The following is a 48,135-nucleotide window of genomic DNA, read 5'->3' as shown; positions in this document are numbered from 1 at the left end:
AAATGACGTGAGTGTAGACAACTGGTCGAAGATCACATAATAGAACGTACAGTACCGTTCACTGTACATGTGCTATTGTTTTTATATCGTCAACCGACCACTCCCGGAGACCACACCCCTCTATTCGTCGGCAGCGTCGGATGTGTATAAGAGCCACCACCATCACCATGCAGGTCGCCCGCCTGCTGGAGCCGCGGCCACGCACCTTTACCGCCAAGCTGATCGAGGCGGCGCGGGCGGCGCAGCTGGAATGGCGCTATGGCAAGCGCGACATCCTCGGCATGTACCTGACGCTCGCCCCCTATGGCGGGAACATCGAGGGCATCCGCGCCGCCTCGCTGATGCTGCTGGGCAAGGCCCCGGCCGAGCTGGACGCGGCGGAGGCGGCGCTGCTGGTCTCGCTGCCGCAATCGCCCTCCCACCTGCGCCCCGACCGCTATCCGGAACGGGCGCGGGCGGCGCGCGACAAGGTGCTGGACCGGGTGGCGGAGGCGAGCGCGCTGTCGCCCAAGGCGGTGGCGGAGGCGAAGTCGCTGCCCGTTCCCTCGGCCCGGCTGTCCCTGCCGGCCTCCGCCCCGCATCTGGCCGACCGGCTGCGCAGCGCCAACCCCGGACGGGCGGAGATCGCCACCACCATCGACGGCACCCTGCAACTGGCTGTCGAGGCGCTGGGCCGGAAGACGGCGGAGACGCTGAACCCGCAGGCCGGGCTGGCGGTGCTGGTGGTCGACAACCGCGACCGCTCGGTGCTGGCCTATCTCGGCAGCCCCAACGCGCTGGACGAGACGCGGCAGGGCCCCATCGACATGGTGCGGGCGGTGCGCTCGCCGGGCTCGGCGCTGAAGCCCTTCATCTATGGGCTGGGCTTCGACGACGGCATCATCCACCCGCTGACCCAGATTGCCGACGTCTCCACCCGCTTCGGCGACTGGGCGCCGCGCAATTTCGACCGCAGCTTCACCGGCGACCTGACGGTGATGGAGGCGCTGCAGCGCTCGCTGAACGTACCGGCGGTGCTGGTGCTCGACCGCGTCGGGCCGCTGCGCTTCGCCGAGGCCCTGCGCAAGGCCGGCGCCCGGCTGGTGCTGCCGGGCGGCACGACACTGCCGGGGCTGCCGGTGGCGCTGGGCGGGGCGTCGATCAGCCTGTGGGACATGACGACTCTTTACAGCGGCCTGGCGCGCGACGGGCTGGTGGCGCCGCTGCGCGCCAGGCTGGACGAGCCCGGCGGGGCGGAACAGCGGCTGTTGTCGGCCACCGCGGCGCAGCAGGTCCGCGCCATCCTGGAAGGCTCCCCGCCGCCGCCGGGGGTGGTGCAGGCGCAGGAACTGCGCGGCAGCGGGCCGGTGGCGTTGAAGACCGGCACCAGCTACGGTTTCCGCGACGCCTGGGCCTTCGGCGTCACCGGGCGCTATACGGTCGGCGTGTGGGTCGGAAGGCCGGACGGCACGCCCAGCCCCGACCATTACGGCCGCAACACCGCCGCCCCCCTGCTGTTCGAGGTCTTCGACCGGCTGCCGGCCGAGCGCGGCCGTCCCGCCGGCCCGGTCAGGAACGAGGCGCCGCCGGAGCTGCTGCGCCGCCTGCGGCCGGGCGAGGTCGAGCTGGCCGGACCGCGCCAGACCGACCGGCTGCGCCTGACCTTCCCGGTCAGCGACATGGTGCTGGAGGCGCTGGGGCCGGATGGCAAGGGGGAGCCGATGACCCTGACCGCCACCGGCGGGCGGCGCCCGCTGTCCTGGCTGATCGACGGACGGCGCATCGCCCAGTCACCGATTGCGCGCGACGTGGTGTGGCGCCCGGACGGGCCGGGGGTGGTGCGGGTCACCGTACTGGACGCCGACGGCCGCAGCGACAGCGCGACCGTCGAGATTCGCTAGAGTGTGATCGGTTCAAGCGGAATCGCTTGAAGCGTGAATCACACGGAAAACCAAAATCCTAGGGTCCGTCTGGTGCTTCAATAAGCATCAGACGGACCCTAGGAAGCGCGGCGCAGGCCGAAGGGGGCGTCGTCGCGCCGGCTCCACACCCGCGTGCGGACGCGCATCTGCTTCTGGCAATCCTCCGAGCAATAGAGCGGCGCCGGCCCCCGTGTGGACGGGCGGACGAAGGGGCGGCCGCAGCAGGCGCAATGCAGCTGGCGGGCGGCGGTTTGCGGAGTTGCGGTGTGCGGGAGGGTGGCCGGACGGGCGGAGGCGGACATCTCGGGAGTGTTTTGTTGGTTTCGGGTGACGGCCAATATAGGGGCGGTGTGTTGCAGTTCCATGCTCGGGAAGACGCCTAGGACTGAATGGGTAGAGGCCCTGTCCGGCGGTCCGATGCGGTTGACCGGCTCCGACCGAGGGCCTATTTGGAAAGGCTGACAACAAGCGGGAGCGGTGCGGTGCCGATGCGCGTCGCCGACTGGATGCGGAGGCTGGGCAATGTCGCGGGGGCGCTGGTCCTCCTGACGCTCGGGCTGCTGCTGTGGTCGGGGGATGCCGCCGCCTCCTGTCCGCATGACGCGCCGGCCGCCGTCGCTGCGCATGGAGTGTCGCCTGTGGCCGATTCGGGTGGCACGGATCACGGCCGCCCCATGCCGGCCCGGACGCATCACGCGACGCAGCCCTGCTGCGCCGGCATGGCCTGCGCCTCCATGGTCGTCGGTTTGCCCAGTGCCGCGCTGTTGACCCCGGCCGGGTCTTCGGGGCTGCGCTTGCGTTGGGCGACCGGGCCTTTGCGCGAAGGGCTGGGGGTGCGGCCCGACCTGCCGCCGCCGCGGCTGGGATGATGCCGGCGCGCCGCCGGGCTTCCGCGGCGCTTTCTCCGTTCCCTGTTCCCCCGATCATTCGGAGTCCGTCATGACTCTCGCGTTTTCGCGCCGCCGTCTGCTGTCGACGGCGGTTGCCGGCGGCTGTGCCGCCCTGCTTCCCGCCTTTCCGCGCTCCGTCCTTGCTGCCAATCAAGGGAGCAACCCGGTGGAGGATGCGGTCCTCCTGACCGTCGACCGCCGCACGCTCGACGTGAACGGCAAGGCTGCCGGCGTGTTCGGCATCCGCCAGCCCGGCGGCACCCCTGGGCTGAGCCTCGACCCCGGCCGGCGTTTTGTCGTCGACCTCGCCAACCGGGCGGGGGAGGATGCGGTCATCCACTGGCACGGCCAGACGCCGCCCTATGTCCAGGACGGTGTCATCGACACCAACCGTCCAGCGATCCGCACCGGCGAATCGGTCCGCTACGACTTCGCGCCGCGCACAGGGACCCATTGGATGCACTCCCACCACGGGATGCAGGAACAGCTGCTGATGGCGGCCCCGTTGGTGGTGCGCAGCGCCGAGGATCTGCGCGCCGACGAGCAGGAGGTGACAATCCTGCTGCACGACTTCACCTTCCGCGACCCGGCCGAGCTGCTGGCTTCCCTGGGTGCGCCGGCCGGCGGAATGGCCCATGGCGGGCACGGCCAGATGGATCATGGCTCAATGGACCATGGAGCCATGAATCATGGCGCGATGAACCACGGCTCAATGGTCGGCGGCGCTATGAACCATGGGTCGATGGAACACGGGCAGGCGGGACATGGTTCGGGCCACGGCATGAGCGGCATGGCGATGGACCTGAACGATGTCGAGTACGATGCCTACCTCGCCAACGACCGCACACTTGCCGACCCCGAGCTGGTGCGGGTGGAGCGGGGCGGACGGGTGCGGCTGCGCATCATCAACGGCGCCACCTCGACCGCTTTCCATCTCGACCTCGGGCGGCTGACCGGGCAGGTGATCGCCGCCGATGGCAACCCGGTGCAGCCGGTTGCCGGCAGCCGCTTCGCCATGAGCATGGGCCAGCGGCTGGACATCCGCCTGATCGTGCCGGCCGAGGGCGGCGCCTTCCCGATCCTGGCTCTGCGCGAGGGGGCGGTGCAGCGCACCGGCATCATCCTCGCCACCCCCGGCGCTGCGGTTGAGAAGGTCGCGGCGGCCGGGGAGACGCAGACCGATCCGCTCGACCTGTCTTTGGAAAAGCAGCTGGTCGCGGTCTCGCCGCTGGCGGCGCGCGCGGCCGACCTGACGCGGCGGATGCGGCTGACCGGCTCGATGGCGCCCTATGTCTGGAGCCTGGACGGCCTGACCTTCGGGGCGCACCGGCCGCTGACGGTCCGCCAGGGCCAGCGGGTGGAGCTGACCTTCGAGAATGCGTCGATGATGGCGCATCCCATGCACCTGCACGGCCATCATTTCCAGGTGGTGGCGATAGACGGCCGGCCGGTGGCGGGGGCGGTGCGCGACACCGTCCTGGTGCCGATGATGGGCAGCGTCACCGTCGCCTTCAACGCCGACAACCCCGGCCGCTGGCCGCTGCACTGCCACAACCTGCTGCACATGGCGACGGGGATGATGACGGAGGTGGTCTACGAAGGGGTGGGATGAGGGAGAGCCCTCCAACCCGTCAATAATGCGGCGGCGGCCGGTCGTCCTGCGGGGAGGCGATGGCGTATTCCGCCGCCTCCACCCGGTCGCGCATGCGCTTCATCTGGGCGGTCAGGCGGTCGATGGTCTGGCCCTGGGCGAAGATGACTTCCGACATCTCCTCCGCCATGCGCTCGTGATGGGCAAGGCGGCTTTCGAGATCGGCGAGGCGTTGTTCGAGGGCGGGATCCATAAGGCACCGGCTGCAGAAACGGGGAACGGGCCGCAAGATGGACCATTCCCCGCTCCGGGTCGAGGTGCCTTTCCGCTCACACCATCGCCGTGGTGCCGGCCAGCCAGCCGGACAGGCCGGTCAGCACCAGCACGGTCAGGCTCGCCAGCCGCAGTGTCAGCGGCGCCATCGCCAGCCCGCCCATCAGCTTGTCGTTGCGCAGCAGCAGCAGCATCGGGATCAGGATGAAGGGCAGGGTCAGGGCCAGCACCACCTGGCTCAGCACCAGCAGCCCGTCCACCGCGCGATCGCCGGCGCTGCCCAGCACCGCCAGTGCCGGGATCAGCGAGGCGCCGCGGGTGATCAGCGCGCGGGTGACCGGGCGCAGCCGCAGGTTCAGGAAACCCTCCGTCACCATCTGCCCGGCCATGGTGCCGGTGGTGGTGGAGCTTTGGCCGGCGGCCAGCAGGGCGATGGCGAAGACCAGGGCGGCGACGCCGCCGATGCTGCTGCCCAGCAGGGCGTGGGCGTCCTCGATGCCGGGGGAGGCGCCGGCCGCCGCTCCCTGGAACGCCACGGCGGCGACCGCCAGGATGGCGCCGTTGACCAGACCGGCCAGCGCCAGCGCGGTCGACAGGTCGACGGTCAGCCAGCGGGCGGCCTGCCGCCGCTCCTCCGCCGTCTTGACTTCGGCCAGCCTCGCCTGCACCAGACCGGAGTGCAGGAACAGGTTGTGCGGCATGACGGTGGCGCCGACGATGCCCAGCGACAGGTACAGCATCTCCGGATCGCGGGCCAGTTCGACGCTCGGCACCAGACCGGCCAGCAGGGCGGCGGGGTCGGGACGGGCGATTGCCAGCTCCCAGGCAAAGCAGACGACGACCACGCTCATCAGCGCGCCGACCACCAGTTCGGGCGCACGGCCGCGGGCGCCGGGCAGGGCCAGGATGCCGAAGGTCAGCACGGCGGAGATCACCACCCCGGCCATGATCGGGATGCCGAACAGCAGCTTCAGCGCGATTGCGCTGCCCAGCAGCTCGGCCAGATCGGTGGCGATCATCGCCAGTTCCGACACCGCCCACACCAGCATCGCCACCGGCCGCGGGAAGCGCTGGCGGATCAGCCGGGCCAGATCGGTGCCGGTCGCCAGCGTCAGCCGGACGATCAGACCTTGCAGGAAGATGCCGGCCAGACTGGCGATCAGCACCGCCGACAGCAGGGCAAAACCGAAGCTGGAGCCCGCCGCGATGTCCGTCGCCCAGTTGCCTGGATCCATGTAGCCGACCGCCACCACGAAGCCGGGGCCGAGCATGGTCCAGAACCGGCGCCCCACCGCAGGGGTGCGGACAGGGGTGGGGACGGTGTCGGCGATGGTGGGGGATACGGTCTTCACGCCGGTTGCTCCTGAACGGGACGGCCGCATGGCTTGGCCGCCGATGCAACAATGGCAGGGCCTTTCGATAGCGTCCAATCGACGTTTTCTAACGCGTCGATAGGCGTTCGCTATCGATATGGCGACCGAGCCAAGTCGGGTCCAGTTCAGAACAGCAGGGCGGTCACTTCGTTCGCGGTGCAGCAGTGCCATGCGGGCGAATTTCGCCGGGAACCAATCCCCCCTTTGTCAGCGGCGGCGTGGACCGAAGCGCTTGCGCGGGGCGCCGCGGAAACCGGCTGCCGGCGGCGGCTCGCGGCGGCGGGCGCGGGAGGCCAGCGCTTCGGACAGACGCTGGCCGATGGCGTCGCGCGCACTGCGCACCCGGTCGCGGTCGGGCAGGTTATCCGGGAACTTGCGCGACGCCCAGAAATAGAGGTCGCAGGCGCGCGATGCCGCCTCCAGCACATCGGCGGCCAGCCCGTCGAGCCGCGCCGGGATCAGCCGGGCGAGCGGCAGCGTCTCTCCGGCTTCCACCGCGTCGAGGATGGCGGCAAAGACCTTGGCATCCTCCGCATCCTCCAGGTCGGCGGGGGCGAGCAGCAGGTCGAGTTTGGCGGCGAGCGCCAGCCGGCGGGCGTCCAGCATCGGCGTGGCCCGGCGCAGCGCCGACAGGTCGGCCAGCCGGAAGGGGGAGCCGGCGGTGGCGGCGCTGCCGAAGCACTCCACCAGCAGCCGGGTCTCGTCGCTGTCGATGTGGCTGGCGAGGCGGGCCAGCATGGCACGGTTGGGGCGGACGGGCAGGGGGGCGTCGGCGCGGAGGCGGCGGTCGGGCGCCTCCAGCAGGCGCTTCAGCGCGGCGGGGGTGCCGCGGGCGATGACGCCGAAATGCCCTTCTTCGAACTGGCCGAAGCGGCCGGCGCGGCCGGCGATCTGCTTTACCTCCGTCGCGGTCAACGGACGGACGCTGCTGCCGTCGAACTTCTCCAGCGCGGTGAACAGCACGCGGCGGCAGGGCAGGTTCAGCCCCATGCCGATGGCGTCGGTCGCCACCACCACATCGGCCTCGCCGGACAGGAAACGCGCCGCCTCGCGCCGCCGCACCGCCGGAGCCAGCGCGCCATAGATGGCGGCGACCGACAGCCCCTGCGCCAGCAGCGTGTCGCGGACGCTGTGCACCTCGCGGCGGGAGAAGGCGATCAGCGCGTCGCCGCGCTCCACCTCCGCCCAGTCCAGCCGGCGGTCGAGCATCGACAGCGGGGTCTTGCGCTCAAGCTCCACCACCTCCAGCGGCTCGCCGAGATGGGCGGCGGCGCGCTCCACCAGCGGACGGACCTCCGGCGCGCCGAGGATATAGACGGTCTCCGCCGGCACGCCCATCAGGGCGGCGGTCCAGGCCCAACCGCGCGCCGGGTCAGCCAGCATCTGGATTTCGTCGATCACCGCGACCTCGACCGGCCGGTCCGGGTCCATCACCTCGATGGTCGAGGCGGTGTGGCGGGCACCGGGGGTGCGGATCTCCTCCTCGCCGGTGATGAGGGTGGTGGGGGTGCCCTCGGCGTTCAGCCGCTCCATCACCTCCAGCGCCAGCAGGCGCAAGGGCGCCAGATAGACGCCGTCGCGGGCCTCGCGGAGTGCTGAAATGGCGCGGTGGGTCTTGCCCGAGTTGGTCGGCCCGATCACGAGCACCAGACGGCGGTTCATGCCGCGCGCCACCGGGAACAGCCGTTCGAAGCGGGAGAAGTCGAAATGGCGGTCGACATAGAGCCGGCCGCGCGCTTCCGCCCGGTCGCGGCGCCACTGGTCATACTCACGGTCCCAGCGGTCGAGCAGCTCGTCGGCATCGCTGCGGTTGCGGGCGGCCTTGCCCAGCCGGTCGGCGAGGCTGGCGAAGCCCCAATCCGGGTCGTCGCCAGCCCGGTCCGCCAGATCGCGCAGCCGGGCGGCGATGCGGGACAGGGCGTCATCCAGTGCTGCGCGCAGGGCCGGGTCGTGGTCCAGACGGGCCGACAGCTCGGCATCGGAGAGGTCCGACAGCTCCAGCGCGTCGAAGGTCCGGGAGACGTGCAGGCGGATCGCCGGGGACAGGCCGGGCCAGGGCAACTCGTCGCTGCGCACGGCGCGGACGCGGGTGCGGTCCTCGCAGGACAGCAGCGCCGTGTGGCTGCCGGACAGCGCCCGGCGGCCCTGGGCCAGCAGCGCGTCGCGGCGGTGGGCGCGGTCGATGCGGCCGGTGATCTCCAGCAGGATGGCCTCGCGTCGCTCCGCCGGGACCAGCAGGTCGCGCTTGCCCTTCGGCAGCGGCAGGCCGAGCGGCACCAGCCCGCGCGTCTCGGCGTCGGTCATCCGCAGCAGGCCGGCGGCTCCCAGCGTCGTCACCTCCGGATGGGCGACGGCGAGGTCATGGACCAGATGCGGATCGGCTGGCGGCGTGCTGATTTCTTCGGTCATTGGACCTGTCCGGACGCGATGTGGTGCAGCACGATGCCGCTGGTGGTCGCCACGTTGAGGGAATCGAAGTCGCCGGCCATCGGGATGCGGACGCTGCGGGCGCGGGCCAGCAGGGCGGGCGGCAGGCCCGGCCCTTCCGAACCGAACAGCAGGGCGGCGCGGCGCGGCGGGGTGAGGGCGGCCAGCGTCTCGGCACCGGCGGGGCTGAGCGCCACCGCCTCGAAGCCGAACCGGTCGAGCAGGGCGAGCGGGTCCTCGTCGATGCCGAGCCTCGCCGTCGGCACCAGCAGGGTCGCCCCCACCGAAACGCGGATCGCCTTGCGGTAGAGCGGGTCGCAGCAGCCGGAATCGAGGATCACCGCATCGGCGCCGAAGGCGGCGGCGTTGCGGAAGATGCCGCCCATGTTGTCGTGGTTGCCGATGCCGAACAGCATCACGACACGGGCGATCGGGCCGCAGGCACCCAGCAGATCGGCCACGCTCGGGACATTGGTCTTCTCCCCCACCGCCAGGATGCCGCGATGCAGGGGGAAGCCGGCGATGCGGTCCAGCACGGGCTGGGTGGCGGTGTAGACCGGGGTGTCCGGCGGAAGGGCAGCCAGCATCGGCTCCAGCGCCTCCAGCCGCTTCCCGGCGATCAGCAGCGAGCGGGCGCGGTATCGGCTGGACTGCACGAGGCTGCGCACCACCACCGCCCCCTCGGCAATGAACAGCCCGTCACGGCCGACGAGATCGCGCTCCCGCACGTCGCGGTAAGGCTCGATGCGTGGATCTTCGGGGTCGGTGATCGGGATGACCTGATAGGGAGGGATGGGCAAGGGGCGGCTCGGCGGCTGGAGTGTGCGCCTACTTAGTGCATGTGGAGGCGGGTTTCCAATGCCGTTCCCTGCCTGCCTCCATGGGCATACCCCCTTGCCGATGCCGAAGTTCCTGCTCATGTTGCGGTGCAGCATAAGCATTTGGAGACGTGCCGGCCATGACCATGATCCGAACGCTGTGGAACCGCATGCGCGGCAAGGCGACGCCTGCGCCGCGCCCGTGCCCTGCGGAACCGTTGGAACTGTCGGGGCCGGAACCGATGCTGGCCCTGCCGCCGCCCAGGCCGACGCTGGCGCTGGCCTTGCAGGGTGGCGGTGCGCATGGCGCCTTCACCTGGGGCGTGCTCGACCGGCTGCTGGAGGAGGACATCCGGCTGGTCGGCGTCAGCGGCGCCAGCGCCGGGGCGATGAACGCTGCCATGCTGGCCCAGGGCTGGGCAAGGGGCGGATGCTCAGGCGCGCGGGCGGAGCTGGCGAATTTCTGGGAGCGGGTCAGCGCCGCCGGGCGGCTGGGGCCGATCCGGCCGAGCGTGACCGACCGGCTGCTCGGCCGCTGGAACGTCGACCATGCGCCGGGAACCCATATGGTCGATTGGGCGCGGCGCTGGGTCAGCCCCTATCGGACCCAATCGGCGGATTTCCACCCGCTGCGCGGCCTGCTGGCCGAGATGGTCGAACCGGAGCTGATCCGGCGGAGCGGGCTGCGGATGTTCGTCAGCGCCACCACTGTGCGGACCGGAGCCCTGCGGCTGTTCGACGAGACGGAGCTGGAGGTCGATCACCTGCTGGCCTCGGCCTGCCTGCCGAGCCTGTTCCGCGCGGTGCGGATCGACGGCCAGGATTACTGGGATGGCGGCTATCTCGCCAACCCGCCACTGTCGCCGCTGGCTGCGGCCTGTCCCGGCGCCGACCTGCTGGTGGTGGCGATCAACCCCTTCACCTGCGCCACCACGCCGGAGGACCCGGCCGGCATCGCCGCCCGCCTCAACCAGATCACCTTCAACGCCGCGCTGTTGCAGGAGATGCGCTGTCTGTCCGCCCGCAGCGACGCCCCGCGCCTGCACCTGATCGGCGCCGACGAGCATTTGCAGGATCTGGGGCTCTATTCGAAGCTGATGACCGACTGGAGCTTCCTCAACTGGCTGCGCGACGCCGGGCGCGAGGCGGCGGGGCGCTGGGTCGAGGAGAACATGCGGGCCGTCGGCGTCGGCAGCTCGGTGCGGACCCCGGCCCTGGCCTGAACCCCACCGCATGCGGAGATTTGATCGCGTCCATTTCTCGGCCGTCATTCCCGCGAAGGCGGGAATCCAGCCGTATCAGGCATCTGGCTCGAAAACCTGGATCCCCGCCTCCGCGGGGATGACGGCTGATCGAGGTCTTGGTGAAATCTGTCCCTTAACGCTCACTCCGCCGGATGCCGCCCCGTCGGGTGTCGCTGGGCGTCGGGATCGCTGTGGGCGAACCAGCGCTTCATCCGGCGCGACAGCCCATCGAGATAGGTCAGCGCCACCGGCACCACCAGCAGCGTCAGGATGGTGGAGGACAGGAGCCCGCCGATCACCGCATGGGCCATCGGCGCCCGCTGCTGCGCCCCCTCGCCGATGCCGAGCGCCAGCGGCAGCATGCCGAAGATCATGGCGGCGGTGGTCATCACGATGGGACGCAGGCGGATGATGCCCGCCTCGACCAGCGCATCGTGCAGGCCGGCGCCGCGCTTGCGCGCCTGGTTGGCGAAATCGACCAGCAGGATGGCGTTCTTGGTCACCAGACCCATCAGCATGATGAAGCCGATGGCGCTGAAGATGTTCAGCGTCGACCCGGCCGTGAGCAGCCCCAGGAACACGCCGACCAGCGACAGCGGCAGCGAGGCCATGATGGCGAGCGGTTGCAGGAAGCTGCCGAACTGCGAGGCCAGGATCAGGTAGATCAGGATGACGGCAAGCGCCAAAGCCTGCATGGCATAGCCGCTGGTCTCCGCGATGTCCTTGGTCGAGCCGCCGAAGACGATGCGGTAGCCGGGCGGCAGCTCGATCTTCGCCAGCGCCGCCTGCAACTCGCGGCCGGCATCGCCGGCGGCGCGGCCCTGGACGTTGGCCTGGACATTCACCTCGCGTTGCAGGTCTCGGCGGTTGATCTGCGAGGCGCCGAGCGTCGTCACCACCTCCGCCACCTGGGACAGCGGGATCATCCGCGGCGTGCCGTTGGCATCGACCCCGCCGGAGAAATGGATGCGGTCGAGATCGGCGCGGCCGACGCGGTCGCCCTCCGGCAGGCGGACCAGCACGTCGTAGCTCTCGCCGTCCGGCGCCTTCCAGCTCGACACCGTGTCACCGGCGAACAGCGGGCGCAGTGTGTCGGCCACCTTGGCGGTGCCGATGCCGAGGTCGCTCGCGAGGTCGCGCTCCAGCCGGACCGCCAGGGTCGGCTTGGCCGCCTTCAGCGTGCTGTCGACATCGACGAAGCCGGGGATGGCGCGCATGGCGCCGATGACGGTCTGCGACAGCCGGTCCAGCTCGGCGATGTCGCGGCCCTGGACCGAGACCTGGATCTGCTTCTGCACGCCGCCGACGCCGGGGATGGCGATGCCGATGGTGACGCCGGGAATCGCCGACAGCCGTTGCCGCAGCAGTGGCGCGAGGTCGTTGGGCGAGCGCCTGCGCTGGTCGATGGGGGTGTAGCGCAGATAGATGCTGCCGCGGTTGTGGCCGATGGAAACGCCGGTGTTGACGGTGCTGTAGGTGTAGGCGATCTCCGGGAACTCGCGGATCGCCGCCTCCACCTGTCTGGTCTTGGCGGTGGTGGTGGCGAGCGACGAGCCGACCGGGGATTCCACCTCGACGATCTGCTCGCCCAGGTCGGCAGCGGGGACGAACTCCACGCCGATGCGCGGCACCAGCAGGAAGCTGCCGAAGAAGATCGCCAGCGCCACGACCACCACCACCCAGCGCCGGCGCAGGCCCCAGCGCAGCAGCCGGCCATAGCCGTGCGAGAGCGCATCGAAGCCGCGCCCGAACCAGGCCGCGAAGCGGCCGAAGATCGAGCTGCCGTGGCGGCCGTGGGCGGCCGGGTCGTACCAGATGCTCGACAGCATGGGGTCGAGCGTGAAGGACACGAACAGCGAGATCAGCACCGCCGCCGAGACGGTGATGCCGAATTGCAGGAAGAAGCGGCCGATGATGCCGCCCATGAAGGCGACCGGCAGGAACACCGCGACGATGGTCAGCGTGGTCGCCAGCACCGCCAGCCCGATCTCCGCCGTGCCGTCGAGGGCGGCCTGACGGTGGCCCTGGCCGCGGGCGAGGTGGCGCATGATGTTCTCACGCACCACGATGGCGTCGTCGATCAGGATGCCGATGGCGAGCGACAGCGCCATCAGCGTCATCATGTTCAGCGTGAAGCCCATGGCGGCCAGCATGCCGAAGGTGCCGAGCACGGCGACCGGCAGGGTCAGCGCGGTGATGACCGTGCTGCGCCAGGACCCGAGGAACACCATGACGATCAGGATGGTCAGGATGCCGCCCTCGACCAGCGTCTCCTGCACGTTGCTGAGCGAGTTGGTGATGCCGCGGGAGCTGTCGCGCACCACCGCCAGCGTCACGTCCGCCGGCAGGGAGCCGTTGGTCCGCAGATCCTGGATTGCCGCATGCAGGCCGCGGGCGACCTCCACCGTGTTGGCGCCCTGCACCTTCACCACATCGACCGCCAGCGCCGGGTTGCCGTTCAGCAGCGCGGCGGAATCCTGCTCCTCCTGCCCGTCGATCACCTCGGCGACCTGGGCGAGGCGCACCGGGCTGCCGCCGCGCCGGGCGACGATCAGGTCCAGGAGGTCGCGCGGGTTGCGCACGCGCCCCTCCACCTGCACCACGCGCTCCCGCCCCTGGCCGGAGACGGTGCCGGCGGGCACGTCCTGGTTCTCGCCGGTGACGGTGGCGATCACTTCGTCGACGCCGACGTTGAGCGCTTCCAGCTTTTCCGGCTTCAGCCGCACCAGGATCTGCCGCTTCACCCCGCCGGCGATGGTGGCCTTGCCGACGCCGCGGACATTCTGCAAGCGCTTCAGGATGATCTGGTCGGTCAGCGTGGTGAGGTCGCGCAAGGACCGCAGGTCGGAGGTGACGGCAATGGACAGGATCGGCTGGTCGTCCGGGTTGAAGCGGGTGATCTGCGGGTCCTTCACCTCGTCGCGGAAGCTGGCGCGGATGGCGGAGACCTTCTCGCGCACGTCCTGCAACGCCTGGACCGACGAGGTCTTCAGGTCGAACTCGGCGATCACCACCGACTGCCCCTCGTAGGAGCGCGAGGTCAGCGTCTTGATGCCGGCGATGGTGTTGATCGCATCCTCGACGGGCCGTGTGATGTCGGTCTCCACCGTCTCCGGGCTGGCGCCGGGATAGGCGGTGCTGACCACCACCACCGGGAAATCGACGTCGGGGAACAGGTCGACGCCCAGCCGGTTGTAGGAGAAGAGGCCGAGCACCATCAGCGCCACCATCATCATGGTGGCGAAGACCGGGTTATCGACGCTGATGCGGGTGATCGGCATGGCGGCTGGTCCGTCCGGGTCAGGTGCCGGTCATCGAGACGCTGCGTCCGGCGGTCAGGCCGGGCAGGTTGCCGGTGACGACGCGGTCGCCCGGCGCCAGGCCCTCCACCTGCACCAGATCGCCGCGCGCCCACAGCGCCACCCGCGTGACCGGGCGGCGCACGGTATGGCCGTCCGCAATCGCGAGGACGAAGTCGCCCTGCTCGTCATGGCGGACGGCGACCGGCGGCACGGCGATGGCGCCCGCCGCCTGCGCCACCAGAACCTCGCCGCTGGCGAACATGCCGCCGCGCAGCGCGCCGTCGCGATTGTCGATGGTCACATAGACCGGGATGGCGCGCGATCCCGCGCGTGCCATCGGGTTGATGCGGGCGACGCTGCCGGCGAACTCCCGCTCGCCGAAGCCTTCGACCCGCAGGCTGGCGGTCTGGCCGACGGCGAGTCGGGCCACCTGCTCCGCCGGGACGGTCGCCTCGACCTCGACCCGCGACAGGTCGACCACTGTGAACATGGCGGCGTTCACCGCCAGATTTTCCCCCGGATTGACGGAGCGGGTGGCGACCATGCCGTCGATGGGGCTGAGTACCACCGCGTCGCGCAGGGCCTTGCGCGCCAGTTCGACCTGCGCCGCCAGCGCATCGACCTGGGCGCGCTGGAAGCCGAAGCTGCTTTCGGCCTGATCCAGGCTGGTGTCCGAGACGATGTTGCTGCGGTTCAGCGTGCGGTTCTTGGTCAGCGTCTTTTCGGCCAGCACCAGCTGGGCCCGGGCGCCCTCCAGATTGGCCTGCTTCTCGTTCAGGCGGGCGGTCAGCTCCACCGTGTCGAAGCGGGCCAGCACGTCGCCGCGGCGGACCGCCTGACCCTCGCGCACCGAAACCTCGGCCAGCCGTGCGGCGACCTCGGCCTTCACCGCCGACTGTTCCATCGGCGAGACCGAGCCGCTGAGCCGGACCGTCTCCGTCAGCGCGCGCGGGGCGACCGCCGTGACCTCCAGCGCGGTCAACTCGACCGGCCGATCCGCCACCGGTCCGACGGGGATGGGGGAGGGGGCTGGATTGCGGGCTCGCCACAGGGCGATGCCACCGCCCGCCATGAGAAGAACCAGCAGGAGCGCCAGCAGCCGGCCGAACCGACGGGGCTTGCGGGGCGGGGCGTCTTCCTGCGGCGCGGGCCGCCCAGGTTGCAGCTGCTGCGGCGGCTGCGGGGCCGGTGGGAAGGTCCGTTGAGGGGCGGTCATGATCGTCGATCCAGTTCGGCCGGGCCTGTCCGATCGGAGCGGCGTCGGTTGAGGGGGCGGCCGGCGCCCTCCATTAGGGGTGGCGTGGATGTTCCGTCAAGGTTCCCGTTGTCGCGCCTTGTGACTGCGTGGTGATGTCCGGATGGAGAGAGAAGATTGGCATAGGGACATTTGCCCAAAATCCTAATTGCCGACCTCTTCACAAGGGATAAATCGGGCATTTTTGAGGCATCTTCGGGACAGGATTCAAGAAACGGCCGTGATGTCGCTTGACAGGCGTGGGCTATACATTGAAAAGCGATCCATCTTTTGTCCCGCCTGCGCCAACAGCACGGAAATCCCCTCGTGGTCAAACGAAACCTCGCGACGATCCACGCCGCCGGAGCACTGCTGTGCCTTGCCCTCGGTCTGGCCGGCTGCGCCTCCGACGCGCCGCAGGTGCAGACGGCTCCGCCGGTCGAATCCGCTGCCTATGTCCCGGATCCGAACGATCCGCTGTCCCGCTGGGTCCCGCACATCCGCGAGGCCTCCCAGCGGTACGACATGCCGGAGAAATGGATCCGCGCGGTGATGATGCGCGAGAGCAATGGCCGGGCGACGACCAACAGCGGCAAGGTTCTGACCAGCTCCGCCGGGGCCATCGGCCTGATGCAGGTGATGCCCGGCACCTATGAGCTGATGCGGGCGAAATATGGGCTGGGGTCCGATCCATCCGACCCGCACGAGAACATCATGGCCGGCACCGCGTATCTGCGCGAGATGTACGACCTGTTCGGCGCCCCCGGTTTCCTCGCCGCCTACAATTGCGGCCCGGCCTGCTATGCGCAGCATCTGGCCGGCAAGCAGCGGCTGCCGCGCGAGACGAAGATGTATCTGGCGGCGCTGACCCCGGTGCTGCGCGGCACCGGCCCGCGCGAACCGTCGCTGGCGGCCGGCGCCTCGGCCATCGAGATCGCGGTGGTCCCGGACGACGCGCCGAAGCCGCGCAACGGCCAGCCGGCGCCCTCGCAGCGGTCGGAACCGGCGCCGGTCGTCGTCGCCTCCGCCGCCCCCGAAACCCGCGCGCTCGAATCGCGTGCCCCCGAATCCCGTGCCGTCGAGCCGCGGCGGATGGAGCCGCGCCCGGCCGAGCCGAAGATCGCCGAACCGGCCCCGGCCCCGGCTCCGGTGGTCGTGGCGTCGCTGCCCGAGCCGGCGCCAGCTCCAGCCCCGGCTCCTGCCGTCGCTCCGGCCCGGCCGGTGCAGGTCGCCAGCCTCGACCCGGCGCCTGCGACGACGCACCGCGTCAGCCCGCAATTCACCACCCAGGTCGCCGAGGCGCTGCTGCCGCCGCAGTCGGTCGGCAAGGGCGAGCGCGTGGTGATGCGCTTCGTTTCCCAGCGCGCCGACGGCTGCGGCAGCCTCGCTGGCCGCGACCGTGCCTGCGTTGCACTGGCCGACGTGCGTTGACGGGATAAGGCCGCGCGGTCCCGCTTCCCTGCCGTAGGAGAGCAGGACCGTCGCCGTCTTCTTGCGCAGCTTGAACTGAACTATTTTTTGCACCCTTGCGGTTCGATTTGATCCGCATCACTTACGGATCGCCTCGCCACTGGCATAACGGTGAGATGGACCGGTTCGAACACACATCCAGCCCATACCCTCCCTGCACCTGTTGTGGCGAAGAGGTGCTGCTCGGCGAACCCATGTATTGGACGCCGGAGCGTCCGGGCCATGTCTGGCACGACCTCTGCGCACAGAGGGAGGGCCTGCTTCCGGCCAGCCCCAAGCCCGCCCGCGGCAAGCGGCGCGGTCCCAAGACGCAGACAGTAGAGTCACTGTTCTGAGCGACGTCTGAGCAGACAAAAGAAAAGGGGCGGTTTCCCGCCCCTTCGTCTTTCACCGGCGATGCGCTTCCGCCGGCCTCACTCCCACTCGCCTCATTCCCACTCAATGGTCCCCGGCGGCTTCGACGTGATGTCGTAGACCACGCGGTTGACGCCGCGGACCTCGTTGACGATGCGATTGGACACGCGCGCCAGGAAGTCGTGGGGGAAGGGATACCAGTCGGCGGTCATGCCGTCGGTGGAGGTCACCGCGCGCAGAGCCAGCACATGGTCATAAGTGCGGCCGTCGCCCATCACGCCGACGGTGCGGACCGGCAGCAGCACGGCGAAGGCCTGCCAGATCGCGTCGTAGAGGCCGGCGTTGCGGATTTCCTCCAGATAGACCGTGTCGGCCTTGCGCAGGATCTCCAGCTTTTCCGGGGTGATCTCGCCGGGGACGCGGATGGCGAGGCCCGGGCCGGGGAAGGGATGGCGGCCGATGAAGGCCGGCGGCAGGCCGAGTTCGCGGCCCAAGGCGCGGACCTCGTCCTTGAACAGCTCGCGCAGCGGCTCGACCAGCTTGAGCTTCATCCGCTCCGGCAGGCCGCCGACATTGTGGTGCGACTTGATGGTGACCGACGGGCCGCCGGTGAAGGAGACGCTCTCGATCACGTCGGGGTAGAGCGTGCCCTGGGCCAGGAACTCCGCACCGCCGACCTTGGCGCTCTCCTCGTCGAAGACCTCGATGAACAGGCCGCCGATGATCTTGCGCTTCTGTTCCGGATCGGTGACGCCGGCCAGCTTGCTCAGAAACAGGTCGGCCGCCTCGCGGTGGACCAGCGGGATGTTGTAATGGTCGCGGAACAGCCGCACGACCTCTTCCGACTCGCCGGCGCGCATCAGGCCGGTGTCGACGAAGATGCAGGTCAGCTGGTCGCCAATGGCCTCGTGGATCAGCACGGCCGCGACCGACGAATCGACGCCGCCCGACAGGCCGCAGATCACCTTGCCCGTGCCGACCTGGGCGCGGATCTTCTCAATCGCCTGCTGCTTGAAGGCGGCCATCGTCCAGTCGCCCTCGATGCCGGCGACGCGGTGGACGAAGTTCGCCAGCAGCTGGGCGCCGTGCGGGGTGTGGACCACCTCAGGATGGAACTGCACGCCGTACAGGCGGCGCTGGTCGTCGGCGATGGCGGCGAAGGGCGCGCCGTCGCTGACCGCCACGGCGCGGAAGCCGGGCGGCAGCGCGGTGACGCGGTCGCCGTGGCTCATCCACACCTGTTCCTTCGACCCGATGTCCCACAGCCCGTCGAACAGGGCGCAGGGCTCCTTGATCTCGATGAAGGCGCGGCCGAACTCGCGGTGGTCGGATCCGGACACGGTGCCGCCCAGCTGGTGGCACATGGTCTGCTGGCCGTAGCAGATGCCGAGAACCGGAACCTTCAGGTCGAACACCGCCTGCGGCGCGCGGGGGCCGTTCGCCTCGGTGACGGAGGCCGGGCTGCCCGACAGGATGATCGCCTTCGGGTCGTACTCGCGGATGCGCTCGTCGCTCATGCCGAAGGGGTGGATTTCGCAATAGACACCGCTCTCGCGCACACGGCGGGCGATGAGCTGGGTCACCTGCGACCCGAAATCGAGAATGAGAACGCGTTCGGCGGAAAGGGAGGCGGCGCTGGACATCGGCGAATCCTGATGCGTGGGGACTCAAGTCCCCTCACTACCGCACCTCCGGCCCCGCCGACAAGCGTGCAAGCGGCGTCAGGTCGCGCCAGCCATAGGCGATTTCCACAAGATCGCTGCCGGCGAAGCGGATCGGCCGCTCCGCCACCTTGATCCCGCCCAACCTTTCATAGAACCAGCGCGACGGGTTGTCGCGCAGGCACCAGACTGCCGCGGAGCGGATACCGGCGGCCAGGAAACGGTCGGCCATCGCCGCCATCAGCCGTCGGCCGATGCCGTAACCCTTTGCGTCGTCTAGCAAATAAAGCGCGTGGAACTCGCCTGCGTGCCCCTCCACCGTGACCCGGCGCGTGCCGAAGGAGGCGATGCCGACGATGGTGCCGGGACCGGCGATCCGGCCGGTGACATCCACCGCGACGAAGGCGCCCTGGCCGGGGCCGCGCGTCTCGGCGATGGCTGCCCAGCGCTGGGCGGCTGCCGGTTCCGACAGGTTGACCAGGAACTGCGCCGGGATCAGCCCGGGATAGGTGGAGCGCCAGCTTTGCACATGGACGCGGGCCATGCCGGCGGCGTCCGACCCGCGCGCATGGCGGATTGCGACCGTGGTGTCCGTCATCGACCGACCCTCCCGTGCAGCCTCTCCCCAACAGTTTGGAGTGCCGGCGCAGGAAGTCCAGACGGAAAAGGAGGGAGACGCACGACACCGTCGATAGGCTTGCGGGCGCCCGGTTGCGGCACCCGCCTCGGCTTCGGCCTCGGCTTCGGTTGTCATCGCGGCGCAACAGAGGTAAACAGCGGGACTTGTTCCGGCGGGGGCCTGCACCGATCCTTATCGGTCGGGACCGCGCCAGCCCGTCCCAGGCGCCATGGCGGCGCTGCGGGCGGGGCTCCGGAGACCGGACACCGCATGTATTCCTCGCCTACGCTTTCCCGCTACATCGGGCGGCAGTTCGTCGTGTGGTTCTGCCTGCTGATGGTGATCCTGCTCGCCATCGTGCTGCTGCTGGACACGGTGGAGCTTCTGCGCCGCGCCGGCACCAAGCCCCACGTCACCTTCGGGCTGGTGGTGGAGATGGCGCTGCTGAAGCTGCCGGAGATCGGGCAGCAGATCTTCCCCTTTGTCGTCCTGTTCGCGGGCATGTTCACCTTCTGGCGGCTGACGCGCAGCGCCGAGCTGGTGGTTGCCCGCGCGGTCGGCGTGTCGGCGTGGCAGTTCCTGATGCCGGTGATGTTCGCCGCCGCCGCCATCGGCGTGGTGAAGGTGACGCTGATCAACCCGGTCGGCGCCGTGTTCATCGCCAAGTACGAGCAGTTGCAGGACCGCTATCTCAAACTCCAGTCCAGCACGCTGAACATCTCGCGCTCCGGCCTGTGGCTGCGTCAGACCAACGAGAATGAGCAGTTCTTCATCCATTCGGAGCTGGTGAACCCGGTGACCTTCGAGCTGTCGAACGTCATCGTCTTCCTGTTCGACGCCGACCAGAACTATCTGGGCCGCGTCGATGCGCCCAGCGCCGTGCTGAAGGACCGCAAGTGGGAATTGCAGGAAGCGATCCTGAACCGGGCCAAGAAGGACCCGGAGAAGCTGGACAGCTACACCATCCCGACCGAACTGGACATGGCGACCATCGAGGAGAGCTTCGCCCCGCCGGAGACCATCTCCTTCTGGGAGCTGCCGCGCTTCATCCACACGCTGGAGACCACAGGCTTCCCGGCCGTGCGCCACCGGCTGCATTACCAGTCGCTGCTGGCCCAGCCCTTCCTGTTCCTGGCGATGGTGCTGTTCGCCGCCGCCTTCTCGCTGCGTCTGCCGCGCCGCGGCGGCACCATGGCGATGGTCACCGGCGGCGTGCTGACCGGCTTCGTGCTGTTCGTGATGACCGACGTGGTCCGCACCTTCGGCATGTCGGAAACCATACCCATCATCATGGCCGCCTGGAGTCCCGCCGGCATCAGCCTGCTGCTGGGCATCGCCGCCCTTCTGCATCTGGAAGACGGTTGATAGGAGGGCTCCCTTGGGTGGGACCTTTCGCCGCAAAGCGGGCGGTTATCGCCATCGGTCATAATTCCGCCCACTTGGTTTAGCACTGGATTGCAGGGGCCGATTCCGTTTGCCAGGGGCACCGGCCCCACCGTAATAACGGGCGACCCGTTTTTGGAGCTTGAGCAGCATGTCGAGTTTGCGAGCCGTCCGGACCACCGTCGCCGTGGCGACCGCCTGTGCGCTTCTGGCCATGCCCGCCGTGGCGCAGTCCAGCAAGGCTGCCGCCGGCGCCGCCGCGCCGCGGACGGGGGACGAGAGCACGCGTCAGGCCCGCGCGCCGGGGTCGGAAGGCATCGCTGCGGTGGTGAATGACGAGGTCGTTTCGGTTTCGGACGTCAATGCCCGCATCCGCATGGCGCTGCTGAACGCTGGCGCCGCCGCCAACCCGGAGACGACCCAGCGGCTGATGCCGCAGGTGATGCGCCTGCTGATCGACGAGCGCCTGCAGATGCAGGAGGCCAAGCGCCAGGGCGTCACCGTGTCGGCGTCGGAGATCGAGGACGCCGTCAAGCGCATCGCCGAGCAGAACCGGATGAACGGCCAGCAGCTTCAGGAGATGCTGAAGCGCCAGAACGTGCCCTATTCCACCCTGAAGGACCAGATCCGTGCCCTGCTCGCCTGGCAGAAGGTGATGCAGCGCCGCATCCGCCAGGAGGTCGTGGTCGGCGAGGACGAGGTCGACGCCGCGATGGAGCGGTTGAAGGCCAACATCGGCAAGCCCGAATATCTGGTCGCCGAGATCTTCCTGGCGGTGGACAGCCCCGACCAGGACGACGAGGTGCGCCGCAATGCCGAGCGTCTGGTGGAGGAGGTGAAGCGCGGCGGCAATTTCGCAGCGCTTGCCCGCCAGTTCTCGCAATCCGCCGGTGCCGCGTCGGGCGGCGACCTGGGCTGGGTGCGCAGCGGCGAGCTGTCGCCGGAGGTGGACAAGGCGCTGTCGGGCATGCGCGGCGGCCAGCTGTCGGCGCCGGTCCGCACGGCGACCGGCTACCACATCCTGCTGGTGCGCGGTCAGCGGCCGTTCGGCAGCAGCGGCGGCGAGGTGCCGATGCCGGTCGCCCGGCCGGCCGCACCCCGTCCGCAACCGCGGCCGGACGTGGCCAAGGCCACGGTCAACATGAAGCAGATCATTCTCCCGATCGAGTCCAAGGAGCAGGCCAAGTCCGTCAAGGAACAGGCTGAAAAGCTGCGCAAGTCGATCAAGAGCTGCTCCGATTTCCAGGCCCGCGCCAGGGAGACCGGCATGCCAGAATCGGGCGATATGGGCACCATGCGGGTCAAGGACATGGCCCCCGGCCTGCAGAACCTCGCGCTCGGCATCCCGCTCGGCCAGGCCAGCCCGGTGCTGATGAGCCCGGCCGCCGCGGTGATCCTGATCGTCTGCAAGCGCGACATGCCGATGATCCAGCCGCCGCCGGAAGCCCAGCCGGCCCCGCCGCCGCCGCCGGCCCCGACTCCCATCCAGGAGGCCAAGCTGCCCGGCCGCGAAGAGATCGAGCGCGAACTGGTCAGCGAACGGGCGGAGCTGCTGTCGCGCCGTTATCTGCGTGACCTGCGCCGCACCGCCTTCATCGAGACCCGCCTGTGACCGCCGCCCCGCCGAACGACCTGCCGCTGGCCCTGACCATGGGGGAGCCGGCCGGTGTCGGCGGGGAGATCGGCTTGAAAGCGTGGCTGGCCCGCGACGAGGCCGGCCTGCGACCCTTCGTCATTCTGGACGACCCCGCGAGGCTGGCCGCGCTGGCAGCCTCAATCGGACTGCCGGTTCCGGTGCAGGCCGTCACGTCTCCGCAGGAGGGGGCGGCGCTGTTCGGCCGCGCCCTGCCGGTCCTGCCGGTGACGCTCGGCAACCCGGTTGTCGCCGGCCGGCCCGATCCGGCCAACGGTGCCGCAGTGATCGCCAGCATCGACCGTGCCGTGGCGCTGGTGCAGGGTGGGCAGGCCGCGGCCGTGGTCACCAACCCGATCCAGAAATCGTCGCTCTATGCCGCCGGTTTCCGCCATCCCGGCCATACCGAATATCTGGCCCACCTCGCCGGACTGACCGACGAACCGATCATGATGCTGGCCGCGGCCGATCTTCGGGTGGTGCCGGTGACCATCCACGTGTCGGTGCGCGACGCGGTGAACCAGCTGACCACCGAAGCCATCGTCCATGCCGGCCGGGTCACCGCGGCGTCGCTGGCACGCAACTTCGGCATCGACCGGCCGCGGCTGGCAGTCGCCGGCCTGAACCCGCATGCGGGGGAGGGTGGGGCGATGGGGCGCGAGGAGATCGACATCATCGAGCCCGCCATCGCGACGCTGCGCGCCGACGGCATCGATGTGTCCGGGCCGCGCCCGCCCGACACCATGTTCCATGCCGCCGCGCGGCGCGGTTATGACGCGGCGCTGTGCATGTACCACGATCAGGCGCTGATCCCGGTGAAGACGGTGGACTTCGACAGCGGCGTGAACATCACGCTGGGCCTGCCCTTCGTCCGCACCTCTCCCGACCATGGGACGGCGCTGGACATTGCGGGCACCGGCAAGGCCAACGCGACCAGCCTGATCGCGGCGCTGAAGACGGCCGACCGGATGGCGCGGAACCGGCAACGGACAGCCGGTTTTTAAGGCCGGAATACGGAAGTCCCCGAACGAAAAAGGAGCGCCGGGTGCGCTCCTTTTTTCATGCCGTCTGCTTTCGCTGGTTTCGGGCCGCTGCTTTCCGGCCCGTGACGTCAGCCCCGGTCGTCGGGGTCGTACATGGTCGGGCCGCCCTGCTGGTCGTGGTGGGAGGGGGCCTGATCGCGGTGATGATGGGTGCGGGCGATGAAGGGCGCCAGCTCCTGCAACTCGATGAAATTGTCGGCCTGCCGGCGCAACTCGTCGGCGACCATCGGCGGCTGCGAGCGGACGGTGCTGACGACGCTGAAGCGGACGCCCTTGCGCTGCACGGCCTCCACCAGCCGGCGGAAGTCGCCGTCACCGGAGAACAGCAGGATGTGGTCGACATGATCGGCCATCTCCATCACGTCGATGGCCAGCTCTATGTCCATGTTGCCCTTGATCTTGCGCCGGCCCGACGCGTCGGTGAACTCCTTGGTCGGCTTGGTCACCATGGTGTAGCCGTTGTAGTCCAGCCAATCGACCAGCGGGCGGATCGGGGAGTATTCCTGATCTTCGACGAGGGCGGTGTAATAGAAGGCGCGCACAAGCCTGCCTTCCCCGGCGAAGCCGTCACGCAACCTTTTGTAATCAATATCGAAGCCAAGTGAACGTGCTGCGGCGTAGAGGTTGGCGCCGTCGATAAAAAGTGCGAGACGTTCTTCTTTGTAAAACAACTTGCTGACATCACGCGGCAAAGTCGAATTGCGGTCCAATGCCTGGATCCTTCCATCGCTGCTTGTTGAAAATGTATTGGAACATGCGCAAAAGCTCGCGTTCCAATTTTGAAATCTAGTGTATTGTGGGCAAACATACAAGAGGCAGGGATTGCCTTCTATTTTCAGGCCTCAGGCAGGATGGATATTGAGCTTGGACGGGGGTGTTCCCCCGACGCAATGCAGCAGCGCTGTCGTTCGCGCTTGCACCTATCGGGCCACATCCATATAGTCTAGAGCCTCCTATGAATCCGGAGTTCGTCTGGCATGGCCCGCGTTACCGTTGAAGATTGCGTCCTGAAGGTTCCGAACCGTTTCGAGCTGGTCATGATGGCTGCCCAGCGCGCCCGCGAAGTCGCGAGCGGCGCCCCGCTGTCGATCGACCGCGACAACGACAAGAATCCGGTCGTGGCGCTCCGCGAGATCGCGGACGAGACGGTGTCGCTGGAGTATCTGAAGAACGCCCTGATCAAGGGCCACCAGAAGCATGTCGAACCGGACGAGCCCGAGGAAGAGATCGTTGAGCTGATGGCCGGCGAGAATGATTGGGCCGCCCGCGGCAACAACTCGCTGGGCGACGAAGACGGCATGAGCGAGAGCGACGGCGAAGAGTTGACCGAGGATGACGACGTCGCCGCCGACATGGATGCGGAGCCGGGCGCCGGTTTCGCCATGACCGAGGATCCCGACGGAGACCTCTGATTCTGGACAACGACCGCAGGACCAGGAGGGGGTGCAACGCCCCCTCGCCGAACAAAAAACAGGAGAGCGTCCAGCTCTCCTTCGGTTCGTACAGGACCGCCCTGAGAAACGTCACAAACACATTTGAGGCGCCGCGTGCGCCGGGTCGGGCCGCATGATCCGGCAGTACGAGCTTGTCGAGCGCGTCAAGGCGTATGATCCCTCCGCCGACGAGGATCTCCTCAACCGCGCCTACGTCTTCTCGATGAAGGCGCACGGGTCGCAGACGCGTGCGTCCGGCGATCCCTACTTCCTCCACCCGCTGGAGGTCGCCGGCATCCTCACCCAGATGAAGCTGGACGCCGGCACCATCGCCACGGCGCTGCTTCACGACACGGTGGAGGACACCGTCGCCACGCTCGAAGACATCGAGCGGGTTTTCGGCAAGGAAATCGCGCGTCTGGTCGACGGCGTCACCAAGCTGTCGCGGCTGGAACTGAACAGCGAGCAGGCCAAGCAGGCGGAGAATTTCCGCAAGCTGGTCATCGCCATGTCGGAGGACATCCGCGTCCTTCTGGTGAAGCTGGCCGACCGGCTTCACAACATGCGCACGCTGTTCCACCTGAAGAAGCCGGAAAAGCGCCGCCGCATCGCCCGCGAAACCATCGAGATCTACTCGCCCTTGGCCGAACGCATCGGCATGCACAAGATCAAGGACGAGCTGGACGATCTTGCCTTCGCCGAACTGAACCCCGACGCGCGCGACAGCATTCTGGCCCAGCTGGCCCGCCTGCGCAGCGAGGGCGAAAACCGCGTCCAGACCATCATCACCGAACTGCGCGAGCTGTTGGCCTCCGAAGGGCTGCCCGACGTGTCGGTGTCGGGGCGCGAGAAGTCGGCCTATTCGATCTGGCGCAAGCTGCAGCGCAAGAATGTCAGCTTCGAGCAGCTGTCCGACATCATGGCCTTCCGCATCACGGTCGGCTCGGTCGGTGAATGCTATCAGGCGCTGGGCATCGTGCACGCCCATTATCCAGTCGTGCCCGGGCGCTTCAAGGACTACATCTCCACGCCCAAGCCCAACGGCTACCGCAGCCTGCACACCGGCGTGATCGGTCCCGGCCGCAACCGGATCGAGGTGCAGATCCGCACCCAGGACATGCACGAAATCGCCGAGCTGGGCGTGGCCGCCCACTGGGCCTACAAGCAGGACCACCAGCCGCGCCCGAACGGCGGCGAGTACCGCTGGCTGCGCGAGCTGCTGGACATCCTGGAGCATGCGCAGAAGCCGGAAGAGTTCCTGGAGCACACCAAGCTGGAGCTGTTCCAGGACCAGGTGTTCTGCTTCACGCCGAAGGGCGACCTGATCGCACTGCCGCGCGGGGCGACGCCGGTCGACTTCGCCTATGCCGTCCACTCGCAGGTCGGCGACCATTGCGTCGGCGCGAAGATCAACGGCCGCATGCTGCCGCTGCGCACCCAGCTGCAGAACGGCGATCAGGTCGATATCGTCACCTCCAAGGCGCAGACGCCGGTTCCGGGCTGGGAACGCTTCGTCGTCACCGGCAAGGCGCGCGCCCGCATCCGCAAGTTCCTGCGCACCCAGCAGCGCGCCCAGTATATGGAACTGGGCCGCGGCATGCTGATGCGGCAGTTCAAGTCGGAAGGCTACGAGTTCACCGAAAAGGCGCTGGAAGCCGCCACCAAGATCTTCCAGCAGCCGACGGTGGACGATCTGATGGCCGGTGTCGGCTCCGGCCTGCATTCGGTCCGCGAAGTCTTCCACGCCGTCTTCCCCGGCCACAAGGCCCAGACCGCTCCCGCCGTCCGCGAGCTGGAAGAGAGCGTGCCGAAGCCCAAGGCCAAGGCCCGCAAGGAATCGGCGCTGCCGATCCGCGGGCTGATCCCGGGCATGGCTGTCCATTACGCCCGCTGCTGCCACCCGCTGCCGGGTGACCGCATCGTCGGCATCGTCACCACCGGCAAGGGTGTGACGATCCACACCATCGACTGCGAGACGCTGGAAAGCTTCCATGAATCGCCGGAACGCTGGATCGACGTGTCGTGGGAGACCGGCCCGGATTCGCCGGAGGAGCATGTCGGCCGCATCAGCGTCGTCATCGCCAACGAACAGGGCTCGCTCGGCACGCTGTTCACGGTGATCGGCAAGAACCAGGGCAACGTCATCCATCAGAAGATCACGAACCGCAGCACCGATTATTTCGAGCTGCTGATCGACATCGACGTGAAGGATGCCAAGCACCTGACCAACATCATGGCCGCCCTGCGCGCCACCCCGGCCATCCATTCGGTGGAGCGGGCGCGGGGGCGGTGACGCTCCCGCCGGCACGGAATAGCTTCGCAACACAAAGACGCACCATGAAGGTGCGCGATGGGAGAACAGGACATGCGGCTCGGTAAGCTGCTCCTGCCGGTTTCGGTTGCTGCCTTATGCCTGACGTCCCTTCATGGTGCCCGCGCGGACAATGGGGAAAAGTTGTTCGTGGAGAGATGCGCCATGTGCCACGGGGCGGATGCGAAGGGCTCGGGCCCGCTGGCGCACAAGAGCACCCCTCCGACTCCCGATCTGACGACGCCGGCCTTCCGGAAGCGCTTGGCGGACTATCCCGGCGTCATCGTGTCGTCGATCATACTGCGGCCAAACGGGGACCTGATCCCGAAGACACTGAAGGAAAACGGCTACCGGCTCCCGCCGCACGCCTGGACCGTCAAGGATTTCCGCGATCTGAACGACTACATGAACGGCCTGATCCACAGGTCGAAATGAGGAAAATCCGCCGGGATCGCCGATCCGGCCATTCGGCCGGGCGGGTGCCGGGACGGTAAATTCCCTGTCATCCGCGATTGCCTCGGTCGGTTCGGCGTGACGGATGGCGGACGCACCGCTATATAGACGGAATCGCCCCCGCCCGTTCCGGCGGGCGGCGGCGCTTTGGAGTCCTTGCATGTCCCGTATTCTCCGCCTCGGCGTGAACATCGACCATGTGGCGACCGTCCGCAATGCACGCGGCGGGGCGCATCCCGATCCGGTGCGTGCGGCGAAGCTGGCCATCGAGGCCGGGGCCGACGGGATCACCGCCCATCTGCGCGAGGACCGCCGCCACATCGTGGATCGCGACATCGAGCGGCTGATGGCCGAGATCGACCGTCCGCTGAACTTCGAGATGGCGGCGACCGACGAGATGCTGGGCATCGCCCTGCGCCACAAGCCGCACGCCGCCTGTCTCGTCCCGGAAAAGCGCACCGAGGTGACGACCGAAGGCGGGCTGGACGTGATCGGCCAGTACGACCATCTGGTCCGCCCGGTCGGCGAGCTGGGTGCCGCCGGCATCCGCGTCTCGCTGTTCATCGATCCGGAACCGGCGCAGCTCGACGCCGCCAAGCGCCTCGGCGCCCCGGTGGTGGAACTGCACACCGGCGCCTATTGCGATGCCCACAGCCCGGCGGAGCGCGAGGCGGAACTGGCGCGCATCGTCCGCGCCGCCGCCCATGCCGAGGCGATCGGGCTGGAATGCCATGCCGGCCATGGCCTGAGCTACGACACCGTCGGCCCCGTGGCGGCGATCCAGACCATCGTCGAGCTGAACATCGGCCATTTCCTGATCGGCGAGGCGATCTTCGTCGGCCTGACCAACTCCATCGCGCGCATGCGCAAGGCCATGGACAGGGCGCGGGCCGCCGGAATGCGGGCATGACGATGTCCGGCACCATCCTCGGCATCGGCAACGACCTGATCGACATCCGGCGGGTCGAGAAGTCGCTGGAGCGCTTCGGACAGCGTTTCATCGACCGCATCTTCACCGATGTCGAGCAGGCCAAGTCCGAACGCCGCGCCGGCTCCGCCGCGAAGAACAACGCGCGGGCCTCCACCTACGCCAAGCGTTTCGCCGCCAAGGAGGCCTGTTCCAAGGCGCTGGGCACCGGTTTCCGCGACGGGGTGTTCTGGCGCGACATGGGGGTGGTCAACCTGCCGTCCGGCCAGCCGACGATGCGGCTGACCGGCGGTGCGCTGGCCCGGCTGGAGGCGATAACGCCGCCGGGCATGCGCGCGAAAATCCATGTGACGCTGACCGACGAATACCCGATGGCGGAAGCGTTCGTCGTCATCAGCGCCGAGCCTATCCAGCCCGAAACGCCCACCGAAACGGCGACCCCAGAATGACCTTTCAGAAAGAAACGGCGCCCACCGCCAAAGCCAAGGAATCCGGGTTCGCCGAAACCGTCAAGACGGTGATCTTCGCCGTGCTGATCGCCTTCGGCGTGCGGACCTTCGCCTTCGAGCCGTTCAACATCCCGTCGGGGTCGATGATCCCGACGCTGCTGATCGGCGATTACCTGTTCGTGTCGAAGTTCAGCTACGGCTACAGCAAATACACCGTCGGCTTCGGCCTGCCGCTGTTCGAGGGCCGCATCCTCGGCTCCGAGCCGGAGCGGGGCGATGTGGCGGTGTTCAAGCTGCCGCGCGACAACAAGACCGACTACATCAAGCGGGTGATCGGCCTGCCGGGCGACACCGTCCAGATGATCGGCGGTATCCTGCACATCAACGGCCAGCCGGTGAAGCGGGAGCGGATCGAGGATTACGTGACCACGGACTCGCTGGGCCGCAGCATCCGCACGGCGCAGTTCATCGAAACGCTGCCCAACGGCCGCACCCACCGCATCATCGAGGAATCGGACAACGGTCCGCTCGACAACACGCCGGTGTTCAAGGTGCCGCCCGGCCATCTCTTCATGATGGGCGACAACCGCGACAACTCGCTCGACAGCCGCGTGCCGTCGCAGGTCGGGTTCGTCCCCATCGAAAACATGGTCGGCCGCGCCGAATTCCTGTTCTTCTCGCTCGACGAGGGCACGCGGTTCTACGAAATCTGGCGCTGGCCGGTCGACCTGCGCTTCAGCCGTCTGTTCAACGGAGTCCGGTAAGTGTCCACCGTCACCAAGGCGCCCGCCGATCCGGGCGCCGGCTCCGACATCCAGCCCGATGGCGCCGCCCGGTCCGCGGACGTCGCCAGCCTTGCGCAGGCGCTGGGTTATGAGTTTTCCGACCCGTCGCTCCTGCACGATGCCGTCACCCACCCCAGCCTGATGGGGCTGGAGCGGACCGGCCGCAAGGGGCACAAGGGGCCGGGCATCGCCTATGAGCGGCTGGAGTTCCTGGGCGACCGCGTCGTCGGGCTGGTCGTCGCGCAATGGCTGCTGGAACGCTATCCGAACGAGCGCGAGGGTGCGCTGGCCAAGCGGCACGCCGCGCTGGTGCGCCGGGAATCGCTGGGCCGCGTCGCCGACGCCATCGGGCTGGGCGCCTATCTGCGCCTGTCGCCGGCGGAAGCGCAGAGCGGCGGGCGGGAGAACCGCACCATCCTGGGCGACGCCTGCGAGGCGGTGCTGGGCGCCATGTATCTCGATGGCGGGCTGGAGCCGGTGACGCGCTTCGTCCGGCAGGCGCTGGCCGGCGAGATCGACAAGGCGACGCCGCCGCCGCTGGACAGCAAGACGACGTTGCAGGAATGGGCGCAGGGGCGCGGCAAACCGCTGCCCCGCTATGAACTGATCGAACGCAGCGGCCCGGCGCACGAGCCGCTGTTCGTGGTTGCGGTGCATGTCGAGGGCATGGATCCGGTCTCCGGCTCCGGTTCCTCCAAGCGCATCGCGGAAAAGAAGGCGGCCAGCGCATTGCTGCGCCAGGTGGGAGTGCAAGTCGATGACTGACGGTCGCGACGACATCGACAAGACGAAGATCCAGCCCGGTTCCGAAGCTGCGGAGCCGACTCCGGAGCCCGTGCCGGACGACGAGGCGCTCGAGGACGCCGACCTTGAGGGTGAGGACGCCGCAGAGGACGCCGAGGAGGGCGACTTCGAGGACGAGGACGGCGAATACGAGGACGACGATTACGAGGATGATGAGGACGCCCCGCGCGGGCAGCCCATCTCCGTCCTGCCCCCTCTGCCGACGATGCCGGACCATCCGCGCTGCGGCTTCATCGCCCTTGTCGGCGCGCCGAACGCCGGCAAGTCGACGCTGCTGAACGCGATGATCGGCAGCAAGGTGTCGATCGTCAGCCCGAAGGTGCAGACCACCCGCACCCGCGTGCTCGGCATCACCATCCAGGGCGATGCCCAGATGATCTTCGTCGACACCCCCGGCATCTTCAAGCCGAAGCGCCGGCTGGACCGCGCCATGGTGGCGGCGGCCTGGCAGGGGGCGGAGGACGCCGACGTGATCGGCGTGCTGTACGACGTGTCGCGCCGCTCCATCGACGAGGACACCCGCAGCATCGTCGCCCGGCTGAAGGAGCAGGGGCGCGAAGCGATCCTGATCCTGAACAAGATCGATCTGGTGAAGCGCGATGTCCTGCTGGGCATCGCCGACGCCTTCCGGCAGGAGGGCATCTTCTCCGACATCTTCATGGTGTCGGCCTTCACCGAGGACGGCGTCGCCCATCTGAAGCAGTTCCTGGCCGACCGTCTGCCGGACGGGCCGTGGCATTTCCCGGAAGACCAGATCTCCGACATGCCGATGCGCCTGCTGGCGGCAGAAATCACCCGCGAGAAGCTGTTCCTCCAGCTTCACCAGGAGCTTCCCTATTCCGCCACGGTCGAGACCGAGGTGTGGGAGGAGTTCGAGGACGGCTCCGTCAAGATCTCGCAGGTCATCTTCGTGCAGCGCGAAAGCCAGAAGGCCATCGTGCTGGGCAAGGGCGGCCAGCGGATCAAGGCGCTGGGGTCCGCCGCGCGGTCCGAGCTGACCCATATGCTGGAACGCCGCGTCCACCTGATCCTGTTCGTGAAGGTGCGCGAAGGCTGGGTCGACGATCCGGAGCGCTACTCGGCCTGGGGCCTCGATTTCGGGGCGTCCTGACGTTGGGGCGTCCTGCCCCATGAGAAAGGCCCTCTCCCGCGGGAGAGGGCCTTTTCATTTGGGGCCGTTCGCAGCCCGGTCAGACGGCGATGTCAGGCGGCGATCAGGCGCAGATGGCCATCGAAATCGTCGAGCGCGCGCATCAGGTCCATCATCGCCTGATCGGCCTGGGCACGGGCGAAGGGCCATGCGTCGTCGTCGGCCAGATGGGCGGCCTCGATGCGGGCGATGGCGCGATTGTTCAGGCCGCGGAGACGGTCGAGCGTGCGTTCCCACGTCTCCCGCCGGTCACTGTCCGCGCGTTCCACCATCGATCGCAGGGTTTCCATGCGGTCGGTGGCGCGCAGCACCAGATCACGGCTCAACGTGTCGAAAGCTTGCCGGTTGCGGCGGCTCATGAAGTGTCCTCCTTTGATCCTCAACCTTTTTTGACTTCCCGGCCGGTCTGGTAAAGATATCCCCATGCCGACACTGCGAAAACGCAACAGAAGCCCAGTCGGCACCGCCCGTTTGGGAGATGTCGCCCGATTTCTGCGGTGCGATTTAGCAGCTGCGGAATACCTGCCTGAATCCAAATCCCGCCGGGCTGCCAAGCCCATCAAGGACAAGGCAAACCCGGTGGCCAAGGAAGTCTTCCCGGTTGGATTGCGTTTCCTCCAGGGCCGGTTTCATCCGGCCCGTTCCTGTTTTTATACGCCGTCATTTTGACGACGTTCTTTTGTTTTGGTGACGCTTTTGTGCCGGAATGCCGGTGCCGGGTCAATCCGCCCAAAAATCATAGTCGGCGCGCAATCTGTCGCAGCCTTAAGGCGAGGTTGTAGACCTGTTATTCAGCAGAAAGTCGGAAGTGGTAGACCCGCCGGGAATGCGGTCCTACACCTGTGTGCGCGTGTTCACTCGGCCGCGATGGCATAGGCGGGAACCGCCTCGGCATTGGCCGGCTCAGGCAAGGCGGAGCCGCAGCAGGGGGCGGCGACCGGCGTCGCCGCAACGGCGGCGGCAGCGGCGGTCTGCTGTGCGACGGTGGCGCGGTGTTCGCTGGCCATGCTGCGCATGGTCGGAACGCATTTGCCGCACTGGACCTGACAATTGTGATGGCGGAACACCGAGGCCGGGGTCGTGGCGCCTTGATCGAGCGCAGCCTTGACCTTCTTATCGTTCAACGCGTGGCAGATGCAGACGTACATAAGCCCTCGGCGAAAGTCGGTTTCGTAAGAGGTGTCCCGAGCCCAGCAATAGCTGAGAGTGAGAATCGTTGTCAATGCCGCTATTGCGAGCCAATCGCATATAAGAAGTTTCGAGACGCTTTGTCACAGCCCCCTTCGCGTCACGCCGAAAGGGGTGTGCTGCATCCTTGCGCTTGCATTCGACGGCCGGCAGCGGTAGCCCCTGGGGCATGGACGACAGCACCCCCAAAACCGCCTCCCCGAACGCCCCCGGCACCGACCCGCAAGCCGGTCCCGGCGCGGTGGTGACCCCGCTTGGCCAGACCGTCTATCTGGCGGCGGACGGCTTCCTTGACGATTTGGTGGCGGAACTGGGGGACGTCGCGTCGGTCGATGGCCGGTTGGTCTTCGTCGACGGCCCGGCCCGGCCCGCGGCCTGGGCGCAGAACATCTGGTACGATCCGGTGCGCATCGAGTTCCCCTCGATCAAGGGCGGGGCGAAGGCTCTGCGCGGCATCCAGCGCAATTGGGCGCTGTGGTCGCAGCGCCATCACCGCCGCGCCGCCCTGATCCAGGAAAACCTGCCACATGTCTCGGCCAAGCCGGTGGTCTTCCCGTCGCCCTTGCCGACGGCGCCGCTGGGGTCCTGGACGCTGGTCGACGAGTCCACCATCATCGCCGCAGCGCACTGTTCCAGCCCCTTCCGCAATGGCGAGGTGACCTTCATCGAGAACCGCACGGCGCCGCCCAACCGGGCCTATCTGAAGCTGTGGGAGGCGCTGACCCTGTTCGGGGAGCAGCCGGGACCGGGCGACCGCTGTCTCGACCTCGGCGCCTGTCCCGGCGGCTGGACCTGGGTGCTGCACGAGCTGGGCGCGTCGGTGGTCAGCGTCGACAAGGCGCCGCTCGATCCGGCCATCGCCGCCCTGCCGCGGGTGGAGATCCGCCAGGAGAGCGCCTTCGGCCTGAAGCCGGCGACGGTCGGCCCGGTCGATTGGCTGTGCTGCGACGTGATCTGCTACCCGACCCGCCTGCTGCGGCTGGTGAAGGAGTGGATGGACAGCGGGCTCGCCAAGCGCTTCGTCTGCACGCTGAAGTTCCAGGCGGAAACCGACCATGAGACCGCCCGCGCCTTCGCGGAGATCCCCGGCGGCCGGGTGCTCCACCTCCACCACAACAAGCACGAGCTGACCTGGATCTGGCCGGCGAAATAAGGGCCGGCCAAACAAGGTTCAAAAAATGGGGGAGGCCGGCTCAGGCCAGCGCCCGCCCCTCGGCATAGCCATAGCTGACATAATGCTGCTTGGCGGCGGTCAGGTTGCCGCCGACGGCACTGCGGACGTCCGGGTTGGCCGCCAGATAGGCGGCGGCGTTGAAGCGGGTCAGCGAACGGCCCTCCAGCCGGCCGCTGACGATGTAATGCAGCTCCACCGCTTCGCGGTTGTCGCCGAAGGCGGCGATCAGGTCGGGGTTGCTGGCCTCATAGGACAGCGTGTCGAACAGGGTGGAACTGCGGCCCTCGCGGTTGCCGGCCTCGATGTAATGGCGGGTGGCGGCGGCGACGTCGCTGCCGAAGCTGTTCAGCAGGTCGCCATAGCCGGCCAGATAATTGTAGGGATCGAAGCCGGTCAGGCTGCGGCCCTCATAGACGCCGGCACCGATGAGATGCTGGGTCGCCGCCGCGACGTTGGTGCCGAGCGCCGCGATCAGGTCGCTGTTGGAGGCGACGTAGCGCAGCGCGTCGAAAGTGCCGGACACCATCGACGACAGGGCGGTGCCGCCGTCGGCGAAGCGCAGATAGTCGATGTTGGTCAGCAGGTCGTTGCCGTCGGCGCCGCTGACGATGTAGCGGCCGGCGTCCAGCTGCTGGACGCGGTACTGGGCGCGGCGGCCGCTGAACACCACGGTGTCGGTGCCGGCGCCGCCGTCAATGACGTTGCCCAGATCGTTGACGGTGAAGCTGTCGTTGCCGCTGCCGCCGGTCGCCAGCTGCACCCTGGTGCCATAGGCCAGCGCCAGGAAGGTGGTGCCGCCGGCGCTGCTGAACTGGCCGCTGCGCAAATCCAGCGACAGGTCGGCCGTCTGGGCGCCGCCATTCAGGCTGTTGTGGCCGGTGGGGTCCCACAGGGTGGTGAAGCTGCCGGTGTTCAGCGTATAGCCGGTGTCGCCGGCCCCGGTCGCCATGTTGGCGCCGTAGAGATACTGGATCGCGGCGATGTCAAAGAGGCTGGGGCCGGTCAGGTAGGTCCCCGACGGCAGCGCGGCGTTCTCGTTGTAGGACATGATGCTGAACGCATAATTGTCCGTCGCCACCGGCAGATAGGGCCCCTCCGTCCCGTCGTCGGTGCCGGCGTTGTAGTTGCCGGGATGCTTCAGCCCCAGCGCATGGCCGATCTCGTGGATGACGGTCATGTAGCTGTAGCTGCCCGACGTCGGGTTGGTGTTCCCGGCGCTGTCGTTGGCCAGGAACACCTGTCCCCCCTGAACGCCGGTGGAGGGATAATAGGCGTAGGCCGCCGACTGACCGCGCTGCCGGTTGGTCCCGAAGGCGACCGCCGCACTCGCCGCGTCGGAAATCTCCACGAAGGTGATGTTGGCGACCGCGCTCCAGGCCGCCAGCGCCTGCCGGACGGCGGCGCGCTGGGCGGTGCTCATGGCGGCGAAGCCGGTGGCGTCGGTGGCGGAGACCTGCCGCGAGCTGGTCAGGAAGCCATAGGTGACGGTGGCGGCTGCGCCGACGGAGCCGCCGTCCAGCACCGTGCCGTTGGCGCCCCAATGCGGCGTCCCGCTGGCGAGCAGGGTGGCGACGGTGTCGGACGGCGCAGACTGGCTCATGGACGCTGGTTCTCGCGGCAAATGGGGATCAGGCGGGGAGGGGGCAAACGGAGATTTAGCCCGGGCGGACGCCGGGACACGAGGGATATATGGCTGATACGGAAGACGGGAACAGCCTCCAGCGCAACCGCTCAGGCGCGGCGCAGGGCCAGTTCGATGGAGGGGCGCAGCATGGAGGCGGCGGCATGGCCGATCTCCACCGCCTCGGCGGCGCGGTCGAACTCCAAAATGCCGATATGGGCCAGCCGCGGTGCGATCAGCACGTCGGGCGGCTCGCCGGCCAAACGGGACCGGGTGATGCGGTCCTGCATGATGTCAATGGAGCCGGCCATCACCTCCAGCGCGTTGGGCATCTGCCTGTGGGCATGGGCGTCGTCGATCTGGTCGGCCAGGAACTGGGTGCGCCGGCTGGGCTTGCGGCCGAGCCATGTCGAGATCTGGCTGGTCAGGTGGGACAGAGCGGGGGAGCCGGCATCGCCGCCGGCCACCACCGGCTCCGGCGCCTTGACCGCGACCGTGTTGCCGCCAATTCCCTTCCCGTTCAGCCCCTTGCCGGTCCCTCGGCCGGTCGGCCGGCCCAGCGGCGACAGCTCGCTGTTCAGGTTGACCGCGACCACGAGGTCGGCCCCCAGCGCCCGGCAGAGCGAGACCGGCACCGGGTTGACCAGGGCGCCGTCCACCAGCAGGTGATGGTCGCGCCGCACCGCCGGGAACAGTCCGGGCATGGCGGCCGAGGCCATCACCGCCGACATCAGCGGGCCGTCGCGCAGCCACATCTCGCGCCCCGTCGACAGGTCGGTGGCGACGGTGGCGAAGGGCATCGGCAGCTTTTCGATCAGGATGTTGCTGCGCTCGTTGTCGAAGCGCCCGAACGCCTTCTCGGCCGCCACCAGACCGCCGCGGCGGAAGGTGAGGTCGATGATGCCCAGCATGCCGAGCCAGCCCATCTTCTGCGCCCAGGCCTGAAGCTCGTCGAGCTGGTCAGTCAGATAGGCGGCCCCCACCGCGGCGCCGATCGAGGTGCCGCAGATGATGTCGGGCTTGATCCCGATCTCTTCCAGCGCGCGCAGGACGCCGATATGCGCCCAGCCGCGCGCCGCACCGCTGCCCAGCGCAAGCCCGATCTTCAGGTCGGTTCCCTTCGCCATCCACATCTCCCGTCGGCGCCCCCGGCTTCGGAGGCCAGATGCCTCCGGGCATCGGAGGCTGGATGCCCCCGGCATCGGAGGCTTGATCTAGAGCTTATCATCTAGGCATTACCGCCCGGTTTCGGAAGCGGCCGGAAGTGGCACGCCGGCGGAGACGGGGGCATCGCCGCACGCGAGATGGGAAATCTCGAAAATTCGGCCGATCTTTGACCTGGATCAGAGGTCGCCCAGGCATGACTGTGGCAATTCTGTGCCAGTGGTCGAGCATTGTCGTATCGCCGGGCGATTTTAACCATGCGTCAACTGCCCCGGATGCAGTTTCGTTGCGTTGCAGTGTAGTTCCCGAACCCCGGAAGGTTTGTCATGGCCGACGAACTGAAAAGCTTCAGAAAAGACTGGAAGCGCTGGTCCCCGATGGAGCGGCTGGTTGCCGTGACCGTGCTGGTCCTGATCGCGCTTCTCGGTGCGCCGGCCGCCGCCGGCCTGTTCTGAGCGACGCCCCTGTCGAGGCCCGCGCCCATGCGGTCGCGCCGGCCACAGTGTGACGCGCCGGCAACTCGGGCGCAGTGTCAGGACCCTTGGCGTGGTCATCTTTACGGGCTCTTAACCCTCGCGTCCTAGGCTTTGTCGGCTCGGACAGTTCCTTGGACGGTTGGGCGCCACAAGCGGTCGGAGCATCGAACCTCCGCCGCGGAAGGCACCGACGGTGCGCTCGCTGGAGGGCGCGAACCGGGGAGGTTCCGGCACATTCCGCCAAGGCCTTGCCCCTCTCGCTGGACACGCCCGATGACCTTCCCCGCCCAATCCGCCGTGACGGAACAGAAGCTCCTGAGACAGCGCCTCGACACCGCCTTCGCGGAAGCCGCACAGCCGCTGTCGCGCGACGAGGTGACGGACATCGTCCGCAACATCCTGGGCAGCATGGACGGCGACATCTCCGCCACCGACCTGCGCCTGTACAAGGAGGTCGTGGACCTCGCCAGGTACATCGAGACGGCCAAGCAGGAGATCGCGGCGCTCCAGCCGGCCGAAATCCGCGACGAACACATCCGCACCGCCACGGACGAGCTGGACGCGGTGATCGGCGCGACGGAAAAGGCGACCTTCGCCATCTTCGACGCCTGCGACGCCATCGGCGCCATCGCCGGCCAGACGGATGCCGGCACCTCGGCCAAGCTGAACGACCAGATCACCGCGATCTACGAGGCCTGCAACTTCCAGGACATTACCGGCCAGCGCATCAGCAAGGTGGTGCGCACCCTCAAGCACATCGAATCGAAGGTGGACATGATCGTCGCCGCCTTCGGCAGCGAGGTGCGCCAGAACCATGCCCCGCGGCTGGCGAAGCTGGCGGCGGAGGAGGCGGAGGCAGCCGTGCATTTCGAGCCGATGAGTGCTGAGGAAGCGGATCAGCAGCTTCTGCACGGCCCGCAGCTGCCGGGCAACGCCATGGACCAGGACGAGATCGACCGTCTGCTGGCCAGCTTCGACTGACGCCATGCTGCCCGGCTCCCCCATCAGCAGGCCCGGCGGCGGGCACACGGCCCAGGGCATCGCCCCGGGGACGGGAAGCGCCGGGTTGCCGTTGCTGCTGCGGGCCGGGCGCGCCGGCGGTTCCGGCACCCATGCCAACCCGAACAACGGCAGCATCCTGCTTTTGCTGTCGCTGTTCCTGCTGCTTCTGGTCTTCTTCATCGTGCTGAACGCCCATTCGGTGCAGACGGTGCAGAAGGTCAAGGCGGTCGCCGCCTCGCTGGAGCGGACCTTCCCCAGCTTCGTCATCGACCCGCGCCTGCGCGAGGGGGCCGAACCGGTGGCCTCGCGTGCCGGGACCGTCTTCGCCGTGCAGCGGTTGGAGGATGTCGGCACCCTGTTCGCCACCGCGGTTGCGGTCTCCAAGGTGGAGGTTGTCGCCCCCGGCCAGCTGCTGGAGGTGCGCCTGCCCGCTGATGACCTGTTCGTTCCCGGCACCATGACTCTGCGGCCGGACCGGCAGGGACTGATTGACCGCATCGCCGACGCGCTCCGCCAGTCGCGCCAGGGCGAGCGGGTGGAGCTGGACGCGCTGCTCGGCATCGGACCGACGGGGACGCCCAGCCAGCCGCCGGGGCCGGTCGCCCGTGCCGGCGTGCTGGCCCGCGCGCTGGTCGAGGATGGGGCGCCGGCCCGCAACGTCACCGTCGGGATCGAGCGCGGCGAGCCCGGCGGGGTGCGGCTGCTGTTCTCCCTGCGCTGGGACGAGGGCGGGGCGGTCCGCCCGGCGGCGAAAGCCGCACCGGCTAAGACCGCACCGGCGAAGACCGAGGTGCGGAAATGATCCGCGTTCCCCGGATCGCCGGCAGGACAGGGGCGGACGATGGCGGCGCCCAGCGCAAGACGCTGTGGCTGATCAGCTTCACCGACCTGATCTCCCTGATGCTCGCCTTCTTCGTGCTGATGTATTCGATGAGCGAGCCGGAGGCCGAGCGCTGGACCCGTCTGGCGAAGGGCGTGTCGGAGTCGATCCCCGCCGCGCGCTCGACCGCCACCGCCCCGTCGGACCGGCCGGCCGATCCCGGCGCCGCCTTCAACGCCATGGCGGTGGAGGCGAGGGCGGCCATCGACCTGCATTATCTGGCGGCATTGCTGGGAAGCCAGCTGCGGTCGAATGCGGAGCTGGCGGTGGTCGATGTCCGGCGCGAGGATGACCGGGTGGTCATCCGCCTGCCGGGAGAGCGGATGTTCGACCCCACCGGCGCCGCCTTCACCGAGGAGGGGCGGCGGGTGCTGTTCCTGCTGGGCGCCGTCATCGGCCGCATCGGCAACCGCATCGAGCTGGTCGGCCATGCGGAGCATGAGGATACGACCGGCGGCGTCGCCTGGGAACGGGCGCTGACGCGGGCGGTCGCCGTCTCCGCCGCCCTGCGCGAGACCGGCTATCGCCGCGATCTGGTGGCGCGGGCGGTGATGATGCCGGTGGACGGGGCAGGGGACAGAGCAGGGATTGCCGGCGATGTGCCGGGCGGCGGGGGGCGCCTGCCGGTCGACATCGTGGTGCGCGAGGAAGGAGCGGATTGAGGTGACGGACGGCTCGGGCTATCGACGGAAGCGCTGGCTGCGCGGCTGTGCCGCGGCGGTGGCGCTGCTTGCCGTGCCGGTCCTGCTCTCCCCCCTGCCGGCCGATGCCGCCAGCGTGCCGGTGCGTGGCGGCACCCACAAGGATTTCGGCCGTCTGGTCTTCGACTGGCCGGGCAAGGTCGATTTCACCGCGGCGGTCGAGGGCGACCGGCTGGTCATCGCCTTCACCGAGCCCATCGACGCCCCGGTTGACCGGCTGGTGCGGGCGCTGCCCGACTATCTTGCCGCCGGACGGGTGGAGGCCGATGGCAGGACGGTCTCCTTCGACCTGAAGCGCCCGGTTTCGCTGAAGAGCTTCCGCAACGGCAACGCCGTTGCCATCGATTTGTCGCCCGCGGCGGCAGGTGCCGCTCCGCAGCAGGCCGCCACCACGACCGAGAGTGCGCCGCCCGCGCCGCCAGTGCCTGCCAAGGCGGACGCCGCGAAGCCGGTACCGTCCGCCGGCCGGCTGCGGGTGCAGGGAGGCGACCAGCCCGACCGGAGCCGGCTGACCTTCGATTGGCCGGGCCCGGTCGGCTACAAGGTGACGCGCGACGGCGCCGCGGTGACCGTCGCCTTCGACAAGGGCGGCACCGCCGACCTGTCGGCCCTGCCCAAGGCACCGCTGCGCAACATCCGCAACATCGAATCCTACCGCCAGCCCGACGGCTCGCTGGCGGTCACGCTGGCCGTGCCGCAGGACGCCGAGGTGAGCGACAGCGCGTCGGGCAAGTCGATGGTTCTGTCCGTCGGCAATCCGGGGTCGCGCGCCGGCCTGCCCAAGAGCGACGGCGCCGCTCCGGCGGCCGCTGCGCCCGCTTCCGGTTCCCAGGGAACGCCGGCCGGGCAGGGCAACCAGGGCGCCAGCCAGCCGGCGCCGGCGAAGGACGTGGCCAGGGAGGGCGGCAAGGACGCGCCCATGGTGGCGTCGGCCACCTCCGGCCGGTCGGCCGTCGCGGCGAACGCCGCCGCCGCCAACCCCGCCCCAGCCTCCGCTGCCGCACCCGCTGCTCCGCCGGCCGAGGCCAAGGCGGCTCCGGCCGCCCCTGCCGATGCGAAGGCCCAGCCGGCGGCGGGTCCGAAGGGACCGGTGCTGACCTTCGACACCGGTGGGCCGGCCTCCATCGCGGTCTATCCGCGGGCGGGACAGCTCTACATCGCCTTCGACCGGCCGATGCCGATCGGCGCCGGCAAGCTCAGCGGTCCCGGTGCCGAGCTGATGGGCGCGGTGGAACCGGTGCCGGCGACCGGCGGCAGCGTCTTCCGCACCAAGATCGGCCCGATGGTGTGGCCGACGGTGGAGCGGCAGGGCACCACGTGGCGCATCCTGTCCTCCGCCCGCCCCGCCAACATGGGCAGCACCGGCGATCTGCGGGTGGAGCCGGACCCCGATTTCCTGCTGGGCGCCCGGCTGCTGGTGCGGGCCCCCGATGCGGCCAACGTCGTGCAGTTCGCCGATCCGGACGTCGGCGACCGCATCCAGGTCGTTCCGCTTCCCAGCCCGGGGCAGGGGGTGCCCGAACCCCACCGCTATCCTGACCTCGAAGTCATGGCCTCCTACCAGGGCGTGGTGGTGCGGCCGATCTCCGACAATGTGACGGTGCGGGCGATCAAGGAGGGGGTGGAACTGACCACGGCCGGCGGCCTGCACATTTCGCCCACCGCCGATGCCGGCAACGCCGCGTCACCGCCGCCTCCCGCCGCCTCCGCTCCGCCGCCGGCCGCTCCCCAGCCGGTTCCGGCGCAGCTGGCCGCGGCGCCGATGCCCGTTCCGCCGGCCGGCGGGTCGTCGGCAGCCATGGAGCCGCCCAAGGCGCAGCCCGCCCAGATGCAGGGCCGCCGGCTGTTCAACCTGCCGGCCTGGAAGCGCGGCGACCTCGACCATTTCACCGAGGCGCGGCAGGATCTCCAGCTTGCCGTCGTCAACGCGCCGGAATCGGAACGGGCGAAGGCGCAGCTCGATCTCGCGCGCTTCTATTTCGCCAACGGGTTCGGGCAGGAGACGCTCGGCCTGCTGGACGTGCTGCAACAGAACCAGCCCGACCTGGAAGGCTGGCCGGAGTTCCGGGCATTGCGCGGCGCCGCCCACGTGCTGACCGGCGATCTGGACGGCGGCGAGGCCGACCTGTCGATCCCCTCGCTTGCCGGCAATCCGGAAGCCAACCTGTGGCGTGCCGCCATCGCCGCCGACCGCCGTGACTGGCCCAAGGCGATGGCCGGCTTCAAGGCGTCGGGCCAGATCCTCAACAGCTATCCCGATCCGATGCTCGGCAAGCTCGGGCTGCGGGCGGCGGAGGCGGCGCTGGAAACACGCGACACCGCGACCGCCAAGCGGCTGTTCGACCGCGTCATCGAGCATGGCGGCCCGGATCAGGAGGAGAATCCGCAGACCCAGTATCTGCGCGGCCTGCTCTATGCTCAGACCGGCGAGATCGATCAGGCACGCCAGCAGCTGACCGCCGCCTACAACAGCTATGACCGCTTCTACCGTGCCAAGGCCGGGCTGGCGCTGACCAATCTGGAGCTGTCGGAAGGCAAGATGTCGCCGACCGCGGCGGCGGAACAGCTGGCCGGCCTGACCTTCACCTGGCGCGGCGACGATCTGGAGATGCAGATCCGCTCGCGCATGGGCGAGGTGCTGATCGCCGGCGGCGAATATGCCAAGGGCTTCAACACGATGAAGGAGACGGCGGCCCTGGTCGCCGACACGCCGAGGGCCGAGGCGATCACCAAGGAAATGTCGCGCATCTTCGCCGACCTCTACAAGGACGGGGCGCAGCGCCTGCCCACGCTCGACGCCATGCAGCTCTACGACCAGTTCCGCGAGCTGACCCCGGTGGGCGAGGCCGGCGACGAGATCATCCGGCAGCTGGCGGAACGGCTGATTTCCATCGACCTGCTGAACCGCGCTGCCGACCTGCTGCAGCATCAGGTCGAATACCGCCTGTCGGGGCTGGACAAGGCGCGGGTCGGCACCCGGCTGGCCTCGGTCCGGCTGCTCGACAACAAGCCGGAAGAGGCGCTGAAGGCACTTGAACTGTCGAATGTCGCCGGCTTGCCGGCCGATCTGGCGGCTGAGCGGCGGCTGATGCAGGCCAAGGCGCTGGCCGAGCTGAACCGCGGCGACGAGGCGATGCAGCTTCTGGCCCAGGACGACAGCACCAACGCCAATCTGCTGCGTGTCGACATCGCCTGGAAGGGACAGAAGTGGGATGCGGCGGCGCTGGCGCTGAACAAGGTGATCGGGCCGCCGCCCACGCCGGGCAAGCCGCTGGACCCCAGCATGTCGCAACTCGTGCTGAACCGGGCCGTCGCGCTGGCGCTGGCCGGCGACGGCAACGGGCTGAACCTGCTGAAAAAGGATTTCGAAGGGTCGATGAAGGGCGGGCCGAACGAGGATGCCTTCCGCATTCTGACCCGCCCCGAACAGGCGATGGGCCTGATCGACGTCGGCACGATCCGCTCCCGCGTCGCGGAAGTGGATATGTTCAAGAAGTTTTTGAAGCAGTATCGCGGCGGCAAGCAATCCGCGGACAAGCCGACTTCATAAATCGGCGGAATGCCGGGCGTTAATCACGGCTTCGTGCTGCCCGCCGGTCATCGTAAGCCTTTGGGCCGTTACTTCGGCAGCAGAACCTTGTCGATGACGTGGACGACGCCGTTGGACTGCTGGACGTCGGCGATGGTGACGCGGGCCGTGTTGCCCGACGCGTCGGCGACCATCACGGCATCGCCGGACTGGGTGAAGGTCAGCGGCATGCCTTCCACCGTCTTCAGCATCGCCTTGCCGTTGCCCTTCTTGATGTCCGCCACGAGGTCCTTGGCGTCCAACTTGCCCGGAATGACGTGGTAGGTCAGCACCTTGGTCAGCTGGCCCTTGTTCTCAGGCTTCAGCAGCGTGTCGACGGTGCCGGCGGGCAAGGCGGCGAAGGCCTCGTTGGTCGGGGCGAAGACGGTGAAGGGGCCCTTGCCGTTCAGCGTGTCGACCAGCCCGGCGGCCTTCACGGCGGCGACGAGGGTGGTGTGGTCCTTCGACTGGGATGCGTTCTCCACGATGGTCTTGCTGGGATACATCGGGGCGCCCCCGACCATCTTTTCCATGGCGGCATTGGCGCAACCGGCAAAAAGAAGGGTGGCGATCGCCACGGTGGCAACCTTCTTCATAGCATTTCCTCTTATCGGTGAAGGTCCGCTTCCCGCGGACACATCACCGGTACGGGGGATGCTATCGCTCGGATCACAGCGATTTCTAAGCGGAACGCCGATTTCTGCGAGAGCGAAGGGGGTAAGTCTTCGGTCGTGCTGCAGCTGTCCTTCGGCCGGCTACAGCTGGACCTGGGTGCCGAGTTCCACCACGCGGTTCGGCGGCAGCTTGAAGAAGTCGGTGGCGCTGACCGAGGTGCGGGACATCACCACGAACAGCTTCTCCCGCCACAGCGCCATCTGGGAATTCATCTGCGGAATCAGCGTCTCGCGGCCCAGGAAGAAGGAGGTCGCCATCACGTCGAACTCCAGGCCGAACGCCTTGCACAGGCGCAGGGCCTTGGGAATGTTCGGCTCCTGCGAGAAGCCGTAGCGCACCGTGATGCGGTAGAAGCCGTCGGCCAGCCCTTCGACCAGCACGCGGTCCTTGGCCGGCACGCGCGGTACGTCGTCCACCACGACGGTGACGAAGACGATGCGCTCGTGCAGGACCTGATTGTGCTTCAAATTGTGCAGCAGGGCGATCGGCACGGTGTTGGAGCTGGAGGTCATGAAGACCGCCGTGCCCTTCACCCGGTGGATGTCGCCCTTCTTCGCCTGCCGCTGGATGAAGGCGTCGAGCGGCAGCGATTCCTCGGCCAGCCGCTTGGTCAGCACCGCACGGCCGCGGCGCCAGGTGGACATCAGGCCCAGCGTGACGCAGGCGATCACCAGCGGCACCCAGCCGCCATGGGGGATCTTCACCGCATTGGCGGCGAAGAAGGAAACCTCCACCGTCAGGAAGGCGGCGCCGACCCCGAAGCAGACCGGCAGGCTCCAGTTCCAGCGGCGGCGGGCCACCACCAGGAACAGGGTGGTGGTGATGATCATGTCGCCGGTCACCGCGATGCCGTAGGCGGCGGCGAGACGGCTGGAGGACTGGAACACCAGGACGAGGCCCAGCACCGCGGCCAGCAGGCCCCAGTTGGCGCGGGGGATGTAGATCTGCCCCTCCTCCTCGCTGGAGGTGTGGCGGATGTCGAGGCGCGGGCAGAGCCCGAGCTGCACCGCCTGCCGGGTCAGCGAGAAGACGCCGGAAATGACCGCCTGGCTGGCGATGACGGCGGCGGCGGTCGACAGGCCGATCAGCGGATAGAGCGCCCAGTCCGGCGCCAGCAGATAGAAGGGGCTGCGCACCGCCGTCGGGTCGTTCAGCAGAAGCGCGCACTGGCCCAGATAGTTCAGCAGCAACGCCGGCAGCACCACGGCCAGCCATGCCACCTGGATGGGGCGGCGGCCGAAATGCCCCATGTCGGCATAGAGCGCCTCGCCGCCGGTCACCGCCAGCACCACCGCACCCAGCACCAGGAAACCGGCGATGCCATGGTTGGCGAAGAAGGAGATGGCGTAGAGCGGGTTGAAGGCGACCAGCACGCTCGGCTGCTGGATCACCTCCAGCAGACCGAGGATGCCCAGCGTGGCGAACCAGGCCAGCATGATCGGACCGAACAGCGCGCCGACGCGCGAGGTGCCGTGGCTCTGGATGGCGAACAGGGCGATCACGATGGTGACGGTCAGCGGCACCACCGCCGATTCCAGCGCCGGCTCCGCCACGCCCAGCCCCTCCACCGCGGACAGCACCGACATCGCCGGGGTGATCATGCCGTCGCCGTAGAACAGCGCGGCGCCGAACAGCCCCAGCGCCGTCAGCACGGTCAGCCGGCCCGAGGCGTCGGGCCGCGTCTTCGACGCCAGCGCCAGCAGGGAGAGGATGCCGCCCTCGCCCTTGTTGTCGGCCCGCATGACGAAGCCGACATACTTGACGGTGACGACCATCACCAGCGCCCAGAACACCAGCGACATGATGCCCAGCACGTTGTCATGGGTCAGCGGCAGCCCATGCTCGCCGCCGAAGCATTCGCGCAGCGTGTAGAGCGGGCTGGTGCCGATGTCGCCAAAGACGACGCCGAGCGCACCCAGGGTCAGCGTCGCGAGCTTGCCGGTGTCGGGCTGCGCGGCCTTCAAAGCGGTATCAGTCATGCAGTGATTGCGGTCCGAAGTTGGTCCGTCGTTCAAAACGCCCGTTCGATGGCGCCCGTTGTGGCGGCGATGTCCCCGGGCCGTCCATCCCGCCCTAAACGCTCATCGTCTTTCCTCATACGCGTTTACGGCGCCCGGCGCCAGAGCGGGCTTGCGCGCCCCTGCCGGCGCCGGGGGGATGCGACGAAGTGCGCGGGGCTTTCCCGCTGCGCGTGTGCGCTCAGAGCGTTCCGAAACTGCGGGCCAGAGAACCGGCGATCAGATACCACCCGTCGACCAGCACGAAGAAGATGATCTTGAACGGAATCGCCACCATGGTCGGCGGCAGCATCATCATGCCCATCGACATCAGGATCGACGACACCACCATGTCGATGATCAGGAAGGGCAGGAACAGCAGGAAGCCGATCTCGAATCCGCGTTTGATCTCGGAAATCATGAAGGCCGGGACCAGAACATGCAGAGGCATGTCGTTCGCCTCCGGCACAGACTGGATGCGGGCCATGTCCATGAACAGGCGCAGATCCTTTTCGGCGGTGTGGTGCAGCATGAAATCGCGGAGCGGCGCCATCGTGCGGCGGAACGCCTCCATCTCGTCGATTTCCTGGTTCATCAGCGGCTGGATGCCCTGGGTGTAGCTGCGCTCGAACACCGGGGCCATGACGAAGAAGGTCAGGAACAGCGCCAGCGACATCATCACCGTGGTCGGCGGCACCTGCTGCACGCCCAGCGCGTTGCGCAGGAAGGACAGCACGATGACGATGCGGGTGAAGGCCGTCATCATGATCAGGATCGACGGTGCCAGTGACAGCACCGTGATCAATCCGATGGTCTGGACGATGCGGCCGGTGGCGGTGCCGCCGGCGTCGCCCAGGTCGAAGGTCAGGCTCTGCGCCAGCGCCGGCCCGGCGCTCATGCCCAGCGCCACGCCGACGGCGAGCGCCAGCGCCAGCCCGGCGGCGGCCGGCTTCCAGCAGGCGCCGAGACGGCGGAGGATGGACCGCCTCATCGCGGATCGCTCCCCGCCGGGCGGAGGGCGTCGGCCGGTGCGGCCTCCACCCCGGCGAGCGCGCTGTCGAACCCGCCCGCCGGCGTGCTGTCGACCAGCAGGTCGCCGTTGGCGCTCAGCAGGATCAGATGCTCGCGGTCGTCGCGGCGGACCAGGACCAGCCGCCGCTTGGCGTCGATCGGCAAGGCCTCCACCACGCTCAGCCGGCGTTGGCGGGCGCGTCCGCGCACCGTTCCGCCGGCCATGCCGACCCGGCGCATCACCCAGGCGACGACCATGATCAGCGCCACGACGAAGACGAGCGCCATCAGGAATCGGATATACTGGTCGAGATCCATGGAAACGGCAGGCTTTCTCTGGTCAGGGCGTGTCGTCGGGCAGGCCGGGAGCGGCCGGACCGGGACTGCGGCCGTAGGCGGCTGCCGCGCGCTGGCGGGCGGTGTGCGGATCGTCGCGGCCGGCCAGTGCGGCGGCGACGGCCTCCTCCCGTCCTTTCTGCTGGTCGGTCAGGGCGGCGGCAAGCGGACCCAGCGCCGCCACCAGATCGCCGAGCGGGCCGAGCAGCGTGCGCGCCTCGCCCCGCGGCAGCGCCTCCGCGGCGAGGCAGAGATGGGCGACGCGGTCCTCCAGCCCGGCGAGGTCAATCAGCACGCCGGCCTCCGCCTGCGCCCGCGCGTCGTCGAGCGTGGCGCCCAGCACCGCCGCCCGCTCCGCGATGCCGGCGGCCGACTCGGTGCCTTCCGGAGTGGGAGGGGTGGGAGAGGGCGATAAGGAGGATGGCGGCATGGACGGCGGCATGGGCGGCGGACGTGTCACGGCTTGTCCTCCTCCGGACTCTCTTCGGATCGCGGCTCCGGCGGCAGGGTGCCGTTGGCGCGGTAGACATAGGCGAGGATCTCGGCCACCGCGGCGATGGCTTCGACCGGAATGTCGCTGTCGACCTCGATGGCGGACAGGATTTCGACCAGATCGGCGTCCTCGCGCACCTTCACGCCGTTGGCGAAGGCGACCTCCAGGATCTGTTCGGCCACTGTGCCCTTGCCGGTGGCGACGATCCGCGGCAGGCTTTCCGTGCCCAGCTCGTACTTCAGCGCCACCGCGACCGGGCGTTGGGCCGGGCGCCGGGCGGCAGGCGGCCTCGTGCCGGCAGTCGGGCCGGCAGGCGACGG

43 protein-coding genes are annotated in these 48,135 nt (G+C 68.6%); 23 read left to right on the top strand and 20 right to left on the bottom strand.

The window, feature by feature from the left end; translation table 11 throughout:
- The first annotated feature begins 140 nt into the window (after positions 1–140).
- Complete coding sequence (gene pbpC, locus GBZ48_RS28100) at positions 141–1,880, top strand: penicillin-binding protein 1C (RefSeq protein WP_246307515.1); 1,740 nt, start codon at positions 141–143, stop codon at positions 1,878–1,880.
- A gap of 98 nt (positions 1,881–1,978) precedes the next feature.
- Here the strand turns inward: pbpC and GBZ48_RS28095 are convergent, their stop codons facing one another.
- Entirely contained in the window at positions 1,979–2,203 is a 225-nt protein-coding gene (locus GBZ48_RS28095) for a hypothetical protein (protein ID WP_174474023.1), read from the bottom strand.
- Positions 2,204–2,383: 180 nt separating this feature from the next.
- On the opposite strand from GBZ48_RS28095, the gene GBZ48_RS28090 reads away from it, so the two are divergent.
- Both GBZ48_RS28090 and GBZ48_RS28085 read left to right on the top strand, forming a co-directional pair.
- Positions 2,384–2,770: a hypothetical protein gene (locus GBZ48_RS28090; RefSeq protein ID WP_174474054.1), complete on the top strand. Its 387-nt coding sequence runs from the start codon at positions 2,384–2,386 to the stop codon at positions 2,768–2,770.
- 70 nt (positions 2,771–2,840) lie between these two features.
- Entirely contained in the window at positions 2,841–4,403 is a 1,563-nt protein-coding gene (locus GBZ48_RS28085) for a multicopper oxidase family protein (protein WP_174474053.1), read from the top strand.
- Positions 4,404–4,422: 19 nt separating this feature from the next.
- On the opposite strand, the gene GBZ48_RS28080 is transcribed toward GBZ48_RS28085, so the two are convergent.
- The 4 genes from GBZ48_RS28080 to GBZ48_RS28065 form a co-directional block, all read right to left on the bottom strand.
- The gene (locus GBZ48_RS28080; protein WP_174474052.1) at positions 4,423–4,635 is read right to left on the bottom strand and encodes a SlyX family protein; all 213 of its coding nucleotides are present in this window, start codon (positions 4,633–4,635) and stop codon (positions 4,423–4,425) included.
- A gap of 76 nt (positions 4,636–4,711) precedes the next feature.
- Entirely contained in the window at positions 4,712–6,007 is a 1,296-nt protein-coding gene (locus GBZ48_RS28075) for an Nramp family divalent metal transporter (RefSeq protein ID WP_174474051.1), read from the bottom strand.
- 228 nt (positions 6,008–6,235) lie between these two features.
- Positions 6,236–8,437: a helicase-related protein gene (locus GBZ48_RS28070; protein ID WP_174474050.1), complete on the bottom strand. Its 2,202-nt coding sequence runs from the start codon at positions 8,435–8,437 to the stop codon at positions 6,236–6,238.
- The gene (locus GBZ48_RS28065; RefSeq protein WP_209798128.1) at positions 8,434–9,255 is read right to left on the bottom strand and encodes a TrmH family RNA methyltransferase; all 822 of its coding nucleotides are present in this window, start codon (positions 9,253–9,255) and stop codon (positions 8,434–8,436) included. The genes GBZ48_RS28070 and GBZ48_RS28065 overlap by 4 nt, the downstream gene beginning before the upstream one ends.
- Before the next feature lie 158 nt (positions 9,256–9,413).
- Between GBZ48_RS28065 and GBZ48_RS28060 the strand changes: the two genes are divergently transcribed.
- Positions 9,414–10,496, top strand: coding sequence for a patatin-like phospholipase family protein (locus tag GBZ48_RS28060; RefSeq protein WP_246307514.1), 1,083 nt, complete (start codon positions 9,414–9,416; stop codon positions 10,494–10,496).
- A 161-nt stretch (positions 10,497–10,657) separates the two neighbouring features.
- Here GBZ48_RS28060 and GBZ48_RS28055 read toward each other — a convergent pair whose 3' ends face one another.
- Both GBZ48_RS28055 and GBZ48_RS28050 read right to left on the bottom strand, forming a co-directional pair.
- Entirely contained in the window at positions 10,658–13,798 is a 3,141-nt protein-coding gene (locus tag GBZ48_RS28055; protein WP_174474049.1) for an efflux RND transporter permease subunit, read from the bottom strand.
- Between the two features lie 19 nt (positions 13,799–13,817).
- Entirely contained in the window at positions 13,818–15,035 is a 1,218-nt protein-coding gene (locus GBZ48_RS28050) for an efflux RND transporter periplasmic adaptor subunit (protein WP_174474048.1), read from the bottom strand.
- Between the two features lie 345 nt (positions 15,036–15,380).
- On the opposite strand from GBZ48_RS28050, the gene GBZ48_RS28045 reads away from it, so the two are divergent.
- Positions 15,381–16,484 (top strand): transglycosylase SLT domain-containing protein, encoded by a 1,104-nt coding sequence (locus GBZ48_RS28045; RefSeq protein ID WP_343049702.1) that lies wholly within the window; start codon positions 15,381–15,383, stop codon positions 16,482–16,484.
- A gap of 467 nt (positions 16,485–16,951) precedes the next feature.
- Here GBZ48_RS28045 and guaA read toward each other — a convergent pair whose 3' ends face one another.
- Positions 16,952–18,520, bottom strand: a complete 1,569-nt coding sequence (gene guaA / locus GBZ48_RS28040) for a glutamine-hydrolyzing GMP synthase (protein WP_174474047.1) — start codon at positions 18,518–18,520, stop codon at positions 16,952–16,954.
- Between the two features lie 37 nt (positions 18,521–18,557).
- Entirely contained in the window at positions 18,558–19,136 is a 579-nt protein-coding gene (locus tag GBZ48_RS28035; RefSeq protein WP_174474046.1) for a GNAT family N-acetyltransferase, read from the bottom strand.
- A 291-nt stretch (positions 19,137–19,427) separates the two neighbouring features.
- On the opposite strand from GBZ48_RS28035, the gene lptG reads away from it, so the two are divergent.
- The 3 genes from lptG (at position 19,428) to pdxA (ending at position 23,177) form a co-directional block, all read left to right on the top strand.
- Positions 19,428–20,522 (top strand): LPS export ABC transporter permease LptG, encoded by a 1,095-nt coding sequence (gene lptG / locus GBZ48_RS28030; RefSeq protein WP_174474045.1) that lies wholly within the window; start codon positions 19,428–19,430, stop codon positions 20,520–20,522.
- A gap of 169 nt (positions 20,523–20,691) precedes the next feature.
- Positions 20,692–22,152 carry a peptidylprolyl isomerase gene (locus GBZ48_RS28025; protein WP_174474044.1) on the top strand — a complete coding sequence of 487 codons (1,461 nt, stop codon included), beginning with the start codon at positions 20,692–20,694 and terminating at the stop codon, positions 22,150–22,152.
- Positions 22,149–23,177: a 4-hydroxythreonine-4-phosphate dehydrogenase PdxA gene (pdxA, locus tag GBZ48_RS28020; RefSeq protein ID WP_174474043.1), complete on the top strand. Its 1,029-nt coding sequence runs from the start codon at positions 22,149–22,151 to the stop codon at positions 23,175–23,177. The genes GBZ48_RS28025 and pdxA overlap by 4 nt, the downstream gene beginning before the upstream one ends.
- 107 nt (positions 23,178–23,284) lie before the next feature.
- Here the strand turns inward: pdxA and GBZ48_RS28015 are convergent, their stop codons facing one another.
- The gene (locus tag GBZ48_RS28015) at positions 23,285–23,887 is read right to left on the bottom strand and encodes a LabA-like NYN domain-containing protein (RefSeq protein ID WP_174474056.1); all 603 of its coding nucleotides are present in this window, start codon (positions 23,885–23,887) and stop codon (positions 23,285–23,287) included.
- Positions 23,888–24,193: 306 nt separating this feature from the next.
- On the opposite strand from GBZ48_RS28015, the gene rpoZ reads away from it, so the two are divergent.
- The 8 genes from rpoZ (at position 24,194) to era (ending at position 31,490) form a co-directional block, all read left to right on the top strand.
- Entirely contained in the window at positions 24,194–24,628 is a 435-nt protein-coding gene (gene rpoZ / locus GBZ48_RS28010) for a DNA-directed RNA polymerase subunit omega (RefSeq protein WP_174474042.1), read from the top strand.
- A 154-nt stretch (positions 24,629–24,782) separates the two neighbouring features.
- Positions 24,783–26,942, top strand: a complete 2,160-nt coding sequence (locus GBZ48_RS28005; protein WP_174474041.1) for a RelA/SpoT family protein — start codon at positions 24,783–24,785, stop codon at positions 26,940–26,942.
- A 72-nt stretch (positions 26,943–27,014) separates the two neighbouring features.
- On the top strand, positions 27,015–27,395 hold the full coding sequence (locus GBZ48_RS28000; RefSeq protein WP_174474040.1) for a c-type cytochrome: 381 nt from the start codon (positions 27,015–27,017) through the stop codon (positions 27,393–27,395).
- A 178-nt stretch (positions 27,396–27,573) separates the two neighbouring features.
- A complete protein-coding gene (locus GBZ48_RS27995) occupies positions 27,574–28,323 on the top strand; it encodes a pyridoxine 5'-phosphate synthase (RefSeq protein ID WP_174474039.1) in 750 nt (249 codons plus the stop codon).
- Positions 28,320–28,790 carry a holo-ACP synthase gene (gene acpS, locus GBZ48_RS27990; protein ID WP_174474038.1) on the top strand — a complete coding sequence of 157 codons (471 nt, stop codon included), beginning with the start codon at positions 28,320–28,322 and terminating at the stop codon, positions 28,788–28,790. The genes GBZ48_RS27995 and acpS overlap by 4 nt, the downstream gene beginning before the upstream one ends.
- Positions 28,787–29,554 (top strand): signal peptidase I, encoded by a 768-nt coding sequence (lepB, locus tag GBZ48_RS27985; RefSeq protein ID WP_109047425.1) that lies wholly within the window; start codon positions 28,787–28,789, stop codon positions 29,552–29,554. Before acpS ends, lepB begins: the two co-directional genes overlap by 4 nt.
- Entirely contained in the window at positions 29,555–30,340 is a 786-nt protein-coding gene (gene rnc / locus GBZ48_RS27980) for a ribonuclease III (protein ID WP_174474037.1), read from the top strand.
- 244 nt (positions 30,341–30,584) lie between these two features.
- On the top strand, positions 30,585–31,490 hold the full coding sequence (era, locus tag GBZ48_RS27975; protein WP_109490651.1) for a GTPase Era: 906 nt from the start codon (positions 30,585–30,587) through the stop codon (positions 31,488–31,490).
- A gap of 92 nt (positions 31,491–31,582) precedes the next feature.
- Here the strand turns inward: era and GBZ48_RS27970 are convergent, their stop codons facing one another.
- Positions 31,583–31,888 (bottom strand): hypothetical protein, encoded by a 306-nt coding sequence (locus GBZ48_RS27970; protein WP_174474036.1) that lies wholly within the window; start codon positions 31,886–31,888, stop codon positions 31,583–31,585.
- Between the two features lie 64 nt (positions 31,889–31,952).
- Here GBZ48_RS27970 and GBZ48_RS27965 point away from each other — a divergent pair, with 64 nt between their 5' ends.
- The gene (locus tag GBZ48_RS27965) at positions 31,953–32,198 is read left to right on the top strand and encodes a hypothetical protein (protein WP_174474035.1); all 246 of its coding nucleotides are present in this window, start codon (positions 31,953–31,955) and stop codon (positions 32,196–32,198) included.
- 185 nt (positions 32,199–32,383) lie between these two features.
- Here GBZ48_RS27965 and GBZ48_RS27960 read toward each other — a convergent pair whose 3' ends face one another.
- A complete protein-coding gene (locus tag GBZ48_RS27960) occupies positions 32,384–32,677 on the bottom strand; it encodes a (2Fe-2S)-binding protein (RefSeq protein ID WP_174474034.1) in 294 nt (97 codons plus the stop codon).
- 209 nt (positions 32,678–32,886) lie between these two features.
- Here GBZ48_RS27960 and GBZ48_RS27955 point away from each other — a divergent pair, with 209 nt between their 5' ends.
- Positions 32,887–33,870 carry an SAM-dependent methyltransferase gene (locus tag GBZ48_RS27955; RefSeq protein WP_246307513.1) on the top strand — a complete coding sequence of 328 codons (984 nt, stop codon included), beginning with the start codon at positions 32,887–32,889 and terminating at the stop codon, positions 33,868–33,870.
- 40 nt (positions 33,871–33,910) lie between these two features.
- Here the strand turns inward: GBZ48_RS27955 and GBZ48_RS27950 are convergent, their stop codons facing one another.
- Together GBZ48_RS27950 and GBZ48_RS36820 are read right to left on the bottom strand one after the other, a co-directional pair.
- A complete protein-coding gene (locus tag GBZ48_RS27950) occupies positions 33,911–35,491 on the bottom strand; it encodes a matrixin family metalloprotease (RefSeq protein ID WP_174474033.1) in 1,581 nt (526 codons plus the stop codon).
- Between the two features lie 131 nt (positions 35,492–35,622).
- The gene (locus GBZ48_RS36820; RefSeq protein ID WP_174474032.1) at positions 35,623–36,639 is read right to left on the bottom strand and encodes a patatin-like phospholipase family protein; all 1,017 of its coding nucleotides are present in this window, start codon (positions 36,637–36,639) and stop codon (positions 35,623–35,625) included.
- A 363-nt stretch (positions 36,640–37,002) separates the two neighbouring features.
- On the opposite strand from GBZ48_RS36820, the gene GBZ48_RS36815 reads away from it, so the two are divergent.
- From GBZ48_RS36815 to GBZ48_RS27925, 5 genes are all read left to right on the top strand, one after another.
- The gene (locus GBZ48_RS36815) at positions 37,003–37,131 is read left to right on the top strand and encodes a hypothetical protein (RefSeq protein WP_281362505.1); all 129 of its coding nucleotides are present in this window, start codon (positions 37,003–37,005) and stop codon (positions 37,129–37,131) included.
- 294 nt (positions 37,132–37,425) lie between these two features.
- Positions 37,426–38,133 (top strand): protein phosphatase CheZ, encoded by a 708-nt coding sequence (locus tag GBZ48_RS27940; protein ID WP_174474031.1) that lies wholly within the window; start codon positions 37,426–37,428, stop codon positions 38,131–38,133.
- Between the two features lie 85 nt (positions 38,134–38,218).
- The gene (locus tag GBZ48_RS27935) at positions 38,219–38,956 is read left to right on the top strand and encodes a hypothetical protein (RefSeq protein ID WP_246307512.1); all 738 of its coding nucleotides are present in this window, start codon (positions 38,219–38,221) and stop codon (positions 38,954–38,956) included.
- A complete protein-coding gene (locus tag GBZ48_RS27930; RefSeq protein WP_174474029.1) occupies positions 38,953–39,696 on the top strand; it encodes an OmpA/MotB family protein in 744 nt (247 codons plus the stop codon). The genes GBZ48_RS27935 and GBZ48_RS27930 overlap by 4 nt, the downstream gene beginning before the upstream one ends.
- A gap of 1 nt (position 39,697) precedes the next feature.
- Complete coding sequence (locus GBZ48_RS27925; protein ID WP_174474028.1) at positions 39,698–43,285, top strand: tetratricopeptide repeat protein; 3,588 nt, start codon at positions 39,698–39,700, stop codon at positions 43,283–43,285.
- Between the two features lie 68 nt (positions 43,286–43,353).
- On the opposite strand, the gene GBZ48_RS27920 is transcribed toward GBZ48_RS27925, so the two are convergent.
- The 6 genes from GBZ48_RS27920 to GBZ48_RS27895 form a co-directional block, all read right to left on the bottom strand.
- Positions 43,354–43,899, bottom strand: coding sequence for a fasciclin domain-containing protein (locus tag GBZ48_RS27920; RefSeq protein WP_109449518.1), 546 nt, complete (start codon positions 43,897–43,899; stop codon positions 43,354–43,356).
- Between the two features lie 159 nt (positions 43,900–44,058).
- Positions 44,059–45,957, bottom strand: a complete 1,899-nt coding sequence (locus GBZ48_RS27915; protein WP_174474027.1) for a potassium transporter Kup — start codon at positions 45,955–45,957, stop codon at positions 44,059–44,061.
- Between the two features lie 220 nt (positions 45,958–46,177).
- On the bottom strand, positions 46,178–46,966 hold the full coding sequence (gene fliP / locus GBZ48_RS27910; RefSeq protein WP_174474026.1) for a flagellar type III secretion system pore protein FliP: 789 nt from the start codon (positions 46,964–46,966) through the stop codon (positions 46,178–46,180).
- Entirely contained in the window at positions 46,963–47,304 is a 342-nt protein-coding gene (locus GBZ48_RS27905; RefSeq protein WP_174474025.1) for a FliO/MopB family protein, read from the bottom strand. The genes fliP and GBZ48_RS27905 overlap by 4 nt, the downstream gene beginning before the upstream one ends.
- Before the next feature lie 22 nt (positions 47,305–47,326).
- Positions 47,327–47,782, bottom strand: coding sequence for a hypothetical protein (locus GBZ48_RS27900; RefSeq protein ID WP_174474024.1), 456 nt, complete (start codon positions 47,780–47,782; stop codon positions 47,327–47,329).
- The coding region (locus GBZ48_RS27895; protein ID WP_425486018.1) for an EscU/YscU/HrcU family type III secretion system export apparatus switch protein at positions 47,779–48,135 on the bottom strand (357 nt) is incomplete at its 5' end. The genes GBZ48_RS27900 and GBZ48_RS27895, both read right to left, overlap by 4 nt.

The organism is Azospirillum melinis (assembly GCF_013340935.1).
Taxonomy (GTDB): domain Bacteria; phylum Pseudomonadota; class Alphaproteobacteria; order Azospirillales; family Azospirillaceae; genus Azospirillum; species Azospirillum melinis.
The sequence above is the reverse complement of the archived record's forward strand: the minus strand, read 5'-3'. Positions and strand labels throughout refer to the sequence as shown.

Bases quoted from the DNA above. Each gene is read 5' to 3' on its own strand.
- pbpC (WP_246307515.1), top strand. From the start codon at position 141: ATGTGTATAAGAGCCACCACCATCACCATGCAGGTCGCCCGCCTGCTG.
- GBZ48_RS28095 (WP_174474023.1), bottom strand. From the start codon at position 2,203: ATGTCCGCCTCCGCCCGTCCGGCCACCCTCCCGCACACCGCAACTCCG.
- GBZ48_RS28085 (WP_174474053.1), top strand. From the start codon at position 2,841: ATGACTCTCGCGTTTTCGCGCCGCCGTCTGCTGTCGACGGCGGTTGCC.
- GBZ48_RS28080 (WP_174474052.1), bottom strand. From the start codon at position 4,635: ATGGATCCCGCCCTCGAACAACGCCTCGCCGATCTCGAAAGCCGCCTT.
- GBZ48_RS28070 (WP_174474050.1), bottom strand. From the start codon at position 8,437: ATGACCGAAGAAATCAGCACGCCGCCAGCCGATCCGCATCTGGTCCAT.
- GBZ48_RS28060 (WP_246307514.1), top strand. From the start codon at position 9,414: ATGACCATGATCCGAACGCTGTGGAACCGCATGCGCGGCAAGGCGACG.
- GBZ48_RS28055 (WP_174474049.1), bottom strand. From the start codon at position 13,798: ATGCCGATCACCCGCATCAGCGTCGATAACCCGGTCTTCGCCACCATG.
- GBZ48_RS28050 (WP_174474048.1), bottom strand. From the start codon at position 15,035: ATGACCGCCCCTCAACGGACCTTCCCACCGGCCCCGCAGCCGCCGCAG.
- guaA (WP_174474047.1), bottom strand. From the start codon at position 18,520: ATGTCCAGCGCCGCCTCCCTTTCCGCCGAACGCGTTCTCATTCTCGAT.
- GBZ48_RS28035 (WP_174474046.1), bottom strand. From the start codon at position 19,136: ATGACGGACACCACGGTCGCAATCCGCCATGCGCGCGGGTCGGACGCC.
- lptG (WP_174474045.1), top strand. From the start codon at position 19,428: ATGTATTCCTCGCCTACGCTTTCCCGCTACATCGGGCGGCAGTTCGTC.
- GBZ48_RS28025 (WP_174474044.1), top strand. From the start codon at position 20,692: ATGTCGAGTTTGCGAGCCGTCCGGACCACCGTCGCCGTGGCGACCGCC.
- rpoZ (WP_174474042.1), top strand. From the start codon at position 24,194: ATGGCCCGCGTTACCGTTGAAGATTGCGTCCTGAAGGTTCCGAACCGT.
- GBZ48_RS28005 (WP_174474041.1), top strand. From the start codon at position 24,783: ATGATCCGGCAGTACGAGCTTGTCGAGCGCGTCAAGGCGTATGATCCC.
- GBZ48_RS28000 (WP_174474040.1), top strand. From the start codon at position 27,015: ATGCGGCTCGGTAAGCTGCTCCTGCCGGTTTCGGTTGCTGCCTTATGC.
- GBZ48_RS27995 (WP_174474039.1), top strand. From the start codon at position 27,574: ATGTCCCGTATTCTCCGCCTCGGCGTGAACATCGACCATGTGGCGACC.
- acpS (WP_174474038.1), top strand. From the start codon at position 28,320: ATGACGATGTCCGGCACCATCCTCGGCATCGGCAACGACCTGATCGAC.
- lepB (WP_109047425.1), top strand. From the start codon at position 28,787: ATGACCTTTCAGAAAGAAACGGCGCCCACCGCCAAAGCCAAGGAATCC.
- era (WP_109490651.1), top strand. From the start codon at position 30,585: ATGCCGGACCATCCGCGCTGCGGCTTCATCGCCCTTGTCGGCGCGCCG.
- GBZ48_RS27970 (WP_174474036.1), bottom strand. From the start codon at position 31,888: ATGAGCCGCCGCAACCGGCAAGCTTTCGACACGTTGAGCCGTGATCTG.
- GBZ48_RS27965 (WP_174474035.1), top strand. From the start codon at position 31,953: ATGCCGACACTGCGAAAACGCAACAGAAGCCCAGTCGGCACCGCCCGT.
- GBZ48_RS27960 (WP_174474034.1), bottom strand. From the start codon at position 32,677: ATGTACGTCTGCATCTGCCACGCGTTGAACGATAAGAAGGTCAAGGCT.
- GBZ48_RS27955 (WP_246307513.1), top strand. From the start codon at position 32,887: ATGGACGACAGCACCCCCAAAACCGCCTCCCCGAACGCCCCCGGCACC.
- GBZ48_RS27950 (WP_174474033.1), bottom strand. From the start codon at position 35,491: ATGAGCCAGTCTGCGCCGTCCGACACCGTCGCCACCCTGCTCGCCAGC.
- GBZ48_RS36820 (WP_174474032.1), bottom strand. From the start codon at position 36,639: ATGGCGAAGGGAACCGACCTGAAGATCGGGCTTGCGCTGGGCAGCGGT.
- GBZ48_RS36815 (WP_281362505.1), top strand. From the start codon at position 37,003: ATGGCCGACGAACTGAAAAGCTTCAGAAAAGACTGGAAGCGCTGGTCC.
- GBZ48_RS27940 (WP_174474031.1), top strand. From the start codon at position 37,426: ATGACCTTCCCCGCCCAATCCGCCGTGACGGAACAGAAGCTCCTGAGA.
- GBZ48_RS27930 (WP_174474029.1), top strand. From the start codon at position 38,953: ATGATCCGCGTTCCCCGGATCGCCGGCAGGACAGGGGCGGACGATGGC.
- GBZ48_RS27920 (WP_109449518.1), bottom strand. From the start codon at position 43,899: ATGAAGAAGGTTGCCACCGTGGCGATCGCCACCCTTCTTTTTGCCGGT.
- GBZ48_RS27915 (WP_174474027.1), bottom strand. From the start codon at position 45,957: ATGACTGATACCGCTTTGAAGGCCGCGCAGCCCGACACCGGCAAGCTC.
- fliP (WP_174474026.1), bottom strand. From the start codon at position 46,966: ATGAGGCGGTCCATCCTCCGCCGTCTCGGCGCCTGCTGGAAGCCGGCC.
- GBZ48_RS27905 (WP_174474025.1), bottom strand. From the start codon at position 47,304: ATGGATCTCGACCAGTATATCCGATTCCTGATGGCGCTCGTCTTCGTC.